Below are 57,671 nucleotides of genomic sequence, written 5' to 3'. Positions count from 1 at the left end.
GTCTAGATATTCTTGGCATTAAGGTTTGTTATTTTTAATTTGTCGTAATAAATTTTAATCGTGAAAGTTTGCAAAAATTTTCGCGTTTTTTTATTCGGACAAAACGAATATGGTATAATAAAGAAAAGTATATTCAAAGTAATGTAAAGAACATCTTGGGAGGCACTACTATGAATAAATTGAGAAACAAATTATACAAATACGAATTTAGGACGATTATTGTGGGTGTAATTCTATTTATTATGGAATTGAAACTTAGAATGAGTTATCCGAAACTTGTAAGCGTTTTGATATCACCGTTATCAAGCATTTTCATCTACGCTTCTATAGCTATTGTGTTGATGCTGATGGTTTTGGAGATGTTGGCAGCGATTAAAAACAGAGATTTCGATATTTTGTTTTTCATTTTAATCATTTTAGCGGGACTTTATTTGATGTATCGTATTATTTAAAATTTGGAGGATATTATGGGTATATTTGATAAATTAAAAAGCGTTTTTTCTTCAGAAGAAAAGGAAACTAACAGTCAAGCTCACAAAAATGATTGGTATGTTTTTGAATGGAGTGTAAAGGACACTGGAGAAATCTTCTACGTTGGTTATGGTTATGGTGAGGATTCTAAGTCTTTCGGATTTGAAAGTTATCACGGAGAAAGAATCAAGGAAAAATTGGATGTGGAATCGAAAATCATAAAGGACAACTTGGAAGAAGATGAAGCTCGCGATTTGCAACAAGAAGAGTTGAAGAGAGTGTTGAAAGAAACTGACAATGTGATTATCAATCGTGTGACTCCTAATATGATTACTAGAAAATCGGGATTGTTAAAGTCAGAAACTACACCAAACTATAGATTTGAACAAGCACCGGTGTTATATGTTTCTGAATATGAACAACATTATTTGGATATGGATTATGATGATTTCGAAAAAGTTGACTTGGATAATTTGAAGTCTGTGTACTTAGTTGAAAAGGGCGTTGACGATGAAATTATCGCGAACATTTACAAGGAAGACTTGGATAAATATTTGAACCAAACAAAATCCTTGTTGGAACACGAAAACATTAAAATCGTCGATGACCAATTTGCAAATGATGTAACTGCTTGGATTTACATTGGCGATGATTCCATTGCAAAGGTTAAGGAATACGAAGATAAAGCCCAAGAAAAACTTTCTAAGAAAATTCCTGTATATCATATGATGGATGTGTTGAAGAAATTAAAAGAAAAGAACAAGGATAACTTGGATGAGATTTTCAACAAAATCAAGACTACAAAAGAAGTTGTAATTCACCCACACAACAATAGGGTTGCTGTGTTTGATATCAAAAATTTGGACGATCCAGCGAAGGGTGCGAAGGAAGGTTTGAGATATTGGAACGAAGGAGAAAAATTCAGAAAGGATTCTCACTTCCAATCTGCAATCAAAAATTACGACACTGCTCGTGAAAACGGATTGTGCACTCCTGCACTTTACAGTTCTTATGCTAGTGTTTACAGAAGCATGAAGGATTACGACAACGAAATTGATATTTTACAAGAAGGTATCAAAAGATTGTCTAATCAAGATAACGTGTCTGAATCTCACATTAATTCTATGAAAGAAAGACTAGAAAAAGCAAAGGAACTTTTATTAAAAGAATAATTTGAATGAATTTCCCAATTTGAGAAATCAAGTTGGGGAATTTTTTATCGCTAAGCGTTATATGATATAATATATAAAGGTGGTAAAATGAAAGATGCTCTCGGAAGAAAGATAGATTATTTGAGAATTTCTGTGACTGACAAGTGCAATTTGAGATGCAAATACTGTATGCCAGAAGAAGGAATCACGCATTTGAATCACGACGAAATTCTAACTATAGATGAAACTTTGAAAATCGTAGAAGTTTTCAAAGATTTGGGAATAAAAAAAGTACGTTTAACTGGAGGCGAACCTTTGGTTAGAAACGGAATATTGGATTTGGTAAAAGGCATCAAGGACATGGGAATTGAAGAAATCTGCATGACTACCAATGCGATTAAATTGTATGACATGGCTGACGATTTAAAGGAAAGTGGCGTGGACAGATTCAACATTTCGCTGGATACTTTGGATGCGGATAAATTTCGTGACATAACGCGTGGTGGAGATTTGAAAAAGGTTCTGAAATCCATCGATAAATTAAAACAAATGGATATGAAACCAATTAAAATCAACACCGTTGTAATGAGACATTTCAACTACGATGAGATAGAAGATTTTGTGAAATTTGCAGAGAATGGTGTGATTGTAAGATTTATCGAACTGATGCCAATTGGTGAAGCGATTGGAAAATCTGATGATTATGTGTCGAACGAAGAAATTATCAAAAAAATTGGCGATCTTCAAAAAATTGACACCGATTCAAAAAAATCGAAGGTTGCAGAATATTATACCAATCCAAATGGTGCGATTGTGGGATTTATCAATCCGATTTCTCACAAATTCTGCTCAGAATGTAACAGAGTTAGGCTGGATTGCAAGGGCAATTTGCTGATGTGTTTGCATTCTAATAAGTCGATTAATTTGAAAGATTGTATTCGAAATGATGAAGATATCCGACAAATTATTACACAACAAATATACAATAAACCAGAAAGACATTATCTCGAAGAAGGTAACTTCAACAAAAGGGATATGAATACTATAGGAGGTTAATGTGGATTTAACTCATTTTAACAAAGATGGTTTGCCAAGAATGGTGGATGTATCTGAAAAGGAAACTACTAAAAGAGTTGCTGTGGCTCATAGTAGGATTTATATGAAAAAAGAAACTATGCAAAAAATCACAGAAAAATCCATCAAAAAAGGCGACGTTTTGAGTGTCGCACAAACTGCTGCGATTATGGCTGCGAAGAAAACATCGGAAATTATTCCAATGTGTCACAATATTTTCATCACAGGTGTTGATGTTAAATTCGAATTAGCAGATGATTTTATAGATATTTTCGTCCAATCAAACACAGAATCAAAAACGGGAATTGAGATGGAAAGCTTGACGGCTGCAAGCGTTGCGGCTCTTACGATTTACGATATGTGCAAGGCAATTGACCGTTCAATGCGAATTACAAATGTGGAATTACTTCACAAAGAAGGCGGCAAAAGCGGCGTTTTCAACAGAAGTGTCGACAGTGATGAGGCAGTTGTAATCGATGTGAATATTAGCGAGAAAAAAGGCACTGTGAAAACTCCGGTTGAATTTGCAGAACTAAAAGTTGATCATGGATTGGTTGGAGATGCACACGCTGGAAATTGGCACAGACAAGTGTCGCTTTTGGCAGAAGAATCCATCAATAAAATGCGAGAAATGGGTCTTGATTTGAAAGACGGAGATTTCGCTGAAAATATTACAACGAGAAACATTGAACTATTTACACTGCCTGTCGGTCAAGTGTTGACGATTGGAGAATGTGTTCTAGAAGTTACTCAAATCGGAAAAGAATGTCACAAAGGTTGTGCGATTAAACAAAAAGTCGGCAATTGTATTATGCCAACGGAAGGAATTTTCTGCAAAGTTTTAAAGGGCGGAATTATTAAGAAAAACGACAAAATCAAGCTTGTAGAATTAAATTAAAAGTTTGTGTTATAATATATTCGGAGTCTGGGGGTGCTTTACGCTGAGATCTTTTTAGAAACCCTTATACCTGCTCATGATAATGCATGCGAAGGGAAGAACTTAGAATGTTTTTTGCGGATACATGGGTTATGTATCCGTTATTTTTTTCCAGTCTCCAAATCAATTTAGGAGGTATTTATGGAATATACAACTCAATTAGACGCTGCGAAGAAGAAAATCATTACAAAAGAAATGAAAAGAGTAGCGGAAAAAGAAAACATAGACGTAGAAATTCTTAGAGAAAAAGTTGAAAAAGGATATGTGGTTATTCCTGCGAACAAAAACCACAAATCATTGGATGCTCACGGTGTTGGTGAAGGTTTGAAGACTAAAATCAACGTGAACTTGGGAATTTCAAAAGATTGCTACAACATTGAAAAGGAAATGGAAAAAGTTAGAGTGGCAATCGACATGGACGCAGAAGCGATAATGGATTTGTCAAATTACGGAAAGACTAGACAGTTCAGAGAAGAACTTATCGACTATTCTCCTGCAATGATTGGTAGCGTTCCGATGTACGATTGCGTTGGAATGTTAGATAAAGAATTGAAGGATATTACTGAAGAAGAATTCTTACAAGTTGTGGAACAACACGCAAAAGACGGGGTGGATTTCATCACAATTCACGTTGGACTTACAAGAGATATCGCTGAACATTTGAAAACAACAGACAGAATTACAAAAATCGTATCACGTGGTGGATCGTTATTATTCGCGTGGATGATTGCTAATAACAAGGAAAACCCACTTGTAACAAGATACGACGATGTACTTGAAATCTGCGAAAAATACGACGTCACACTAAGCTTGGGAGATGCTTTAAGACCGGGTTGCATTAACGATGCGACAGATGATTTACAAATTCAAGAGCTAATCAATTTATCCAGAATGGCAAAAAGAGCCTACGAAAAAAATGTCCAAGTAATGATTGAAGGACCAGGTCACGTTCCAATCGACCAAATCGAAGCAAATATGAAAATCGAAAAAACAATCTGCAACAACGCGCCATTCTACGTGTTGGGACCTTTGGTAACAGACATTGCACCGGGATACGACCACATCACATCAGCAATTGGTGGTGCAATCGCAGCAAGTACTGGAGCAGATTTCTTGTGCTATGTAACTCCTGCAGAACATTTGAGACTTCCTAACTTGGAAGATATGAAAGAAGGAATCATCGCTACTAAAATCGCAGCCCATGCTGGAGATATCGCAAAGAAAATCCCTGGAGCAAAAGAAAGAGACGACGAAATGAGCAGAGCCCGATTCAACTTGGATTGGGAAAAAATGTTCGAACTTGCAATTGACAGCGAGAAACCAAAAAAATACAGAAAAGAATCTCAACCAATCGAAGAAGATTCATGTACAATGTGCGGTAAAATGTGTTCAATGAGAACAGTGAAAAAAGTATTGAACGGGGAAGATGTCAATTTAATTTAGAAAAATTTGATTTAGAAGAATTTTATGAATTCAACCATCAAGAATATCTTGGTGGTTGTTTTTATTTGAACGAAATCGAAAAATATTCGAGAAAATCATTGACAATGGTTATTGTTAAGCGTATAATTCTAATAGTATTAGGTAAAAAGGTGATATTATGAATGAAAAATTAGCAAAAGAAGTTATAAGATGCGTGCACAGCATTGGAAAATACCATCCTCATAAACAAATCAACGATTCTGTCAGAGGAGAAAACATGGCTTTGGGATTTATCAAATCGGAAGGTGGATCAACTTATCCGAAAGAAATCGAACTTGCTATGGGAATTTCCAGCGCGAGAGTTGCAGCTATTATTAAAAAGCTTGAAAAGCGTGAACTGGTAACTAGAACTGGAGATAAAATTGACAGAAGAAAAACTTTGGTAAGTTTAACTGAAAAAGGAGAAAAAGTCGCCCAAGAAACTGAGGACAAGATAATGTATGCTTTGGGTCAAATGTTTGATGCTTTGGGAGAAGAAGATTCTGAAAATTTCGTCAGAATAATCGACAAACTTATTAAAAATTTGCCAAAGATTACCAAGGCTTGTGAAGAAAAATTTAAAGAAATGGATGATAGTTTTGATAAGAATAATTAGATATTTGAATAAAAAACAATGGATTCAGATACTTTTGAGTTTTGTTTTTATCGTTACTCAAGTGTATTTGGATTTGAAAATTCCGGATTATATGTCGAAAATTACGATGTATGTGGAAAGTCCGGGTCATACTGTAAGTGATATTATCGGTGAAGGAAAATGGATGCTTTTGTGTGCATTCGGATCTTTGATTTCAGCAATTATCGTAGGATATTTGGCTTCGAAGGTATCGGCGTCATTTTCCAAAGATTTGAGGTCCAGAATATTTTCCAAGGTGGAAAGTTTTTCCATGAAAGAAATCAATGAATTTTCCACTGCTAGTTTGATAACTAGATCTACAAATGATATTACTCAAATTCAAATGGTAATAGTGATAGGATTACAAATTTTGATTAAAGCTCCAATAATGGCTGTGTGGGCTATCACGAAAATCTACAACAAGGGATTTGAATGGACAATAGCGACTGCTGTCACTGTGTTGATTTTAATCATTTTCGTTGCAATTCTAATGGTTTTGGTTATGCCGAAGTTCAGAATGATGCAAACTTTGACCGACAATATCAACAGGATTTTGCGTGAAAACTTGACAGGACTTGCTGTAATCAGAGCATATAATTCTGAAGAATACAGGGAAAATAAATTTGACGAAGCGAATGAAGAGTTAACTAGCACACAATTATTCACAAGTCGTGCGATGTCAACTCTTTTTCCAATGATTAACTTCAGCATGTCGATTTTGACGTTGGTAATTTATTTTATCGGAGCAGGACTTATCAACGCCGCAGGGATGATGGACAAATACGTTTTGTTCTCAGACATGGTTGTGTTCAGTTCTTATGCAATGCAAGTTATCATGTCATTTATGATGATGAGCATGATTTTCATCATGATTCCAAGAGCGCAAATCTCTGCAAATCGTATCAACGAAGTGTTGGATACAGAGCTTTCAATTAAAGATGGAGATATTGATACATCAAATGAAGATTACGAATATGAAATTGAGTTTGACAATGTATCATTTAAATACACTGATTCCGAGCAATATATTTTAAAGGATATTGACTTTAGGGTGAAAAAAGGAGAAAAGGTAGCTATAATAGGTTCCACAGGCTCTGGTAAAAGCACTATCTTGAATTTGCTTTTGAGATTTTATGATGCAACAGAAGGTGTCGTAAAAATCCAAGGAATCGACATTAGAAAGTATAAGCTTAAATTTTTGTACGAAAAAATCGGCGCCGTTTTCCAAAAATCATTCTTATTCAAAGGAAATGTAAAATCGAACATTTCATTTTCAGAAGATGGTGTGGATACTGAAAAAGTATAAGAAGCTGCAGATACTTCACAATCTATGGAATTTATTGAAAAATTTGACGAAAAATTTGACCACGAAATCGCGCAATTAGGCAAGAATGTTTCTGGTGGACAAAAACAAAGATTATCCATTGCAAGGGCAGTCTACAAAAAACCAAATATATTCTTGTTTGATGATAGTTTTTCCGCTCTTGATTTCAAAACAGACAGTGAACTTAGACATCAATTGAGAGAAAAAAGCCCCGATGCTACAACTATTATTGTCGCACAAAGGGTTGGTTCGATAATGGATTCAGATCAAATAATCGTACTTGAAAACGGACAAATAGTTGGAATTGGTCAACACAAAGATTTATTACAAAACTGTGAAGTTTACAAAGAAATAGCCTACTCGCAATTAACAGAGGAGGAATTAAATGCCTAGACAAGTTGTAAATGAAAAACCAAAAAAATTCAAGAAAACATTAAAAGAAATGGGAGGGTATTTGAAACCTTATTTCCCATTGATATTAATAGCGGTTGTAGCAAGTGTAATTGCAACGATATTGCAAATAATTGGACCAGATAAGCTAAAACTCATTACAGACGAAATCACAAAAGGTCTTCCTAAAATGATAAAAGGAAAACCTGTGATGGCTTCGATTGATATGGACCAAGTAAAATCAATCACGATGATGCTTGTGATATTTTACGGATCGTCTTTGTTGTTGAATTTGTTACAAAGATTTATCATGGCAGATGTTACACAAAAAATCTCCAAATCATTTAGAGAGAAAATTGCTGTTAAAATCAACAAATTACCATTTAGCTATTTTGACAACACAACTTACGGAGACATTCTAAGTAGGGTTACAAATGATGTCGACACAATCAGTCAAAGCTTGAACCAATCAATAGGAACGTTGTTGACAAGTATTGTAATGCTTTTAGGAACTGTAGTGATGATGATTTATAATTCGGGGATTTTGACGATAACGACGATTTTGTCATCGCTTGTGGGATTTGTGTTCATTACAATAATAATGAAAAAATCACAAAAATATTTCAAAGCACAGCAACAAAACTTAGGTGATATCAACGGACAAATCGAAGAAGTGTACACTGGTCACAACGTAATCAAAGCATACAACGCTGGTGAACGTGTGATAGATGAATTTGAACAAATGAATACACAACTTTACACAAGCGCATGGAAATCGCAATTCTTGTCAGGACTAATGATGCCTATTATGCAATTTGCAGGAAACTTTTCGTACGTTATGGTCTGCATAGTCGGTGGCGCATTGGCAATAAATGGCAAGATATCATTCGGTGTAATAGTAGCGTTTATGATTTATGTGAGATTGTTCACCAATCCATTATCAGATATCGCACAAAGCTTCAACACATTGCAAAGAGCTGCAGCGGCAGGGGAGAGAGTGTTCGAATTTTTGAACGAAAAAGAATTAGAAGAAGAAAACGTAACTGAAAAACTCGACAGAGCAAAAGGCGAAGTCGAATTCAAAGACGTTAGATTTGGATATGATCCTGAAAAAATCATCATCAAAGATTTCAGCGTAAAAGTAAATCCAGGAGAAAAAATCGCCATCGTTGGACCAACTGGAGCTGGAAAGACTACGATTGTAAATCTATTAATGAGATTTTACGAAATAAACGACGGACAAATATTGGTAGATGGAATTGATACGAAAAACTTATCCAGAGAGAATCTGAGAGACCAATTCTGTATGGTACTTCAAGATTCGTGGGTATTCGAAGCAAGTGTCAGAGAAAACATAACATTCGGATTAGAAGATATAACTGACGAAGAATTGATAGATGTGTGCAAACGCGTAAACTTGGATCACTTTATCAGAACACTTCCAAATGGATATGACACTATTTTAAACGATAAACAATCATTATCTCAAGGACAACTTCAACTACTCACAATCGCACGTGCAATGGTAAGTCACGCGCCAATGTTGATACTAGATGAAGCCACAAGCTCCGTGGATACGAGAACTGAAATAATCGTTCAAGATGCAATGGACGAACTTGCAAAAAGAAGAACATCATTTGTAATCGCGCACAGATTATCCACAATCAAAAACGCAGATTTGATACTTGTAATGAAAGACGGAGACATCGTAGAAAAAGGAAAACACGACGAATTATTGGCACGAGACGGATTCTACGCACAATTATACAACGCGCAATTTGAAAGAAAATAGCGAAAATATTGTAAATTGAGATTGGGATTAAGTTGTCCCAATCTTTTTTTATTTCTAAATTTGATATAATAAAAAGATAAAGAGGTGATTAAATGAAACTAGAAATAATAGACATGATAGATGACGGAAGATGTGTCGCAAAACACGAAGGAAAAACAGTGTTCGTAGATGGAGGAAGTGTTGGAGAAATAATCGAAGCAAAGAAAATAAAAGAAAAAAAGAATTTGATATTTGCAACAAAAACAAAAACAATACAACAATCACCTCATAAACAAGAACCGCTTTGCCCACATTACTACGAATGTGACGGATGCAGCATGCAAGACATTACATACGAAAAAGAATTGGAAATCAAAAAAAATTCCGTACTCAATAAATTGCAACGAATCGCAAAGCTAGATATCAAAGATGTTGACATACTCACAAACGCTGAATATTATTACAGAAATAAAGTCGATTTGAAAGTGGAAAATGGAAAACTTGGATATTACAACAGAAAAACACACAACTTAACACAAATATCCACTTGTAAAATAGCGTCCAAAGCAATAAATGAAATGATAAATTGGCTGGAAAATCAGGATTTGAATGGCGTGTCGGAAATCAAAATCAGATCCAATTACAACGACGAAATCCAAATCTCCATGGATTATTTATCAGATGAAATGCTAGAAAATTTAAAATCTGTAGAAAACATCGTAGAAATTTATGCGAAAAATAAAAACTTTGATTTGATTTATAGGAAGAAACAATTTGTGGATAAAATCGGAGACTTATCATTCATAATAAGTCCAAAATCATTCTTCCAAGTAAACAAATACAACACAAGTTTGCTCTACGACACAGCAAAACAAATGATGGATGCAGAGGCAAATGACAGAATATTGGACCTATATTGCGGAATCGGAACTACAACAATGTACATTGGAAATGGCAACAACACAATCGGAGTCGAAGTCGTAAAAGATGCAGTAAAAGATGCCAACCAAAACAAAAAACTAAACAATCTTCAAAGCATTCAGTTTATTGAAGAAAAATCAGAAAACGTCGTAGGAAAACTCACAAAAGAGCACTTTGATATAATCCTAGTCGATCCACCACGAAAAGGAATGGATGAGAAAGTCGTCGACGCAATAATAAAATCCACCGCAAAAAAACTAGTCTACATCTCATGCGATCCCGCAACACTATCCAGAGACTTGAAGATGTTAACAGAAAACGGATTTGGAGTTAGAGATGTCAAATTGGTGGATATGTTCGCGAAGACAATGCATGTGGAGACGGTAGCTCTGTTGTCCAAACTAAATACAGAACATCATTTAGATATAGAAATAGGGGAAGATGAATTATCTGAAATTGACTTTTCAAAAGACGCAACTTATGGAGAAATTAAAAAGTATGTGTTAGATAAATACGGGCTAAAAGTTTCAAGCCTATATATTGCACAAATAAAAAGGAAACATGGTCTAATAGAGAGAGAAAATTATAATTTTAGTAAGAAAGAAAATCAAAGAGTGCCAAATTGCCCAGAAGAAAAAGAAAAAGCAATCGAAGATGCTTTAGAGCATTTTGGAATGATTTAAATAATATCTAAGATTGAAAATTTTAAAATTAAGACTTAAAAACTTTAAGATTAAAAAGATATGTACTTCTTATATAACCTAAGAAGATTAATTGAAAATCAGGGGAACGATGATGGTAAGATAAAAAATTTTAACAACTAAAGAAGAATTAGGCATTATTTCCAAAGAGGTTTTTATGAAGTTAAAAATACTGAAAAAGACTTGTTAGAATTGAAAATTTTAGATCATTGTGCAGGGTTTCGTGTCATAATAGTGATAGAGGCAAATAGTTATGTAAATATAAAGAGTTCAAGACTTCTACCAAAGTTTAAAACTCAAAAAATAAATAGTTGGTGTGCTGCTTAGAGTAACCATTTTGATAATGTGGATGCGAAACAAAAAGAGATAATCAGACTTCGTAAAAAATTGAAACAGGTTGAAATGGAGAATGATATTTTAAAGCAAGCTGCATTACTGTTAGGCAAAAAATAGACCTCATTATCTCGAACCGAGATAAATATAGCATTAGTGCAATGTGTAGACTACTTGGGGTCACAAGAAGTTTAGTCTATTATCATTTGAACAAAGAAAAAGATGTGAAATTAGATGAAGATGAAAAACTAATAGAAGAAATAAAAGAAATATTCAGAAGAAGTAGAAACAACTATGGAACACGCAAAATAAAAAAAGAACTAGGGAAAATTGGATATAAAATATCGAGAAGAAAAATAGGCCGAATAATGAAGAAAAATGGCCTAGTCTCAAACTATACAGTAGCACAATATAAAGTAATAAGATCCAAATGCAACGAAGAAGACATCCCTAACCTTTTAAATAGATAATTTGACAATAGAGACTATTTAGAAGCAATAGTAAGCGACCTAACATATGTAAGAGTAGGAAAAACATGGAATTATATATGTTTAATAATAGACTTAAACAGCCGTGAATTAATAGGATACTCATCAGGTAAAAACAAAGATGCAAATCTAGTAGCAGAAGCATTTTACTCAATAAGGCAGCCACTAAATCGTATAAAAATATTTCACACAGACAGAGGAAGAGAATTTAAAAATATAAAAATAGAAGAAATATTAAAGGTATTTGGGATAAAAAGATCGCTAAGTAAAAAAGGAAGCCCATATGATAACGCAGTAAGCGAAGCAGTCAATAAAGTAATGAAGACAGAATTCATATATCAGGAGAACTTTACTAATTTCCAAGAACTTAATCTAAAATTAGCAGAATACGTATATTGGTATAATAACCTAAGAATTCATGGATCTTTAGGATATAAAACACCAGTAGAATATAGAAAAGCAGAATAAAAAGCTCTGGAAGTTTCATAAATTAAATAAAATATATGAACAGACTGTCAAGGGCAAATTTCAACGAAATTTGGGCGAAGCCTTTACCCTTGATTGTCTGAGAATATATTTTATAATCTAAAGAAACTTTCAAGCTTGATAATGTTCGGTTATAAATTGTCTAAAAAAGGGTTGCCATTCCATGTATTTGGTTCATTAGAAGAATGCCGAGCAATGGGTAACATGACGCTGATGTGTTTATACACAAAAAAGCTACACGTGCGTTGGCTGACAACAGGGAGCTAAGTAAATTAACACCAGCTAAAATGTTTGACGCTATTAATAAATGACAAGTATATGAAATTGGTTTTACCTAGTTTAAAAAAGAAATTATAATGAAAATATGGAGGCTAAGAATATGAAGATTAATAATGAATGTTGTTGTGGATGCAAAACAGAAAAGCCGGATCAAATTAAAGACAATTGTCCTGTATGTAATAATGAAGGGATTTCCGTTAGTAAAGTAACTGTTGAACATCTAGTGGTAGATGATTATCGTAATGCTGTTAACGGAGATCAATATAAGATTTGCATGAACGAGGACTGCGACGTTGTTTACTATAACTTAGATAATGAAATAAAATTCTTGAAAGACCAAGTTAGAGTTCCTATCTGGTTTAAGAAAGATGCAGATCCTAAGTATGCTTGTTATTGTAGCGAAGTCACAGAAAATCAGGTAATTGAAGCAGTTGTAAAGCATGGCGCGAAATCCGTAAAAGAAGTAAATGCCATCACTGGGGCAATGAAAAATTCTAATTGTAAAGAAAACAATCCGTTGGGAGTTTGTTGTCATAAGATTATTCAGGAAGCTATCGATAAAGGCTTGAAAATGAAATAATTACAGTCGATATGTTCCTACAAACGAGAGCCAATCTTTGATATGTTTCCATCTACGAGCGTGGATATGTTCCCCATAACCTTAGGGGTTGAGAATGCAGTTTTGATAGCTATCAAGGCAACTCGACACACGTTGAAGCAGCAATTCTGATGACGTATTGTGGTTTGGACAAGGAATAATAGGAGTCAACCACAACATGTAGTGGTTTGAGTACGAAAATCGGGTCAAAAACAGGCTAAAAAATACCGTTTTTTGACCCTTTTAAATAGGGCATTTGACAGATGACATTTGATGTTTCGGGATTAAAAATCCATAGGGTGAGGTAGATTAGCACAGAACTTTATTGAATAGAGAAATTAAAAGTGATATAATCAGTTGCATAAGGAGGAGTTAAATATGTGTACATGTATTGCAGTAGTAGATATTACTTTATCTCATTTATAATGAAAAAAATTAAAGGAGGTAAAGGTATGGGTATGTTTTCTATATTTGTTATTGAGAGATTCCATTATCAACTAAACCAAAAATAATTGGTTATAATGAGCTCTTAAGATTAGTTCATTATAACCGGCAAGGAGAAGGTTATAATGAAACAGAAAAACCTGAAAAATACGCAAAATTTCATTACATCTAAAAAGCATGTAAAGGAAATATTAAAATATACGAATATCAATAAACAAGATAAAATAATAGAAATTGGGTCAGGAAAAGGACATTTTACCAAGGAACTTGTGGAAATGAGTCAACGGGTGAATGCTATAGAGATTGATGAAGGTTTATGTCATGCCACGAAAAAAGCAGTTGAACCTTTTCAGAATATAAAAGTTATTCATGAGGATATTTTGAAGTTTAGCTTTCCTAAAAATACAGACTATAAAATATTTGGTAATATTCCCTACAATATTAGTACTGATATTGTAAAAAAGATTGCTTTTGATAGTCAAGCGAAATATAGCTACCTTATTGTAGAGAGGGGATTTGCTAAAAGGTTGCAAAATACCCAACGAGCTTTAGGTTTGCTGTTAATGGTGGAAATGGATATAAAAATTCTTAAAAAAGTGCCACGAGCATATTTTCACCCTAAGCCTAATGTAGATTCTGTATTGATTGTACTTGAAAGGCATAAACCATTTATTTTAAAGAAGGACTACAAAAAGTATAGATTTTTCGTTTATAAATGGGTAAACAGGGAATATCATGTTCTTTTTACTAAAAATCAATTAAGACAGGTGCTGAAGCATGCGAATGTTACTGATCTTGATAAATTATCCAATGAACAATTTTTGTCTGTTTTCAATAGTTACAAATTATTTCAATAAATTAAAAATAATTAAGCGTTCTCTAACTTTAAGAGAACGCTTAATCTTATTACATTGAAAAATGCATTCTATTATTTTCAATTATTATGATATAACATAACTATCATTTTACTTATTTGCATATTTGCACGAAAATATAGTTATCGACGACTATTCTGATAATAGCAACTAATATAGTCAATGATAACTCAAAATTTATTGATATAGTAGGTATATGTGCAACTAATTAATGAAGAAATAATATTTAAAGGAATTTGAAATGTAGCAAATAGATGTATTAGAATATCTGATATTCTAATACATCTATTTGTATATAAATCAAGATTAAATATCGAGAATATGGTGGCGAAGTTTAGGTCAACTAAAGACCAATAAACTTCGTCATTTTTTTATGCTTAAAAATAGAAAGAAAGGATTGGGAACAATGTCAAAATTATTTATGTATGGTACATCCTTGGAAGGAATAGAGCAATTGATGGTTATGGTTCCAAATTTCCAGCCAAGAGGAAATGGAATAATCATCAATAATTATTTTAATTGCCAAGGGGGTGATGGAGATTGCAAGATTGGTGTGATTAATGTTGATGATGATTGTAAGGAGTGTGGACACATTGGTTCAAACTTCAAAATCAATGTGGATAGATGTAGATATAAGGATCTAGTCAGAGAGTGCTTTGGAAAGATAAATAATTATTATTTAAAGGAAAGATTAGAAAGTCTAGCAAATAATTTCAAGGGGGAAATCTTTTTAAATCATAACCACAAAGAAAGATTCTATAATTTTCTTCGAAACCAAGATCTAGATATTCATGATATATCCCCAAGATTTATTGCTATCCTATTTTTACTTACTGCCGATGAAAATCTATGGAAGGTTTCTGAAAATCATATTTTAAATGTTAAGTTTGGCTTAAAACAAATATGTCTTCGGGATATAGATACCAATGGCTATGCCTTATACCAAACTGCAAAGACCCTATCAACTGGAAAGGAGTGTATAAGAATCAATGAGCTAGCAGATAGGGAATTAATAGATGACTATATATTTAAATCAATAATTAACTCTGCCTTAATCAATAGATACGGGACAGAGTTATTTTTAATTAATAAATAGAATGGAGGAAAAAGATTGAATATAACTATTAAAAAATCAAGGGATGATGATAAAAGAAAAACCATATGGATTCCAATGGAGGAAGATAAACTACAAGAGGTATGCAATGAATTAGGAATAGAAATGAGTACAAGGTCAAACTGTTATATAGAAGGCAGTAGGGATGAAAGATTTTCAAATATACTGGCTGATAAAAATGTAAATATAGATGAACTAAACTATTTAATGAAAAGATTTGATGGGTTCAGTCCAAGGGAAATAGAAAAGTTTTGTGCTGCGACCTTTACAGAAGAACCTAATACAATGGCAGATTTAGTAAGCCTAAGTTTCAACTTGCATTGCTATAGCCTTATAAATAACTTCAGCGATTTTGATAAGCTAGGCAAGGATCTATATTAAACTGAGAAAATGGCAGTAGCAACTAAAGAATTAGATGAACTAGATGGAGAAGAATATGCAATGGAAGTAATAAAAAACAATAAAAGTGCTAGAGTAACTCCTTATTTCGTCTTTTGACTCATCAAGTATTTTTAATATTCTTGGTGCCTATTTTTGTATTAAATGTAATAAATGAAAAGTTTATATGTATACAGAAAGACTATATGGTAATATATTCAATTAACGAGAAAAAGAATATTAGAAAGATATTTTATATTATTTTGGGGACTGAATTAATATTTTATATTTTGGGACAAATTTTTTTTCAAGGAATTAATTATTTTATAACAGGTGAAGTGTATTTAATTAGTATTAAGTTTAATGTATTAACAATTTTAGAAATTCTATCTGCAAGTTATATAGTTCTATCTATTTTATTACTATTAAAAAAGGATTTGTTTACTTATATAAACTATTACATTTTATTAATGGTACTTTTAGTAGTTAATAGTGGATATATTACATTTCCGATGACTATAAAAGTTTTAAGTTTACTACAACATGATTATATAAAACTACTACTATCAAGAACATTTTTGTTTTTGTTAACCTTCTTTATTTTTAAAATGTCTCTTAAAAGATATAGTAGTAAATTTTATGGTGGATAATAATGGATAAATTGGCATATATTGGAGTTATAAATCATGATGAAAATGTTGAATATCCATTAAATTTTTCCAGTGATGGTATTTATGAAGTTGTTTGTAAATTTAATGGTGGATGTGAAATAAAAATCAAATCAAGTAATTATATAGATGCTCATGAAATTCATAAAGATTATTATAAATTTCACATTAATGTTTTTCTGCCAATTATTGGACTAATAGGTTTAGTATATGGGGTAAAGGAAAAGGATAAGTTGTTTATGGCATTAAATATCCTTTTGATTTTATTACTTCCTATAACAATGTTCGTAGGTCATCTAGTAGGATCTCCTTAAGTAATATAATAAGCTTAGAGTAAAATTTTGTAAATAATCTTAAAAAGATATAAGTTTATCTGCTTATAGCATTTTATCTCTCCACTTCCTTCCCATAAGTGATTTTCATAGTTTTTCCTATACTGAAAAAGGTCAGAAAATTCTTCTTTATTCAAAGAATGCTCTTGCATAAGGGTATTCTTTTTTATTGCAACTTATCGAGTCTGATTAATATTTCTTTTATGTTTGGTAATATTTTATAGATTTCTAAAATTTCATTAGTAGCTATTTTATAAATAGAAAGTTCGATATAATACTTCTCTGTAAATTGGTTTTATTCAGTTTTTTTACATTTTTATACTTCATGATGTAAGATCTTTATTTCAGTTTCAATTTTTTAAAATTTATTCAGTGGATGTTGTATATCATAAGAAAATAACTAGCTTTAAATCAATTTCTCCAAACCTAGATTTTATATCTACATCTATTTATTTTAGTACAGATAAGATTGAGCGATTACATCAATACGATTATGTCCTAAGTATTTGCTGGTTATTAACATAGCTTTTCGATCTAATATTTCTCCAGCTCTATCATTTCTCATGATGTATCTTTCTCCTCCTTCTGAAATTAAACCACCAGGTATTTCATCTATTGGTCTTGCATAATGATTATAAATTCTCTTGGCGTATACTGCTCTGTAGTGGTGGTTGTCATAATGAGAAGGTAATTTTGGTGCTATTTTAAGCTCTCCAGCTTCTTTAAAAATATTTATTATTTCATCTGTTTCTTCTTTATCTTTGCCCATGATTAAAGCTAAGCGTTTTTTTCCACCTTTTCCTTGTCTAACTTTTACATAATATTTTCCGTTGATTTCTTTTAAATCAACCCCTCTTACAGCTTCCATTTCTTTTTTTCTTAATCCTGTAGAGCTTGTTATTTTAGAAAATTTTCTTTCTAGCTCTTCTGATATGTGTTTATCTCTTTTAGCTTCATATCGACTTCTTTTAATTGATTTTCTTGTCCTTGGAGCTGTCGCTATAAAGTTTGTAGATGATGTTCTTAAAACCTTTGCTATAGCTGATTTAGATGTGCTAATTGAGTAAGCAGATAAGTCTTGATTTGTTAAGTTTTTCAGATATTCATTTACGTGTTCTGTTTTAACTTGTTGCATTTTCTTTATTTCAGGATAATTTTCTTTCAAAAATTCTGCAAATTTATAACATTGTTTTTTGTATGTCTTATAAGTTGTAACGCTATAAATTTTATTTATTGTTGTAGTTGATAAATCATTTTTATCGTCATTTCTTGATGTACTCATACCATCATTTAACATTCTTGTTAATCTATCATAAATCTGATTTTTTAAAATGTTTTTTTGCTTTCTTTTATCCCATTTTTTAGTTTTTTTCTTTTCTTCATCTATTATTCCAAATTCTTTGTTAAAAGCTTTGTTTGTGATATTAAAAGACATAGAATGCTCCTTTCAAATATATAACTATCTTTTTAAAATTAAAGCTCTTAAAAACGATTCTAGAGCCTTATTTGTTACTCTAATTGTTAAGACTAAGCTTTTTATACTACCGAGTCCGTAGAAGCTTCTAAGTTGTCCAATCTAAGACAAAACACATTTTTTAAAGAGCTTGGCTTGCTCTAAAGTACACATTTTTAGATTGATAGCTTGGCTTGCTATTTAATGCTTTTGTAAGTGAATTCCTACACTATACATTTTTTTACATACTTAAAATTTTTGCTCTATAAATCTTTTTTATTTTTTTCTTACTTCATATTTTGCGACTTCCTCTCTTTGTTTCCTCATTTTTGATCACTTATCTTTTTTATTTTCTCCATACCATCAATCTTCTATTTATAATTTGTCAGAAAAGGTTCTTAATAACAAAAGAGTTTAAAAACTTATCCTTGGTAAATACCCTAAATCTGTTTATACGTCCATAAATGGACCGTATAAACAGATTTTATTTATTGGAAATCCTGTGTAGAAAATAAAAATATTAAATTTTCTGACATATAAGAGATAGATTAAAAACTTTCTTTTATATGGGGGAATTATGAAAATAGAAAAAAAACATCTTAGTAAGATATGAGAAATTTCAACGCATTGGCTTTGATAGAGTGAAATTTAAGAATGTAAGAGTTACCGAGTATGAGATTAATCACTTAATAAGCTTATATCAGAACTCATATGGAATAACGAAATTTAGTTATTATAGAAAAGAACTGAAATCCATTCGAATTGAAAGGGGAGGAATTGGGCGATTGGAGATAAGAAGAGAGAATTGTTGCAACATAGATTGTGGCTTATATGCAAGAATAGATTTTTCGCCAACGGACATTCTAGGACAAAATATAGAAAATTTTTCTTTAGAAGAATTAAAAGATGTGGTTGTGGAAATTAAAAATATATTATACGAAGATTATAAAATTGAGATAGACATATCAAATGTCATTTTTAACTATTGTGAAATTAACTACAATTATTTAACGACAGGTAATACTAAAGATTTTGAAGACCCATTACGTACTCTGGTTAGATTTATCCCGTATATGAAAATTTGCATAGATATTGAAAACCATAAAGAGAAAGACGGCTATGAATCCAAAACAATAACAGCACAAAATCAACGACATAAAATTACATTTTATGATAAATTAAAAGAAACAAAAAAGAAGCATAAAAATAAAGAAATCGTCATCGTTGATGAAAATGGAGAGATACTAAATGGGAGTATTTATAGATATGAGCATACAATAAAAAAAACAGATAAGTTTAAAGATTTTTTTGAAGAAACAAATCTTTTTAATTTAAATGAAGAAGTGTTTCGTCAAAAATTATTCTTATATTTAGAAAAAAATCTTTTTAAGCCATATGAAAAGCAAAAATTAATGTGTAGAGACCTTCTTGTGAAAGCCGTTAAAAAATATAGGGAAAAGGATCGAAGAGGAAAAGAGTGGGGAAGCTTAATGATTAGCGATATCCTAATTCAAGAAAGGCAATTAGGTTATCAAATACTTTTTGATTCAGATGATTTGTTAGAAATTGTTAGTGAAGTTTTTTTAAAAGATAAAAACAAAGGGCGCATTTTAGGATATATAAAAAGACTGTTATGCAAGGAGCCGTATCTTTATTATTCTAAAAATAAAAAAGAGAAAGTTGAAAATTTAGTTTATAGTATAAAAAGTCAATTTCATGACCTCATTAAATGAGGATAGAAGTGATATGTATTGTGAAAAAGGATAGATATTCGATTGGTGTAAGTAGTAGAATTTAAAGAAAGTATTACTCTCTTTAGTTAGTGTAAAAGATAAGTAGCAATCTCTTATAATAATAGGAAGAATTTTCAATGACGACAAGTTTGTTATTGGATATTAATTCTGACATATAAAGACTGTAAGAAGTAACTATATATATTAGGAAAGGAAATTATTATGATATTAGAAAAAGAAGAATTGTTGGATAAGGTTTTTAAAAGTGTAGTCATGAATATTATGTCGGTAGAAAAATCTATTTTAAGTGAAGAAGTGTGGCTAGATGTTGGAGGACACTATTATTGTGTAGATGGCGTCAGAGATATTTTACTAGAAAGAGAAGGTGAGTCACTTCAGTACTTTTTAAGCGATATGATAGTAACCATAAGATGCTATGCAGAAGTTTATGGAAGTTTTGATATAGAGCTTGATTTAGAGAGTATAGGCTTTAAAAACTTCATAAAGTTGTCCCATTTGTTTAATGAAAAATTCTTTAATAACTGGCATAGCTTTGTGTATGAGATCCAAAGAGAGTGACTAAAAAATTATAATTAAATCTAGTAAAAATAAAAGCTTGAGATTGTCTAACCTCAAGCTTTTATTTTTTAATTCACAGCTAAATCATCCACTATTAAATCCTCATAGTCAACTGTAATTTCATCATAATTTTTCCTTGCAGAGACTAGTATTGCCGATACGAATACAAAGTCATTTATTTCGAGCGAAACATCATTTACACGCATGTTTTTAGAGTATTGAAGTGTAATTACTTGCTCTCTATAGTCTCGCACTTGAATCGTAATCCAATTATTGAACTCTTTGATGCTTAAGATAGAACCGCTAAGAAAAACTCGTGAAAATGGGTTTTTAAATTAAAAACACAATAAAAATCTGATTATCCGCTAAAATACAGTATCTATCAGCATTTTCAAGGAAACAAACACATCAATTTACTACTTATTTACTACTAACGAATGAGCCTTGATACGCAAGTTTTCCTAGATATGCAAAGATATGGTACAACACATCAGTATTGAAACAAGAAAAAATTGAATAACCTATAGACTATGGAACGCCTAACATGACGTTCCTTTTCTATTTCCAGCCGTTCTTATTGGACGGCTATTTTATTACCCAAAATGAAAGGAGCATTAGATTTATGAAAAAGATGTTAAAACGATTGTGTACGGGCTTCTTAGCTCTTGCAACTGTCGTTACTGCTTTACCGACGACACCCGTTCATGCAGAAAGCAAGCAATACTGGACGGAGTCAAAAGAGCGTGTCGGTATCGTTGAAAAAGTAATGAATGACGGTTCGATTGGTTCTACCTTTAATGAGGGACATTTAACCGTTGAGGGCGAGGACGCTTACTGTATCGACATTAACACAGATTTTAGGAACGGCTACAAGACCAGAGCTGACGCAAGCACCCGTATGAGTGCCGACCAGATAAGCGACGTTGCCTTATCTATCGAATATGTGAAACAGTACACAGACAGCCACAGCGGAATAAGCAAAAATCACGCTTACCTTTTAAGACAGCTTGTAGTCTGGCAGAGATTGAGCGTACATCTTGGCTGGCAATGTGATAACGTGCGAGCTTCTTATGATGAAATTCCAAAGGCAACGCAGGACGAAGTTTTCTCTGGTGCTAGAGCCTTTGTCAAAGAAAATAAAGGACGCTATGAATGTGGCGGTTATATCTACTCTGGCGAGGGGCAGGAATTGGGACAATTCTGGGCGAAACTGAATGTCGGAAATGCGAAACTTCAAAAGGCTTCCAGTAATACCAGCATTACAGACGGTAACGGGAATTACTCAATCGCTGGTGCAACATACGGTGTCTTTGCTGATAAGGACTGCACGAAACAGCTTGCCACCCTTACGACTGATGAAAACGGAAACACAGATGTTGCAGAGGTAAAAGCAGGCACAGTCTATATCAAGGAATTATCCGCACCAGCAGGATATAAAGTAGATAAAACTGTATATTCCTTAAAGGTTGAAGCTGGAACGACAGCAACCTTGAATGTATCTGATACGCCGAAAGTAACGGACACTTTGATTGAACTTTTCAAGATTGATATGGAAACACAGAAAGACAATCCGCAGGGGAACGCTTCTTTAGCAGGTGCGGAATTTACATGGAAGTATTATGCAGGCTTCTATAACAAAGACAATCTCCCTGCCGAAGCTACTCGTACATGGGTTACAAAGACAATCGCTGAAACAGACGGCGACGGGACAACCCATTATATTACAAAATTAGCGGACGCTTACAAGGTATCTGGCGACAGCTTCTATATGCAGGACGGCAAGGCGGTTCTTCCACTTGGAACGCTAACCGTTGAAGAAACAAAAGCTCCAAACGGCTACTTGTTAGACGGTGCATATATGCAGGCTGGCGATAAGTCCGAACAGATTAAGGGCTTATATGTAACACAGATTACCGAGGACGGCGACCTTGCCGTATTATCTGGAAGTAACCAGTTTTCCGTATCAGACAAGGTTATCCGTGGCGGTGTCAAAATTCAGAAACGAGATTTAGAAACGGGCGATACAAAGCCACAAGGAAGTGCCACTTTGAAAGATACAGCTTTTGACATCATTTCCTTAAATGAAAATGCGGTATTGGTTGAGGGTAAGCTCTATAAGAAAAATGAAGTGGTAAAGACAATTCGTACAGATATTGAGGGTATCACTTCTACTTCTGCTGACCTTTTACCTTATGGAAAATTCCGTATCGTTGAAAGTGAAGCTCCCAACGGTTACTTAACTGACGGTGCAAAACCGATTGATTTTACAATCACAGAAAATGGAAAAATCGTGGACTTAACAGACGAAGCCCATTCTATCTATAATCAGATTAAGCGTGGAGATATTGAGGGTGTAAAAATCGGTGCAGGCACACACAAGCGTCTTGCTGATGTTCCCTTTAGGATCACAAGCAAGACGACGGGCGAAAATCATGTTGTGGTAACTGATGATAACGGGCAGTTTTCCACTTCTGCTGACTGGGCTTCACATAAGCACAATACAAACGCAGGAAAGACCAGCGAGGACGGTGTGTGGTTTGGAACTTCTGAACCAGACGACAGCAAGGGTGCGTTGCCTTATGATACCTACATCATTGAAGAAATGCGTTGCGACAGTAACAAAGGTTTTGAACTTATCCCACCTTTTGAAATCGTGGTATCAAGAAATAACCTTGTGGTTGATTTAGGAACGCTGACTGATGAATACGAAAAAGAAATCTCTATCCATACCACAGCAACCAGCAAAGACGGCGAAAAAACTATCCTTGCAGGAAAAGAGGTAACAATCGTTGATACTGTCAAATTAGACGGACTTACAAAAGGCACAAAGTATCAGCTCAAAGGCTGGCAGATGTTAAAAGAAGAAAATACAGAGCTTATCATTGACGGGAAACGTGTAGAAAACGATTATACTTTTGTCGCTGATGATGAAGAAATGAAAGTGGAAATTTCCTATACATTCAATGCGTCTGCTTTAGGTGGCAAAAACCTTGTTACCTTTGAAGAATTGTATGATTTCAGCAATCCAGACGAACCCGTGAAAGTTGCGGAACATAAAGACATTGAGGACGACGGGCAGACCGTTTTAATTACAGAACGTATCATCAAGATACATACGACTGCTACGGATAAGGACGGCAACAAAGAGCTTGAAGCTGGAAAAGACGTTACATTCATTGATACCGTAACCTTAGAGGGCTTGGAAGTCGGTACACAGTACAAACTTGTGGGCTGGCAGATGTTAAGGGAAGAAAATGCAGAGCTTCTTATCAATGGAAAACGTGTGGAAAGTGATTATACGTTTATCGCTGACAGCGAAACTATGAAAGTGGAAGTTGCCTTTACCTTTGACGCTACTTCTCTTGACGGCAAACAGCTTGTAACTTTTGAAGAATTGTACGATTTGAGCAATCCAGACGAACCGAAGAAAGTTACCGAACATAAGGATATTGAGGATAAGGGACAGACAATTACCTTTAAGGAAAAGCCAGAAGAACCAGAGAAACCCGAAACACCACCGACACCAGAAAAGCCTAACAGACCGAGCGACAGTCCCAAAACGGGCGATAACACAAACCTTTACGGACTGCTTGCACTTCTTTTGACCTCTGGTGCTGGACTGGCAGGTATCTTCTTCTACAAACGCCGTAAAATGAAAAAATCATAAGGCGGTAACGGTATGAGAAAAGAAAAATCACGCTCTCCGCCGAAGCTGTCAAACGGCAGACTTCCGCTTATTCTGGCTTGTCTGCCAACAACCTGCAAGAACACGGATAGTCAAGGGTGCGTAAGCATTGATTTTACCCTTTACTATCTGTGGGATTGCTGGTACTTCCCAAACCGCCAGAATAAGAAATCACAATCAATTTATTAAAAATAGAAAGAAACGAGGTAAAACAATATGGAAATGAAATATGTCGTGCCAGATATGGCACAGTCTTTTGGAACTCTTGAATTTGCAGGCGAAAGCGAGCCTATCTTTGAAAGAGATAAAAATAACCGTAGGGTCTTAGCCAGACGAAGCTATAACCTTTATTCTGACGTACAGAAAGGCGAAAATGTTGTGGTGGAAATTCCCGTGCAGGCTGGCGAAAAGAAGTTCAAGTATGAGCAGAAAGTAAAACTTGTCAATCCGAAGTTATACGGCAGAGGTTACGCAATCGGGGATATGGGACATACCGATTATGTATTAGTTGCTGATGATATTGTAGCAGTTGAAGAAAAGTAAAGGAGTGAAGAATTTATGAGATTATCAAACGGGTTTGTTATTGACAAAGAAAAAACATTTGGAGAATTAAAATTTACAGCGGTGCGTGATGTGTTCTTACAGAATGAGGACGGGACACCGAGTACCCAGCTTAAAAAGCGTATCTATGATTTGAAGTGCAGTCTGCATGGTGGAATTATCCCCGTGTCTGTACCGCCAGAAGTACCGTTAAGGGAATTTCCGTACAATGCAGTCGTGGAGCTTGTCAATCCAGTAGCCGATACAGTATCACGAAAAACTTATACGGGTGCAGATGTGGACTGGTATGTAAAGGCAGAGGATATTGTGTTGAAGAATAAAGGCAACCAGAACGCAGGCAGTCCACAGAACCATACACCGCAAGGACAGTCAAAAAAATAAATCTAGGTCATAGATTTTACTCTGAAATTACAGTATAATGAGCCAAAAGAGCCGTATTTAAGCTATGTAAAACAATTTTGACAAGGAAAAAAGGCTTTGTCGAAGATATTGGATAGACATTTGAGGGTTAATATATGACAATGACACCGAAAGGAGCAATCGAAATATGGAAATAGGTAAGAAACTTAAAAATGCACGAGTACAGTCTGGAATGACACAAGAAAATGTTGCAGAAAAAATCAATGTATCAAGGCAGACAATTTCAAACTGGGAAAATGAAAAATCTTACCCAGACATTATCAGTGTAATAGAGTTGAGCAACCTATATTCTATAAGTCTTGACGTATTGCTAAAGGGTGATGAAAAAATGATTGAACATTTAGAAGAAAGTACAAATGTTGTAAAAAGCAACCAAAAAATGATATGGGCAATTATTGTAAATATCATTGTCGTAGCATTGCTGATAACATTAAATATGTTTATACCAGATAACCGTTATTTCTTAGTTGGAATATTTTGTCTTATGGTTATCACTTCATCAGCATTACTTTACCAGATAATCAAAAAATTTTAAGGAGGATATTTTGTTATGGATTTGAACATAGTTTTAGCGGTAATTTGTGGAGCAGTTGCACTTGTAGGAGCGTTTTGTGTTGTGTTTCAGATTTATCATATGACTGTTATAGACGCAACAGCCAGAGGATTAAAGCACCCTAAATTTTGGGGAGTATTTACAATGAGTGGGAATAATTCAAGTGGTTTGCTTATGTATCTAATCGGAAGAAGAAAATACCCTATTGTAAATATGAGTGAAAGCAACTCAAAAGAATTAGAAAAACGTAAAAAATCAGCAGGTGTTGGACTGTTATTTTTGGCTATTGGTGTAATTGGCATTATATGTGCGACCTTAATATAACTAAAAATGCAGATTTATGATTATATCTTGCAACATTTACAAAGCAGTTAGTCTATACGATTGACTGCTTTTTTCATACCCAGAAAGGAGCGAATGATTTATGCGTAAGATTTGGAATAAAGGACATCGTATCAGAGCCAGCGACAAGCACCTTGTCTACCACTTTTCCATAGGGACGCTTCTGTTTGTGTTCGTGGCGGTTCTTCTGCTACTGAATATCAAACAGCTCATGTGTACCGATTGGGAGCATTTCAGCTTGTTAGAAAACGACTTGACGCTCTCCCCTTACAACTTCATAACCATACTGATAGCGACTGGTGCTTGTGTATTGGTCGCTTTTCTGTATTACCGCTTCTGTTACGACAGTTTCAAGAAGCTCCTGCACCGTCAAAAGCTGGCAAGAATGATACTGGAAAATAAGTGGTATGAAGCCGATACCGTACAAGACAGCGGTTTTTTTACTGACCTGCAAAGCAGATCAAGGGAAAAAATCGTCTGGTTTCCAAAGATTTATTATCAAATGGAAAAGGGACTGCTTCATATCCGCTGTGAAATCACATTAGGAAAATATCAAGACCAGCTTTTACGGTTAGAGGATAAATTGGAAAGTGGCTTGTATTGCGAGCTGACCGACAAGACCCTGCATGACGGCTATATCGAATATACCCTGCTTTATGATATGATAGCGAACCGCATTACCATTGATGAAGTACGGGCAGAAAACGGCAGTCTGAAACTGATGAACAATCTTGTCTGGGAATATGACGCACTCCCTCACGCTCTGATTGCTGGTGGAACGGGTGGCGGTAAAACCTATTTCCTGCTGACGCTCATTGAAGCCTTACTGCATACCAACGCTGTCCTTTATATCTTAGACCCGAAGAACGCTGACCTTGCAGACTTAGGGACAGTTATGGGAAATGTGTATCACACCAAAGAAGAAATGATAGATTGCGTCAATGCCTTTTATGAGGGCATGGTACAGCGAAGTGAGGAAATGAAGCGACACCCGAACTATAAGACTGGCGAAAACTACGCCTATCTGGGACTTCCACCCTGCTTTCTTATCTTTGATGAATATGTAGCATTTTTTGAAATGCTTGGGACGAAAGAAAGCGTGAGCCTGCTTAGCCAGTTAAAGAAAATCGTTATGTTGGGACGACAAGCAGGATATTTCCTTATCGTTGCCTGCCAGCGTCCAGACGCAAAGTATTTTTCAGACGGTATCAGAGATAACTTCAATTTCCGTGTGGGACTTGGGCGTATCAGTGAATTAGGTTACGGTATGCTGTTTGGTTCAGACGTGAAAAAGCAGTTTTTCCAGAAGCGTATCAAGGGGCGTGGTTATTGTGATGTGGGAACAAGCGTGATAAGTGAATTTTACACGCCTTTAGTCCCGAAAGGACATGATTTTTTGCAGACTATCGGCAGGCTTGCACAAGAAAGACAAGTTATGCCAGAACAACAAGGAAAGGAGAACTAACTCATGGAAATAAAAGAAATCAATAAAATAATACAATCAGAAGATAAAGACGAGAAATCTAAGAGCGTAAAATGTATCTGTATCAATTATGGAGATTTTCTAGCCGATTGCGAGGGATTTGTGCAGAAACGTTATCACGATTTTAAATGTAATCCAAAACATCAGTTTGAGAAAAAAGCTGATACTATTCTTGAAAATGCAATTCACGAAAAAAACTTCATGCCCGATTTGTTCTTGATACGCTTAAATAGAAAACAGTCGGCTTGCAACAGCCAGATTGATTTTGTTTTTGAATTGCTTGATAAGTCTTTTCTGGAAACAGACCCTATCCGTAAAAGTGAAATATCAGAAGAAACATTAAATTTATGTTTATCCGCTGATGTTTCATTCATCATGGTTTACATTGGTATGAACAGGTAGGATAAGTTCTGCCTGCACAACGGCAGGAACGGTCGGCGGAGCAAATACGACCGTGGAAGCCGTTTTGCAGAGCAGGGCTTGTCCCTGCTCTGCTGATGAACCCCTCGGTATCTAACAGAGGGGTACGTTTGCAAATAAACAATAGACAAAAAACATAGGAAACATAAGGCTTCTGACATGGTTTCCTAGTAAAAATCGGCTGTGAAGTCGCCTTAAAAAACTTCACACTTTACAGATTGGGGGTATGGTTCTGAATGAAGAACAATGGATAAAAGAATTACGGGAGAAACGGATTGCTTATGGTATCTCACAAGGCAGGCTGGCGTTGGCTTCTGGTATCACAAGGGAATATCTCAACAAGATAGAAAGTGGAAAAATGAAGCCGTCAAAAGAACTTCTGGAAACTCTGCATAAAGAACTGGCAAGGTTCAATCCAGAAGCACCGCTTACCATGCTGTTTGATTATGTGAAAATCCGTTTTCCCACGCTGGATATACAGCACATCATCAAAGACATATTAAAACTGAATATCAACTATATGCTCCATGAAGATTACGGGCGTTACAGTTATACGGAGCATTATTCTTTAGGGGACATCTTTATCTATACGTCGGCTGACGAAGAAAAAGGTGTCCTTTTAGAGTTAAAGGGGCGTGGGTGCAGGCAGTTTGAAAGTTACCTGCTGGCACAGCAAAGAAGCTGGTATGACTTTCTCATGGACGCACTCGTAGACGGTGGCGTGATGAAGCGTATCGACCTTGCTATCAACGACCATACGGGCATTTTGGATATTCCAGAGCTTGCGGAAAAATGCAGGAAACGGGAATATATCGGAAAGTCCAGAAGCTATAAGTTTTACCAGTCGGGCGAGCTTATCAAGCACAGAGAGGACGACAGAGAATATATGGGACGTACCCTTTATCTTGGTTCGCTGAAATCAGATGTGTATTTCTGTATCTATGAAAAGGACTATGAGCAGTACGTCAAGCTGGGGACACCTCTGGAAGAAGCCGACATTATCAACCGTTTTGAGATACGGCTTCGGAATGAACGAGCCTATTATGCAGTACGAGATTTGCTGACCTATTATGACGCAGAGCAGACCGCCTTTTCTATCATCAACCAGTATGTGCGGTTTGTTGATGAAGAACCAGACAAGCGAAAAAATGACTGGAAACTCAATGACCGCTGGGCGTGGTTTATCGGCGATAACAGACAGAGCTTGAAGCTGACGACAAAGCCAGAGCCTTATACCTTAGACCGTACATTGCGGTGGGTACAAAGGCAGGTAGCACCAACCTTGAAAATGCTGAAAAAGATTGATAAGGGAAACGGTACAGACTACATGGAAACAATCGAACAGCAGGCAAAGCTCACAGAAAAGCATGAAATGATAATCAAACAGCAGACGACCCCTGCAAAAGATTTAGTAGAAAGTTAGGAGTGATAAAAATGTGGGTATTATTAAAAGACTTCCTGCTGGTATCTATGGGAATGGGTATCGGTGTAGTCTTGATGTGTATTTTGAATATCGGCAAAGAAGCTGACTATGAAATGAAACAATTAGAAGAAAGCGAGGACAATTAAATGAATTTCGGACAAAATTTGTATCAATGGTTTTTATCAAACGCACAGAGCTTAGTGCTTATGGCGATTGTGGTTATCGGTATCTACTTAGGGTTTAAACGTGAGTTTTCAAAACTTATTGGCTTCTTGGTAGTTGCCTTGATTGCTGTCGGTTTGGTATTCAATGCTGGCGGTGTGAAAGATGTACTGTTAGAGCTGTTCAATAAGATTATTGGTGCATAAAATTTTATTGTGGTACTGATATGCGAATGATATAATCGGGGTGTGAAAAAAGATAAAATAGATTAGGAGTTAAGCTATGGATTATATTATACGAGAAATAAAAAAGGAAGAATATGATTTACTCAATGACTTTTTGTATAATGCAATTTATATTCCAGACGGTGTTGAGCCACCACCTAAATCAATCATTAACTGCCCAGAATTGCAAGAATATGTTTTTGAATTCGGAAAGCGAAAAGATGATAGGGCTTTAGTTGCGGAAGTTCAAGGAAATGTTGTTGGTGCTATTTGGGTACGAATAATGAACGATTACGGACACATTGACAATGATACACCGTCCCTTGCTATGTCTGTTTTTCAAAAGTATAGAGGACAAGGGATTGGAACTTCATTATTGCAACAGTTATTGTTGGTGGAAAAAACTTCTGGATATTCAAAACTTTCCTTATCTGTTCAAAAAAATAATTATGCAGTAAAGATGTATAAGAAAGCAGGTTTTCTTGTTGTTGATGAAAATAGCGAAGAATATATTATGACTGTAAATCTATAACAGATAATCTAGTTTACAATTTCATATCCATACACACAAAGCAGTTAGTCTTAGGATTGACTGCTTTTTTCTTACCTAAATTTCAGATTGGAGTGATGAAATGAGCGATATTTTTAAGGATATGCAGGTAAAGGTTGGCTGTGAATATATTTCCGACCAGCCCTCTTACAAGCGTAAGGTGTGGCAGGAAATGAAACGGCTGAACCTTGCCGACTATGAAGAAAGACAGTTAGAAGATTTTTCAAAGTATGTGTTTGGTATGCCGTACCAGACCTTAAAAGATGTGATGAAACAACAGAAAGGACGTGAGGAACAATGCAGGAAACAAGGGTGCTGGTGGAAACGAGAGGAACAACTGGCGAAGAAACAATATCATACTGGTTCGACCTGCCGATAGATGTTGCCGAGTTTGAAGAAAAGTTAGGTGTCGGTGCAGAAAGTGGGGATTACCGCATTATTGAAAAGGTGTTGGCTTTTGCTAATGAAGTTCACGAACATACCAGCGTGTATCAGCTCAACGAATTAGATTTTATGTACCGCCAGCTTTCAAGCGATATGCAGGAAGAATATGTATCACTTCTTACGGTGTTTGAGAATTTAGAAGCACTTTATATTTGCAGGAACGTGATTACGGTTTATCCCGACTGCAAAAGCATGATAGATGTTGCAAGGCAAAAGCTGATGAACGACCCGACGTTCAAACATTTATCCGAGGACTGTCAAGAATATTACTTTGACTTTGAAGCCTACGCTTCTCACTTGCAGGAACACGGGAAATTTTTAGTAACGGAACACGGTATCTTTGAACTGCCAGAGTAGGAAATGAGGTGGTGCTTATGATTGATGATATGGCGGTTTATATTGCTAATCTTGGCAAATACAACGAGGGCTATTTAGTCGGTGCGTGGTTCACGTTCCCCATTGACGAGGAAGATGTGAAAGAAAAAATCGGCTTGAATGAACAGTATGAGGAATACGCAATCCATGATACCGATAACTTTCCCATTGCGATTGGCGAGTATGTTTCCATTGAAGAACTGAACTCTATGTATGAAATGATAGAGGAACTTCCCGACTATATCGTAGAGTGTCTGGACGAATTTATCAGCCACTACGGGACGCTGGAAGAAGTCGTGGAACACAAGGACGATATTTATTATTATCCAGACTGTGAAACCATGACAGACGTTGCCTACTACTACATAGACGAATTGCAGGCACTTGGCGACATTCCACCCAGCTTACAGAACTACATTGACTATGAAGCCTACGGGCGAGATTTGGATATGGGCGGTTGCTTCATTGAAACAAGCCGAGGTATGTGCGAGATACCATATTAACGCTGGAAGATCAGCGACAAGCATTGTTGCTACTGACAGCGTATTTCTCTTTTAAGGGACAGTCTGAAACATGGCTGTCCTTTTCTATTTTGAAAGGAGCTGAAAGAACTTGAAAAAGATTAAATCTTATACGGGTATCTGGAACGTGGAAAAAGTCTTGTATGCAATTAATGACTTTAACTTGCCCTTTCCCGTTACCTTTACGCAGATTACATGGTTTGTGATTACAGAATTTATCATCATTCTGTTTGGGGATATTCCCCCACTTTCCATGATTGAGGGAGCATTTCTCAAATACTTCGGTATTCCCGTTGCTCTCACTTGGTTTATGTCGCAGAAAACTTTTGACGGAAAGAAGCCGTACAGCTTTTTGAAATCACAGATAACCTATGCCCTGCGACCAAAAATCACTTATGCAGGAAAAGCCGTAAAACTGCATAAGCAGATACTCAATGAAACAATCACGGCAGTAAGGAGTGTGAACTATGTTCCCGATAAAATATATTGACAATAACCTTGTCTGGAACAAGGACAATGAGGTGTTTGCCTATTATGAGCTGATACCGTACAACTATTCTTTCTTATCCGCAGAGCAGAAATTTATCGTGCATGACAGCTTTCGACAGCTCATTGCACAGTCCCGTGAGGGTAAAATTCATGCGTTGCAGATTGCCACAGAAAGCTCAATCCGAAGTATGCAGGAGCAGTCAAAAAAGCTGGTAACTGGAAAATTAAAGGAAGTTGCCTATCAGAAGATAGACGAACAGACCGAAGCGTTAGTATCTATGATTGGGGATAATCAAGTGGACTACCGCTTTTTTCTTGGCTTTAAGCTCATGGTTACGGAAGAACAGCTCAATCTGAAGAACATCAAAAAATCGGCGTGGCTGACGTTCACGGAATTTCTCCATGAAGTGAACCACACGCTGATGAATGACTTTGTTTCCATGCCAAATGATGAAATCAACCGCTACATGAAAATGGAAAAGTTACTGGAAAACAAAATATCCCGTCGTTTCAAGGTGCGACGCTTGGAAACAAACGACTTCGGGTATCTCATAGAACATCTTTACGGTAGGGACGGTGTCGCTTATGAAGATTATGAGTATCAGTTACCAAAGAAGAAATTGAGGAGAGAAACGCAGATAAAATACTACGACCTTATTCGTCCGACAAGATGTGTGATTGAGGAAAGCCAAAGGTATTTACGATTGGAACATGAGGACAAGGAAAGCTATGTGTCCTACTTTACCGTCAATGCGATTGTGGGCGAGCTGGATTTTCCGTCCAGTGAAATCTTCTATTTCCAGCAACAGCAATTCACATTCCCCGTTGATACTTCTATGAATGTAGAAATCGTGGAAAATCGGAAAGCATTAACGACAGTCCGCAACAAGAAAAAGGAATTGAAAGACCTTGACAATCACGCTTATCAAGCAGGAAGTGAAACCAGCTCAAATGTGGTGGACGCATTAGATAGCGTGGACGAGCTGGAAACGGACTTAGACCAGAGCAAAGAAAGTATGTATAAGTTAAGCTACGTCATACGGGTGTCTGCACCCGATCTTGACGAGCTGAAACGCCGTTGTGATGAAGTCAAGGACTTTTACGACGACCTCAATGTAAAACTGGTGCGTCCTGCTGGGGATATGCTGGGGCTTCATTCAGAATTTCTTCCTGCCAGCAAGCGATATATCAATGATTATGTGCAGTATGTAAAATCAGATTTTCTAGCAGGGCTTGGTTTTGGTGCTACCCAGCAGTTAGGAGAAACTACGGGTATCTATATGGGCTATTCTGTTGATACGGGAAGAAATGTGTACCTGCAACCGTCCCTTGCCAGTCAAGGTGTAAAAGGTACAGTTACCAACGCTTTAGCGTCTGCTTTTGTCGGTTCGCTTGGCGGTGGGAAATCGTTCTGTAACAATCTTCTGGTGTATTATTCGGTGCTGTTTGGCGGTCAAGCACTTCTGTTAGACCCTAAAAGTGAGCGTGGCAACTGGAAAGAAACGCTCCCAGAAATCGCCCATGAAATCAATATCGTAAACCTAACAAGCGACAAGGACAATGCAGGACTTCTTGACCCATTCGTGATTATGAAGAATGTTAAGGACGCTGAAAGTCTGGCAATCGACATCTTAACATTCCTTACGGGTATTTCCTCTAGGGACGGCGAAAAATTTCCCGTGTTACGAAAAGCGGTACGTTCTGTTACCCAGAGCGACAGTCGGGGCTTGCTCCATGTGATAGACGAGTTACGCCGTGAAGATACGCCAGTATCAAGAAATATCGCAGACCATATCGACAGCTTCACGGACTACGACTTTGCACACCTGCTGTTTTCAGACGGTACGGTGGAAAATGCTATCAGTCTGGATAATCAGCTCAATATCATTCAAGTAGCTGACCTTGTGTTGCCAGATAAGGACACAACTTTTGAGGAATACACGACCATTGAATTATTGTCGGTGTCTATGCTGATTGTGATTAGTACCTTTGCCCTTGATTTTATCCATTCTGACAGAAGTATTTTTAAGATTGTAGACCTTGACGAAGCGTGGGCGTTCTTAAATGTGGCACAAGGCGAAACCTTATCAAACAAGCTGGTTCGTGCTGGACGAGCTATGCAGGCAGGCGTTTATTTCGTTACACAATCTTCTGGGGACGTGGCAAAGGAAAGTCTGAAAAACAATATCGGCTTGAAGTTTGCCTTTCGTTCTACTGACATCAACGAGATAAAGCAGACCTTAGAATTTTTCGGCATTGACAAGGACGACGAAAATAACCAGAAACGCTTGCGTGATTTGGAGAACGGACAATGTTTATTACAGGATTTATACGGGCGTGTCGGTGTGGTGCAGATACACCCCGTTTTTGAAGAACTGCTACACGCCTTTGATACAAGACCGCCCGTACAGAGAAATGAGGTGGAGTGATGAAAGAAAGGATAAAAGGTGCGTTCACAAAAAAGAAGATTTTCCACTTTCTTAAAATGGCTCTGTTCGTGGTGGCACTCTCCCTTATCCTGCTTTCACTTTTGGGGACGGTGGCTCATGCGACGGGGCTTGTGGACGATACCATAAACGCAGAAAATCTTTACTCAAAATATCCCCTTTCCAACTACCAGCTTGATTTTTATGTGGATAATAGCTGGTCGTGGCTTCCGTGGAACTGGCTGGACGGTATCGGAAAATCGGTGCAGTACGGGCTTTACTGCATTACCAACTTTGTCTGGACGATAAGCCTATATTTAAGCAATGCTACGGGCTATGTGGTGCAGGAAGCCTACAAACTTGATTTTATTAACGATATGGCAGACAGTATCGGAAAAAGCATACAGACCCTTGCAGGTGTTACGGCAAACGGTTTTTCCAGCTCTGGCTTCTATGTTGGTTTCCTGCTTCTCATTATCTTAGTGGTGGGACTTTATGTTGCATATACGGGACTTATCAAACGGGAAACCAGTAAAGCACTTCATGCCGTTATCAACTTTGTGGTGGTGTTCGTGCTGTCCGCTTCGTTTATTGCCTATGCTCCCGACTACATCAAGAAGATAAATGAGTTTTCATCAGACATCAGTACCGCTTCACTTGACTTGGGAACAAAAATCATGCTCCCAAACTCTGACAGCGAGGGCAAGGACAGCGTAGACTTGATACGGGACAGTCTATTTTCTATTCAAGTGGAACAGCCGTGGTTACTCTTACAATTCGGGAACAGCAACGCAGAAGAAATCGGGGCAGACCGTGTAGAAGCTCTTGTATCGGCAAGCCCAGAGGACGAGGACGGAAAGACCAGAGAGGAAGTCGTGAAAACAGAAATCGAGGATAACGACAACAACAATCTGACGATACCGCAGGTGGTAAACCGCTTGGGTATGGTGTTCTTCCTATTCATTTTTAATATAGGTATCACAATCTTTGTATTCTTACTGATGGGGATAATGATGTTAAGCCAGATACTTTTTATTATCTTTGCAATGTTTTTGCCTATCAGTTTTCTTCTTTCCATGATACCTAGTCAAGAAAATCTGGCAAAGCAGGCAATCGTGAGGGTGTTTAATACCATAATGACACGGGCAGGAATAACGCTCATTGTAACGGTGGCGTTCAGTATTTCCAGTATGTTTTATAACATCTCCAAAGATTACCCGTTTTTTATGGTGGCGTTCTTACAGATAGTGTGTTTCGCAGGTATCTTTATCAAGTTAGGCGACTTAATGAATATGTTCTCTTTGAACGCTGGCGACAGTCAAAATATGGGACGCAGGATATTCCGCAGACCGTATCTGTTTATGCGACATAGAGCTAGGCGTATGGAACACCGTATTGCAAGGGCAGTAAGTGCTGGCGGTATTTCGGGTGGTGTGGCTGGTGCGGTGGCTGGAAGTGCCGTTGCTGGCAAACGAGCGGAAAGAAAAAATACAGCTTCTAAAGAAAATCGGGGCAATACCACTTCCAGCATGGGACAGCGAGCAGGCTCAAAGGTGGGTGCTGTCTTAGATACGAAAAATAAAGTGAAAGACAAGGCAAACGCTGTCAAAGAAAACATCAAGGATATGCCGACACAGACCGCTTATGCGGTATATTCCGCAAAGGAAAAGGCAAAGTCCAGCGTATCAGATTTCAAGCGTGGCATGGTGCAGGAACAGCAGTCCAGACAGACGGGACGATTGGAAAAGCAGGAGCAACGCAGGCAGAATATCGCTGACAAGCGTATGGAGCTTCAAAAAGCACAAGAAGCAAGGCAGGCACAGCGAAAGGCTGACGGATCAGCGACAACGGGAGCTACCCGTCCCCATGAGCGACCAGCCACAGCTTCGACCATTCCAAAGCCGAGTGTGGAAAAAATGCAGGAAGTCAAACGCCCTGCCACAGCGACCACTTCAAAGATAAGTGAGCCAGTCAAGACAAGTGTTATCAAAGAGCGTCCGTTATCTTCTGGTGCTTCTGATAGAAAAGCGTCCCAGCCTATACAGCCAGCACATAGGCAGAATGTAGAAAAAGTGGTATCGCAGGAAACACACCAGAATTACAAAGCAGAGCGTACCACAAAGGCACAGACCTTTGAACAATCAAAGCGTACAACGGAACATACCGAAAAGAACCGTAACCTTGTAATGAAGAAAGGACAGAAGAAAAAATGAAACTGAAACATATCGCTCTTATTGGCAGTCTGTTTCCTATCCTCTTTTCTCTGGTGCTGTTCTTTGGTGTCCTCATTAGTGCGGACAGCGACGATGAGAACAGCAACTTTTCTTCTGGCATTACGGTTATGAATTTATCCGCAGAAGTTTTGAAACATCAGCCTATGGTGGAAAAATACGCCAGAGAAAACGGTATCTCCGAGTATGTCAATGTGCTACTTGCTATTATTCAAGTAGAAAGTGGCGGTACGGCAGAAGATGTTATGCAGAGTTCGGAAAGTTTGGGACTACCACCCAACTCTTTAGATACCGAAAGTTCAATCAAGCAGGGGTGTAAATATTTTGCGTCCCTGCTTTCTTCCTGCCAAAATCAAGGTATCGACGACTTGAATGTAGCGATACAGTCCTATAATTATGGCGGTGGTTATGTGGGATATGTGGCAGGAAAAGGAAAGAAATATACCTTTAATCTTGCAGAGAGCTTCGCCCGTGAGAAATCGGGTGGAAAGAAAGTAACCTACACCAACCCGATAGCCGTTGCAAAGAACGGGGGCTGGCGGTATGGCTATGGAAATATGTTCTATGTGGAATTAGTCAATCAGTATTTAACTGTTCCGCAGGTATCGGGAGAGCTGGCACAAAAGGTAATGAATGAAGCGTTGAAATATCAAGGCTGGAAGTATGTGTATGGCGGTAGCAATCCCAACACTTCCTTTGACTGCTCGGGACTGATGCAATGGTGTTATGGAAAAGCTGGTATCTCCTTACCGAGAACAGCACAAGCACAATATGACGCTACCCAACATCTTCCGCTTTCGCAGGCAAAGGCTGGGGACTTGGTATTTTTCCATTCCACCTATAACGCTGGTTCGTATGTAACCCACGTCGGCATTTATGTAGGAAATAACCAGATGTACCATGCGGGCGACCCGATAGGATATGCAGACCTAAGTAATAGTTACTGGCAACAGCACTTAATCGGTGCAGGACGAGTAAAACAATAGAAAGGACTTGAAAAATATGTTTAAGAAGAATAAGAAACAGACAGAAACTATCAAAGAACCAAAAGAAAAAAAGGTGCGTACTGTTAAGGTAGGCACACATAAGAAAACCGTGATTGCGTTGTGGGTGGTGCTTATCGCAAGCGTGAGCTTTGGAGTGTATAAGAATTTTACTGCTATCGACCAGCACACGACCCATGAAAAAGAAATCATTGAACTTTGCTTGCAGGACACCAACGGGATAGAAAATTTCGTGAAGAATTTTGCGAAGTCCTACTACACATGGAATAACAGCAAAGAAGCTATCGAAGCAAGGACGCAGGCAATCAGCGGTTATCTGACAAAGGAATTGCAGGACTTGAATGTTGATACAATCAGAACGGATATACCGACCAGCTCCACAGCTACAAATGTGATTGTATGGAGTATCGAACAATCGGGAACGAACACTTTTTCTGCTACCTACGAAGTAGATCAGCAGATAAAAGAGGGAGAAAAGACAAGCAATGTGAAAGCAACCTATACCGTAAAAGTCCATATAGACGCTGACGGGGATATGGTAATCGTTCAGAACCCTACCCTTGCACCAGCAATCGAAAAATCAGACTATGAGCCTAAGACACCAGAAGCAGACGCAAGTGTAGACGCTGATACTGTAAACGACGCTACCGCATTTCTGGAAACATTCTTTAAGCTGTACCCAACAGCCACAGAAAAAGAACTTGCCTATTATGTATCTGGTAATGTACTTGAACCTATCGGCAGAGATTACCTTTATTCTGAACTGATAAACCCTATCTTTACAAAGGACGGGGAGAATGTGAAAGTCAAGGTTGCTGTGAAATTCCTTGATAATCAGACAAAGGCAACGCAGGTATCGCAATATGAGCTTGTGCTACATAAGGATAGCAACTGGAAGATTATAGGATAAGTATTAAGGGGTTATCAAAAAAAGATAGCCCCCTTTACCCTAAAAGCAGAAAACGTTGCTCACGTTTCAGATATATGTTAATATTAAAATTAGAATAGATTAACAAAAAGAGATGATTGGTATGGATAATAGATTTAATAAATCTTGGTATGGAGATAAAGCACAATTAGTCGATAGTGATAATGATTGTGTTATTATAGATTATGGCTGTAAAGGAAAAGGTATTATTACAAGTTATAATCTTTATGACGGTATCACACTTTGTTTTCTTGATTTTTATACAGATGAAATTATGCCCTCACAAAAATTTAATCCTGATATAATTTCTATTGTCCATTGTCAAGCGGGGCGTTATGAATGTGAATTTTCTAATCATCAGATGTTTTATTTGTCAGAAGGATATTTCAGTATTATGGGGACTAAACATTTGCCTATATCTTTTTCCTTTCCCCTAAAAAAATGTTACGCATTTAGCTTAGTCATAGATAAACACGCCCTTAGTGCAGATACACAAAAAATTCTAAATGATTTTTGCTTAGATATGGACAAAATAAGTGAAAGATTAAAGTTAAATAAAAATGGATATTTAAGTCATGCAGACTTTGAGTTAGGACATCTTTTTGAAGAATTTTATAATGCTAAAGATAAGGAAAGTATTACCTATTTTCGTGTTAAAGCAATCGAATTTTTATATTTCATCAACAAACTGTCGGGCAATGAAGAAACTGAATTTCGATATTTCAACAAAAAATATATACAAATAACAAAAGATGTTTGCAAATATATGACAGAACATTTAGAAGAAAAAGTATCTCTGGAACAATTAGCTTATGAAAAAGGAATTAACTTGTCGTTACTGTATAAAGTCTTTGCACAAGTATATGGAGATACTCCTTATTCTTACATAAAAAAATACAAGATGAATATAGCGTCTAATGAATTAAGAAATTCAAAGCGTAAAATAAATGATATTGCGTTAAGTCTTGGATATAGTAATGCAAGTAAATTTTCTATTGCATTTCAATCGGTATATGGTATTTTACCTAAAGATTATCGAAAGGCAGAAAATTAACACTTTTGGGCTATTTTTTGGATAGATATATAGCTATGGAGTAGAAGCAAATAAATATAAAAAGTAAAATGATGTATGTTAGCAAGAGCTAACTACATCATTTTTTTATATAACACAGGTGTATATTCCTAACAACAAGCGGAGTGCCACCATTCAAGCAAGCATTTCTAAACGCATTTCCATGCTTATTAGTCACATGAACGATTCTTTCTCACATCTTGTAGCCATCTATGCTGTTGATCACAAAGGAGAAACATATACAGAAGAAGTGTTGACACAGCTAATGCTTAAATTAAAGTTTTCGGATAAAGTAAAAGTTCTGGATGCAAGTAGAACAACTACGAATAACTATGTATATTTTACAGTTCGTGAGTGGCTTACTAAATGTATTTTAGAAACGGAACAAGATATTGACTGTCTATTTAAATATTATGCTGCTAATATTTCGGTCGATTTGATGGAAGTGTTGGAGGCAATTCCTCGTTCAACCTACCATGCTGCCATGCGCACACTTTTGACATCCCCAAGTGATGTAAACTTTAGTGAAGCCGCTTCATCTCCGGATGGAAACTTCTTTTTCAAGTATTATGACCTTATAAAAAAACTGAAACAAATTCAGCAGAGGGACTACTCTTGATTGGAGGGCGGGCAATTTGCCCGCCCTTGCTTTTTGGGACAAAATGTCCCAAAGTGGCCCCGTCCATCGACATCCTTGTACGCCTACCCCAGCGGAGTTACAATATAGGTAGGAGGACAACCCATCAATTTTTATAGGAGGTAGCCGCTATGATCGTTCTCAAAATCCTTGCCGCCCCTGTGGTGGTGGCCCTCACTCTCTTGGCCGCTGTGGTGTCGTTCCTACTCTGCGTGGCGGGAGCGGTATGTGTGGTAGGCTGCGTGGTGCTGACCCTGCTGGCCCTTGTTCTGTTCATCAGCGGCCAGACGCTGGGTGGCGTGGTGTTCCTTGTGCTGGCGTTCCTTGTTTCCCCCTATGGCATCCCGGCAATCGCTGACTGGCTGGTGGCGAGGCTCCACGCCCTCAACTACACCCTGCGGGACTTCATCACCGGCTGATACCTTGGGACAACTTGTCCCAAAGTTATCTGCGGCGGCTGGCAACAGCCGCCCTTTTTCGTATGGAAAGGAGGGCTGCCTACGGCAACGACCTATTTCAAGAAGCACAAGATCAGCAAGGGGGAAACCATCTCCCAATCTCTGAAAGGCCGTTTTGACTACGGCAAAAACCCGGACAAGACCGAGGGCGGCGAATTGATTTCCTCCTATGCCTGCGACCACATGACCGCCGATGCGGAGTTCCTGCTCTCCAAGGCCAAGTACAAGGCCACCACGGGCCGGGAGCAGCGGCGGGATGCCGATGTGCTGTGCTATCAGATCCGGCAGTCGTTCAAGCCCGGAGAGATCACCCCGGAGGATGCAAATCGGGTGGGCTATGAAACGGCCATGCGCTGGACGAAGGGCAAGTATGCCTTTTTCGTTGCCACCCATACAGACCGCCAGCACATTCATAATCACATCTACTACAACTCCACTTCGCTGGATTGCGCTCATAAGTTCCGGGACTTCATCGGATCGGCCCGGGCGGTGCGGCGGCTCTCTGACCGGGTATGTCTGGAAAATGACCTGTCTGTGATCGCCAATCCCAAGCTGCACAGCAAGGGCCGATTCCTCCACTATGGGGCATGGGCAGGTGCGGATCGCCAGCCCTCCTACAAGGAGCGGCTGCGCCATGCTATCCGGGATGCCCTCGCCAAAGGCCCCGCAGACTTCAACGCCTTTTTGCGGCTCATGGAGGAGGCGGGCTTCACGGTCAAGCAGGGGCGTGGCGGTGCGATCTCATTCCTCGTTCCGGGTCAACAGCGGGCCACCCGGCTCCGTTCGTCCACCCTCGGGGAAGGCTACGATCCCGAGGACATCCGGGCCGTGATCGCCGGAAAGCGGCCCTTACCCGAGGTGGGTGTTCCGGCTCCGGCGGCTCCCGCCCGTGTCAATCTCATTGTGGATATACAGGAGCGGCTGCGTGACCGCAAAGGCCCCGCCTATGAGCGCTGGGCCAAGATTTATAATCTCAAACAGATGGCCGCCGCTCTCCAATTCATGCAGGAGCATGGGCTGACCGAGTACAATCAACTTGCCGCCCAAACGGAGGAGGCCGTTCAGCGTTTCCATGTGCTGACCGGGCAGCTCCGGCAGACCGAGGCCAACCTCGCCCATACCTCCGAGGTGATGGGGGCCGTGGTGCAGTATGCCAAGACCCGGCCCGTGTTCGATGGCTACAAGGCAACCAAGTACAGTAAAAAATATCTGGCCGCACACGAGGCGGAGCTGGCCGACTACCGGGCGGCCAAGGCCATTTTGAATGATCTGCTGGATGGGGCAAGGCTGCCCAGGATGCCCGAGCTAAAGGAAAAGCGCCGCACTCTGGCGGCGCAGAAAAAGACACTATATGCGGACTACCGGGCGGCGCAGCAGCGTATGCGGGAGGCCGTGGCGGTCAAGGCCAATATCGACCATCTGCTGGGGCTGACTGACCAGCGCAAAAATAAGGAACAGGAGCGATAGCTACGGTGACGCAGACGATCAACCTTGGGACATTTTGTCCCAAGGTGCCGGGTTTGGGGAGGCTCCCCAACAAGCGTTTTTGCGGCTCCCTCGGGGCGCAAAAATAGCAAGTGTGGCTACACTTGCCCTGCTTGCCGTTCCGTGCAACCCCGAAAATGGCGCAAAAAAACGGAGTCTGCGTTTTTTACGCTTCCTCCGTTCTCCGGGCCCTTTTCAGTCCCTCCGCTGTGGCTTCAATAATGGTTAGCTCTTTTTCGTCCATTTCGTTAAGCAAGTGATCTATATGCTTTCGGCAATCACTTTGGCCGTTCTGCTTGTCTGGATAGAAAAAATCATCTACGGAAATATCCAACAGGGTGACGAGCTGATAAAAAGTATTGAGGCTGGGGTGTTGTCCTCTGTTTTCAAAATACATGATAGAGCGCGGGGTGCGGTCTACAAGCTGTGCGAGGTATTCCTGTGTCCAGCCTTTGGCTTCTCTTTTGCGCTTGATTTCCCGGCCCAGCGCGTGAAAATCAAGTTTTCGTTCATCTTGGTACATTTTCATCTCACCCCTATATTATTTTACATTTCGGGTGATATTATTTGAACGAAGTGTAATTTTATGTTTATGTAGTATTTTGTTTCGCCATATCAAAATGATAAAATTATGTATTTTGAAAGACAGCTACGAACAAATATTGAAAGACTATACTAAGTCGTTCCTCTTGACAAACATCCGTATTCGGACTACAATATAATTGTCCGAGTACGGATGTTTGGAGGGATTAAGATGACAGAGATAAAAGAACAGCTATCTCAACTCAATAAAATGTCCAATAAAAGTGAAGCTCTTTATCACAAAGTTGCTTTTTCTATTGGTATCTCTGATAGCTCACTTGGGGTACTGTATACGCTGCTGGACGCAGAGGCGCCGTGCTCTCAGTATGACCTGTGCAGCGAGTGGTCTATTCCCAAGTAAACTATCAACACCGCCGTAGCTGCCCTGCAAAAGAAAGGGATGGTGTTTCTTTCGCCCATCCCCGGAACAAGGAATAAGAAAAATATAGCGTTCACAGAGTTTGGTAGAGATTTTGCCGAAAAGACGGTTGGCATATTGCGCATGGCAGAGCTTGACGCTCTTGCGGAATTATCACCGGAAGAAAGAGAGCTTTATATTCGTTTGAATGAAAAATATAATTGTCGCTTGATCGAGAAACTTTATCGCATTATGGACGAGGTGAACCAAGACAGGAAAGATTGCGATTAAATAAGAAGGAGAAAATATAATTATGTCCAAGTATAAAAAAATGAAACAGCTCATAGCGGATATGCGCTTACCTGAGTATCGTTATAAGCAACTGCTTGATGCTGTGTTCCTACAAGGAATTATGCGTTTTGAAGATATGAAGTTGCTTCCAAAAACGCTGCGCGAAAAGTTGGTGGAGCAGTTTGGTGAAACTGTTGTGGAGATCAAGGCGATCCATCATGAGAAATCAATGCAAACTGACAAGGTGCTGTTTGAACTGTCGGACGGAAACCGTGTGGAAACGGTGGGTCTGTTTTATAAAGAGGGCTGGAACTCCTTTTGCATTTCATCTCAAAGCGGTTGCGGCTTCGGTTGTAAGTTTTGCGCAACAGGGACTTTGGGATTACGCAGAAACTTGACTGTGGATGAAATTACCGACCAAATCCTATATTTTATGCAACAAGGATGCAGTATCAACAGTATCTCTTTTATGGGAATGGGAGAGCCGTTCGCTAATCCACAAGTTTTTGAAGCCCTGCATGATCTGACCGCCCCGGAACTGTTCGGGCTGTCCCAGCGACGCATCACCATTTCGACTATCGGTATCGTGCCGGGTATTCAAAAATTGACAAGAGAATATCCGCAAGTCAATCTGGCCTATTCCCTCCACGCACCTACTGACCGTCTGAGGGAAACGCTCATGCCAATAACTAAAACATACCCCCTTGGTCAGGTACTGGATACATTAGATCAGCACATTCGGCAAACAAATCGCAAGGTGTTTTTGGCATACATCATGCTAAAGGATGTCAATGACAGCGACAGACACGCAGAGCAACTTACCAAGTTGTTATTCAAACACAAAAAGTATTTGCCACTATACCATTTAGATTTAATCCCATACAATCAAACGACAGTTACGGAAACTATGGTGCCCTCAAGCCACACACGAATAAAGGCCTTTTGCCGTATCATTCATAATGCAGGAATTAGCGTCAATATCCGAACGCAATTTGGCTCCGATATTAACGCTGCTTGTGGCCAGTTGGCGGGGGCCTACCGTGACGATCAAAAACAAGGAGAGAGAACAATGTCCGCTATACAAGAACAGTCTTTTGAATGGCTCTTGTGTCCTGTGTGCAAGAGCAAAACACGACTTAAAATCCGAAAGGACACGATACTTGACAATTTCCCACTCTTTTGTCCCAAATGCAAAAGTGAAATGCTTATCTGTGTCAAACAATTTCATATATCTATTATCAAAGAGCCAGACGCACAGACGCAGAGCCGATAATCCGTAGCCCTTGGGTGCGAGTTATCGGCTCTTTTGTTTTTTGGGGCGGGTATCAATCAAAGTTACCGCCTTATACGATGACTTTAGGAGGAACACGGCGGTTTCCATGGAGGGATCGTCGTGTTCATTTTGCTTTTTCACACTACCCGTGATTTTCACCTGCTAAAAAAAGCGTAGTTCTCCCTCCGGGATCGTCCGATCATGAACATGAAATATTCCAGTACATATATGTAAATAAAAACTCGTGCGTCCGCATAGCGTCATGCTGTGCGGGCGTTTTTATATATTCTTACCTTGGGACAAGTTGTCCCAAAGCTGGCAGCCCCGGCTGTCGATCCCCGCCCCCTCTCCGTTCAGAACGCCATCCACCCAGCTATCTGAACGGAGGAAAATATAATGGCTATCATCAATTTGAAAGAGTTTTACCCGTGGTACACCCACGATGAATATATCGAAGTTTCCGATGAAGTGGCCGCCGAACTGCGGGCGGACAAGCTGTACGAGGCTGCCCACCAGCGGCGGATCGTCCGCAACAAAGCGCAGTATTCCCTCGATTGCAATGATGGGATCGAATACTCTGCCTGTCTGCACGAGCCGACCCCGCAGGAGCTGTTGGAACGCATGGATCAGTTCTGCACTCTCTGGAACGCTCTCAACACCCTGCCGGAGATCCAAGGCCGCCGAGTGGATGCCTGTGTTATCCTCGGCAAGAGCTATTGCGAGGTTGCCAAGGCCGAGGGCGTAAATGAAAGTGCTGTGCGGCGTTCCGTAGAGCGTGGTTTGAAGCAGATGAAAAAACATCTTAAAGACACTCTGTAAGCCAGTCCGAATTGATGTGTTTGCTGTCCTTGGTATATAGAGAGGATTGATCCTCTCGACAACTGAATAGCGGCGGCTCCCGGCTTTGCCGGGGAGCCGAGCGGTGGGTACGCTGTGACTTCTCCCACGGGAGGACGAGCGATCCATACCAACACCGCAAGTGGGGCATCGCCACCCCACGGCCACGATCCGGCGTGGACAGGCTGGCCGCCTGTCCCGACCGGCCGCCGCACCCCAGCGGGAGCGTCATGTCGAGTATCGCTGTCTTATGACGGGCCAAGGAAATGAGCGTGGCGCTCCCAAAATCTTTATCAAGGAGGAAAACCTATTATGAGTTGCGATCCTGTATTGGCGGCTATGCTGGCCCGGCCGTGGAACAACAATGCCTGCCGGGGCTATGTCATCTACGCTATGGAAAACTGTGGCTTTTCTCCCACGGACATCCGGCGTGTGGTGGCAGAACTCCACGAGGTTTTTGACTTCTGCGGGCTGGAGGAGGCCCAGCAGCACTTTGAGAACGGCCCCTATTGACCTTGGGACAACCTGTCCCAAGGTGGAGCAAGGCAAGAGGGCGGCACCGCCGAGGTGCCGCCTTTCTGCGTTTCCCCACGGGACAAGGGGAACTGTCGGTCATTGTTTCTCGCTGCGCCGAAAGGAGGCCCACATGGAAGTTCCCGTACCAACCAAGGAGGAATACACTTATCAAGTCGGAAAAATCCAATTTATTGTCACGCCCGTCTACAAGGACAAAGGCGAGTCTATGCGTGACATTCTCTTGAAACTGATGTTGGCTGATTTGGAGCCAGCTTAACTTTTCATCCACATCCTTAACACGGGCGGTCAACGGAGGTATAATATAAATAGGATAAAACCTCTTGTTTGACTGCTGGAAGGAGGATATTTTGAAACAGTCAAGCAAGAAAACCGCCCTCGGCACAGCCGCCCTTTACTGCCGACTGAGCCGTGATGATAATATGGACAACGAGTCCAACAGCATCAGCAATCAGAAAAAGATACTGCAAAAAGCCGCCAAGGACAAGGGCTATACGGACACCATCTTTTTCGTGGATGACGGTATCACCGGCACCACCATGAAGCGCCCCGGCTTTCAGAAAATGATCGCCGCAATCGAGGCCGGGTATATCTCGGCGGTGTTCGTCAAAGACCTGTCCCGGCTGGGCCGCAACTACATTGAGGTGGGTAAGCTCACCGAGGAGTTTTTCCCGCTTCATGATGTGCGGCTGGTGGCCGTGTCCGATGGCGTGGACAGCGACGAGGGCGAGGATGACTTCACCCCGTTCAAAAACATAATGAATGAGTACTACGCCAAGGACATCTCCAAGAAGCGCCGGATCGTCAATAAGATGAAAGGCAACGCCGGGATTCCGCTGTCCCCACCGCCCTATGGCTATATCAAAAACCCGGACGATCCCCGGTTTTGGGTGGTCGATCCCGTGGCCGCCGATGTGGTGCGCCGTATCTACCGCATGGCGCTGGAGGGGTACGGGCTGGCCGAAACTGCCGCCGCTCTCGGCGCTGATGGTATCGTCAACCCCACCTACTACTGGCGCAGCAAGGGTACAAGCCGGGGCGGTTCCAAAAGTACCTTGGAGCCTACCAAGTGGGGCCATACCACGATCAAGAAAATCCTTACCACGCAGGAGTATTGCGGCGATGTCATCAACTTCAAAAGCTACTCCAAATCCTACAAGATGAAGCGCCGGATCGAAAACCCGGAGGAAAACCGGGCGATCTTCCTCAATGTTCACGAGGCTATTATTGATCGGCCCACTTGGGAAAAGGTACAGGCGCTGAAGGCCGGAACCCGGCGCAAGCGCCCCACCGTCACCCAAGAGCCAAGCGCCTTTTCCGGCGTGATGAAGTGTCCCGAGTGCGGCGGCAATCTGAACTTCCACTTTAATCAGAACAACCACGACATCAAGTTTTTCAGTTGCCAAAACCATAATTCGGGGCTGCGTAAATGCTCGTCCACCCACTATATTCGGCTGGACTTCTTGGAGCAGGTCGTTCTCTACGAGGTGCATCGGCTGGCCTGTTTCGCCAACGAGTACGAAAACGACTTTATCAAAGCGATGGTGGGCCGCTCGGCAAAGGTAGCCGAAAATGAGCGGGTACGCAAAAAGCGGGAGCTGGATGGGCTGCTGGCCCGTGACCGGGAGTTGGACACACTCTTTGAGCGGCTGTATGAGGACAATGTTTCCGGCAAGATCGACGATGCCCGGTTTGCGAAAATGGCAAAGCGCTATGAGCAGGAGCAGGGCGAGAACGCCGGACGCATCAAGGCCCTGCGGCTGGAAGTGAAAAAGCTGGAAGAAAAGCGGATGGATGTAGATGACTTCTTGGAAACGGTACGCCACTACACCAACGCCGCCAAGATCACCAAACGAATGGTAGCCGAGCTGATTGACCACATCGAGGTCTATCCTGCGGTCAAGGAGGACGGTGTAACCAACCAGCGGGTGACGATCCACTACAACTGTATCGGGGCCTTTGAGGTGCCGGATCGCCGCAAAATCCCCGAGCGGGACATCCTGCTGGAAACGAGAAAAGGCGTAGCATTAAGCTACGCCCCGGCGGTGTAAAGGTGGTGTGGGATATGAGAGTTTTCATTTACTGCCGTGTGGCCCGTGACGATACCTTTGCATTGGAACACCAGCGGTTCTTGCTCCAGCTTTACGCAAAGCGGGCGGGATATACCATTATCGGCGCTGCGGACGAATACGGCAGCGGGTTGACCCTTGACCGTCCGGGCATGGGAAAGGTCACACAGGCCGTTCTCGCTGGCGAGGTGGATGTGGTGTTAGTCCATAGTCTGACCCGGATAGGCCGGGAATGGGGGATGACCCAAAGCTATATCGACCAGCTCACCCGGCACAAGGTCAAGCTCCTTTGTATCAAAGAACGCTGCTTGTTCAGCGAAAAAGGCGTGATCCATTTTTGAGCATAAAAATGGACGTTATGCTGAAATGTGGAAACATTATACAGAGGCGATTGATTTGAAAGTTCAAACAAAGGTGGTGCAGTAAAATGAAAAAATTAAAAGAAATATTATTTTTATCAGATAAAGGCTATACTGATTTGAAAAAAGCAATCATTGCTTGTACGATTACAAATTTAGCAATGTTACTTCCGTTTTGTATTACAGTTATGGTTTTTAGTGAGCTATTAAATCCTTTTTTAGGGCAAGAGTTAGATTGGCAAAATATCTGGTTGCTTTGGGGAGCAGGTATTATTTCAGCAATCATTGTTTTCTTAGCTTCCAAAAATGATTATCGCAAGACTTATATTGCTTCTTATAAAGAGTCAAATGTTACTAGATTGCGTATTGCTGAACATCTGCGTAAACTTCCTATGAGTTTCTTCAACACAAAGGATTTATCAGAACTTACAACAAATATGATGTCGGATTGTAGTAGTATGGAGTCAATGTTAAGTAGTACTATTCCGCCTCTAATTGCAAATGGAATTTCTGTAACTTTAACCTGTGTTCTTCTTGCACTATTTGATTGGCGTTTAGCATTATGCGTTTTCATTACATTACCGATTGCTTTCTTAGTTATTTGGTGTAGCAGGAAATATCAGATAAAATTATTTGAAAAGCAAGTGGAAACAAAATTAAATGCGTCCAGTCAAGTACAAGAATATTTAGAGGGAATAAAAATCATTAAATCATGTAATTTAAGCGGCGTTCACTTTAGGACTTTGAACAGAGCGTTATTGGAAATGAAAAAAATTGCTGTTAAAGTTGAAATGGTTGTCGGTATTTTTATGTCCAGTGCAAGCATGATTTTACAAGCAGGAATAGGAATAACTATATTTGTAGGGACAATCTTATTAGTCAATGGACAAATTGAGCTATTACCTCTTCTTATGTTTTTCTTGATTGTAACAAAGATATATGGACCGATATTAGCTATTTTATCTCAATTAACTACATTATTAAATCTTAATGTCGTTACAGAAAGAATGAAAACATTATTGACTACTCCTGCTATGAGTGGGAAAGAAGAAACACCTCAAACTTATAATATTAAGTTAAATGATGTATCTTTTGCTTATAACAATGAAGATGTTATTCACAATGTTTCATGCACAATACCACAGGGAAGCATAACAGCGTTAGTTGGTCCGTCTGGAAGCGGAAAAAGTACAATCGCAAAATTGATTGCCAGATTTTGGGATATACAAAGCGGTTCAATAACGATTGGTAATAAAAACATTAAAACAATCAATCCTGAAAATTTAATGGAAAAGATGTCCTTTGTCTTTCAAGATGTTACATTGTTTAATGATACAGTTTTTAATAATATTCAAATGGGAAATCCTAATGCTACAAAAGAACAAGTATATAAAGCTGCCAAAGTAGCTTACTGTGATGAATTTGTTCGTAATCTGCCAAATGGATATGATACTATTTTAGGAGAAAACGGAAGTACATTGTCAGGTGGAGAACGTCAAAGAATTTCTATTGCAAGAGCTTTATTAAAAGACTCTCCGATTATTCTTTTAGACGAGGCAACCGCCTCTCTTGACCCAGAAAATGAAGTTTTCGTACAAAAAGCACTTGCACATCTGATAAAAGGTAAAACAGTTATTATGATTGCACACCGTCTAAGGACTGTGGTAGATGCAGACCAGATATTAGTAATGGAAAATGGAAAAATAGTTGAACATGGAACACATAATGAGCTTATGGAAAGAAAAGGGCTATATCACAAATTATATTCTATTCAACAAGAAAGTCTGGGGTGGTCTGTATAATCGTATAGAAAAACTGATATAGAATAGAAAAATAGTATTATAAGAGCAGAAACATTAAATTTTCAATGATTTACAATATCATAACTTGCTTTTCAAGATGTTTATGCTTAAAGGAGAAACACACATATGATTGGTCTGAAAAAACGAGATATTAAAAAAGCATTGAAAGCTGGGGCAAAAGCTGGCGGTGTATCATTGTCTGATGTTCGGGCGGATATTGAAGCAACGATTGATGAAGCTATGAACAGCACCGACCCAGAGGTGCAGGCAAATTTTAAAAAGTATTTTGGAAATAAACGCCCTACATCAGAAGAATATATTTACAAGATTACCCAAAAGACAAAAGTGTAATACAAAACAAGTGCTGTAAGGGGGATTGTATTATGGAACATTTTAAGCGAAATTCTATACAATCATACACTACCTAATAGCATTTTATTAAAAACTGAATATTTTACAGCTTTAATAGCTCGTATAAAACTATATGTTTTGTGCGGGCTTTTTTTGTACCCGAAAAAATTTTTTCAATTTTTTTCAAATTCCTGCAACAAATCACACCTTGCCGTACAGATATGGTGCGGAAAGAGGGATAAACACTTTTCACGTCATAACGGAAAGGGGGTGTGATGATATGAAACCGTCGAACTTCCAAAGAACGATACAATGTCAATTCGATTGCAAGCTCAAACGTGTAGTAAAGGGCATTGTCCGTAATTACCGCAAAGAATTAAAGCGACGAAGAAATAAGGAAATTTCCTATTGTGAACTTCCAGAAATCGTCGTGGAAAAGCTGGCTGTCTGGGACGAATATGAAAGCGATTATACCGCCTTTGATGTATGCGGTATTGAGGTTCGTGTCCTTGATGATGATTTAGCAGAAGCGATTAAGTATCTGTCTGAAAAGGACAGAGAAATCTTGTTGATGTACTTCTTCTTAGGCATGAGCGATACAGAAATCGGCGACAGATTAAAGATTAACCGTTCAACGTCGTTCCGCAGTAGGAAGAACTCACTTGAAGAAATCAAGAAAAAGTTAAAGGAGAACATGAATGATGAATAACACACGCCCGTCATTTTACCTTATCTCGTCGGCTGTGGACGGCAACGTAAATTCGATTGAAAAGATACTGGCATTTTATGACCCGTACATATCAAAATGTTGTTTACGTCCATTCTATGACAGATATGGTAATGTCTGCATAGTCGTAGACATGGAATTAAAGGGACGTATCAGAGAAGCACTTATCAAAATGATGTTGGACTTTGATATTCCTTTAGAAACCGAAGAATAAGAAGCAGTAACCGCAGAGCATGATTTGTTCAATCCCCTCTTTCCTGCTCTGCTCCTGCTTTTACATGAAAGCAACACGCTTTCGCCACAGCTCTTTGACAACTGAATAAAGCAGACAGATACGTTTGTGAGATAGCGAGCCACGGGGACTGTACGCCACGACCTTTTCAAAAAGAAAGCGAGCGACCCACGCAGTGATCCGAGAGCGACTGTTGGAAAAGTCGTTTTGCCACGACCTATCCTCACAGAATAATGATACGTCCGCATGGTGCGGTTCTGCCCACAAGAATGGGAATAGTTGAGATACTAACGGAGCTTTCCAAAGCCGTCTGCCTGCTTGTAAAAAACGACACACAGTAAAGGGGGTGTATAGATTATGAACAATACTGATGTGCCTATCTGGGAAAAATATACGCTGACGATTGAAGAAGCGTCTAAATACTTCCGTATTGGCGAAAAGAAATTGCGTAAATTAGCCGAAGAAAATCTTGACGCTGGCTGGGTTATCGTGAACGGTAATCGTATTCAGATTAAGCGAAAACAATTTGAAAAAATCATAGATACATTGGACGAAATCTAATGTCATTGAGCCGTAGATATGGTATAATAAGGTATAGCGTATCACGGCTCATTCCATGACGGAAAGGAGCTTTACACTATGTCTAATGTGAAACGAAAAGACAGTAAAAATCGCAATTTGCGTAATGGAGAGAGCCAGCGAAAAGACGGAAGATACGTTTATAAATATACCGATATATACGGAAAGCCACAATTTATCTATTCTTGGAAACTTGTACCGACAGACAAGACACCTGCTGGAAAGCGTGATGATATATCGTTGAGGGAAAAAGAAGCACAGATAAAAAAAGACCTTAACGACGGTATCGACACAGTCGGCGGTAAAATGACAGTCTGCCAGCTCTACGACAAGAAGAACAGCCAAAGAAAGAACATCAAAAGGGCTACTGAAAAAGGACGACAGTATCTTATGAACGCTCTGAAAAATGACCCATTGGGTATGAGGGCGATTGATACGGTTAAGCAGTCGGACGCTAAAGAATGGGCTATTAGAATGAGTGAAAAAGGATATGCCTATAAAACGATTGATAACTATAAGCGTTCCTTGAAAGCGTCATTTTACATGGCGATACAAGACGACTGTATCAGAAAGAACCCATTTGAATTTAAGCTAAGTGATGTTCTGGAAGATGATACCGAACAGAAAGTTATCCTTACACCAGAGCAGGAAGAACGCCTGCTTGCCTTTATGGAAAAGGACAAAATTTATAGTAAGTATTATGATGAGGTTGTGCTTCTGCTGGAAACGGGACTTCGTATTTCTGAATTTTGCGGACTGACGACGCATATTGATATGCAGAACAGAGTACTCAATATAGACCACCAGTTATTGAAAGATAGCGAAATGGGTTACTATATTGAAACGCCAAAGACCAAAAACGGAAAACGGGAACTTCCATTGACAGAACGGGCTTATCAAGCAATCCAAAGAATACTAAAGAACAGAGGAAAGGCACAACCGCTGATTGTAGGTGGTTACAGCAATTTCCTATTCCTAAATCGTGAGGGCTTGCCTAAAGTTGCAGGAAACTATGAGGGCATGGTGCGAGGACTGATTAAGAAGTATAACAAGTATCACACGGACAAGTTACCGAACATCACGCCACATTCATTCAGACATACTTATTGTACGAATATGGCAAACAGAGGAATGAACCCAAACACTCTGCAATACCTCATGGGACACGCTAACATAACCATGACACTTGGCTATTACGCACACGGTACATTTCAATCTGCAAAAGCAGAACTGGAAAGACTGGCTTGTTAATATCGGAGCTTATATTTACTACTCATTTACTACTTTTGGTTGCATTTTCATGCTGGTAAATGCCAGCTTATGCAAGGTATCTTCCGAAAAGAAAATACCGATAAAGCCCTAAAATACGGGATATATCGGCATTTACCAACTTATGAAAAGATAATCAGAAATTTAGTAAGTTTTTAAAAGAAAAACCTATATTTTCTATTTCAAAGGCTTCTGATAACAAAGTGTTCTCTAAGACTATTTTTTCACCAAGAAAATACTGTTCTTTTCTACCTTCATATAAATAGGGAATGACAGGGCTTTTCACAAAACCTGTAATATAAACAGTTTGATTCATTTTAAAATCATGAATATCTATAGATTCAAAGTATACTTTCATATAATTTGGCTCTCTTTTCCCATTAATAAAGATTGTTAAGTATGGATTTCTTTCCTTAAAACCTCCTTTTCCTACAATCCTTCCGCGGCAATAAAACTCGTTTAATAGTGGAATTTTCCTATCTTTTTTCATTTTTTACTCCTTTCTTCAATTAACTATTGAATATATGCATTAAAAGATTTTCAATAAAAAAGTCTGTGTGGAGAAAAACACGAATCAATACTTTTTTCTGACATATACAAGGTGAAATCAAAATTAGGAGGCAATTTACCTTGTATAATAAAAATAGCGTAAAAGATTGTTCTTATGAATTAGATGGGTTGGCACGTCTCTTACAAGAATTAATAGAAAAGTATGCAGATCAGTTAGATTTTGAAAAATTGGAAGTACCGCCAAGATGTTCAGAAAAAAATAAAAATGAGGATAATATTAATTCATCGGATTAGGTTATTGTATTGACTTTTATATTATGATTTATGTAAAATATAGGTATAACTATAACGTGAAAATATGTCCAAACTAAAGGTGGAAAAATGAAAAATAAAAAGGCGTATGTATATACAAGAGTGTCAACATCTATGCAAATTGACGGTTACTCACTTGATGCTCAGGAAGAAAGAATAAAACAGTATGCAAAAGCTTATGGTATAGAAATAATAGAAACCTATAAAGATGCTGGAAAATCAGGAACATCTATTTCAGGTAGAAATGAATTCATAGCTATGCTTAATGATATAGAAGCTGAAAAAGATAAAGTTGATTATGTAATGGTTTTTAAATTATCTAGATTTGGAAGAAATGCAGCGGATGTATTGCAGTCATTGCAAGTCATGGAAAATCATAATGTAAATCTGATTTGTGTTGATGATAGTTTAGATAGTTCTAAAGATTCTGGAAAGCTTGTTATAACAATTCTATCGGCAGTAGCAGAAATGGAACGTGAAAATATACTTTCTCAAACTATGGAAGGAAGGAAACAAAAGGCAAGAGAAGGAAAATGGAATGGTGGTTTTGCTCCAATTGGCTATTCATTAGATAATGGAGAATTAGTTGTTAATGAAGATGAAGCTAAAGCAGTAAGGATGATTTTTGATTTATATGCTAATTCAGATATGGGAGCCAATGGAGTATCTAAGTATTTAGTTTCTTTAGGTATTAATAAACCTATAAGACAAAATGGCAAGAATCCATATTTTTCAGCTAGTTTAATAAGACAAATATTGGATAATCCTGTATATAATGGGAAAATTGCATATGGAAGAAGAAAAACAATTAAAGATAAAACTACTGGTAAAATTAAATTAGAAAAATCTGATCATTATATTATAGCTCAAGGAAATCATGAAGCTTTAATTGATGATGAGTTGTGGAATACAGTACAGGAAAAAAGAAAATCTCAAGCTAAAAAGTATGAGAAGATAAATAGAGGAAAAGATGAGAGAGTTCATATCTTATCAAATCTAATAAAATGCCCATATTGTGGTGCTGGTTTGTATGGAAACAAAAGCCGTAAACGTAATAAAAACAAAGAAGGAGAGCATTACAAAGATTATTACTATTACGGTTGCAAACATCGACAAATGATGAATGGACATAAATGTACTTTTAATAAACAAATTAGAGCTGAATTAATTGAAAAAGAAGTTGAAACAATAATTACTCAAGTAGTTAGTAATCCTACTTTTGCCAAAAAAATTGAAGAAAAAATCAATATTCAAATAGACACAAAAGAAATTGATGAAGTTATTAATAAGCACTTAGCGAAGATTAGGCAATTAACAGGTACAAAAGCATCACTAATTAATCAAATAGATTCTTTAAATTTTGAAGATAAACATTATGATAGAAAATACACCGATTTAAATCTTAGACTTGATGCTATATATGACCAGTTAGAATATGCAGAAATGCAGTTAAATGATAGCAGAAAAAGGAAAGAGGCAATTCTTGAAGAAAAAATAACCTCGGATAATATTTATAAGATTCTTGTAAATTTTAATAGCCTTTATACAGTTCTTTCAGATATCGACAAGAAGAGATTACTTAACGAAATGATAGAAGAAATTCAAATTTATGACGAAAAAACAGAAAAGGACACTTGGATAAAATCGGTTGTTTTCAAGCTTCCGCTTATAGATAATGAGATTGACTTTGGTTTGGACAATAAAGATAATGTCGAAGCTATAGCGTTGATACAAAAGATGTAAATTTAGAAATCCTGCATTTTAAGCAGTTTTATAAGCATTTTGTCTTCGATAAAGATGAAGAAGGATACGTCAAAAAGACTCAAAAAAACTACATGAACGTAAGAGTAGTTTTGCAACTGGTATGAGGAAACACAAAAAAATATAATTAACTCATTTTGTACTTTCTACAAGAGTAGCTTAAAAGGCTGCTCTTTTTTTCTAAGAAGTGAGTGTATATAAATTTTAAATATAACTAATAATACAAAATCTGATCTCTGAAATCAGAAGTCCAGACTTCCGAAAATCGGAATTTAAGAACTACGAATAACAGATTTCTAGAATTCGAAAATCGGAGAGTAACTATAATAATATTAGTAATATTGAGTTAAGAAAGAATAATTTTAGAAAGGGAGTAAGGATTCGTTACATCCTTTTCAAAATATGAAACATTCACAAGCCGACTTTACATATTCGCTTTTATAACATATAATAAAAGCGTAAACGAGAGGAGGCAGACTATGGATACGCTTAAAGAATATATACAAGAAAATTTAGTAATCACCAACAAAGAAGCAGAAGAACTTGGATATACTAGGCATAATTTATCTGAATTAACAAAAATCGGACAATTAGAAAGATTAAGACCAGGTCTATATCAATTAAAAGGAAAAGTAATAGACGATTTTGTTTTAATATCATCAAATAGCAATCGAATTATATTTTCCCATCAAACAGCCCTATACCTCCACGACCTATCCGATAGGACTCCAAATGTATTTCATATATCTGTACCCCAAGGCTACAATGCAAGCCATATCAAAAAGAGGTACGAAGATCTACAAGTTCACTATGTAAAAAAAGATTTATACGAAATCGGAAAGACAGAAATAAAATCACCACAAGGCAATATTATCCCAGTTTACGATATAGATCGAACAATTTGCGACATCATAATCGACAGAGAAAAAATAGATAAACAGATTTTTACAGAAGCCTTAAAAATATACTTTAAATCACCAAATAAAAATCTAAGACGACTCATAAAATACAGTAGACTATTTAAAATAGAAGATGAAATTAGGAAATACATGGAGGTATTATCGTGATTAATATCGAGAGCATAAAGGGCAAGATAAGAAGTCTGGCAGAGAAGAAAAATCTAAAGTCGCAAGAAGTTTTAAAATATTGAATAAAAAAATTTTAATAAATAAAAAACATATAAAAGCATTTAACAATGACAATGTAATGTAGTAAGACATATATGACACTTTCAAAAAAATAAAAGAGGTGTTCTGATACAATGTGTTTAACCAAAAAACTCTTTGCATCGAAAGGAGCCCCTATTGAGTAAGATTATAACTGAAGAAATGAGATAT

59 protein-coding genes and 5 pseudogenes (1 of these 64 cut by a window edge) are annotated in these 57,671 nt (G+C 38.2%); 60 read left to right on the top strand and 4 right to left on the bottom strand.

Going from position 1 to position 57,671, the window contains the following annotated elements; genetic code table 11:
• Positions 1-170 precede the first annotated feature (170 nt).
• The 16 genes and pseudogenes from ACU68W_RS02050 to ACU68W_RS01975 all read left to right on the top strand — a co-directional run bounded on the left by ACU68W_RS02050 (position 171) and on the right by ACU68W_RS01975 (position 16,812).
• Positions 171-452 (top strand): hypothetical protein, encoded by a 282-nt coding sequence (locus ACU68W_RS02050; protein ID WP_094204204.1) that lies wholly within the window; start codon positions 171-173, stop codon positions 450-452.
• A gap of 15 nt (positions 453-467) precedes the next feature.
• Positions 468-1,643 (top strand): hypothetical protein, encoded by a 1,176-nt coding sequence (locus tag ACU68W_RS02045; protein WP_446756018.1) that lies wholly within the window; start codon positions 468-470, stop codon positions 1,641-1,643.
• 87 nt (positions 1,644-1,730) lie between these two features.
• Positions 1,731-2,678: a GTP 3',8-cyclase MoaA gene (gene moaA, locus ACU68W_RS02040; protein WP_316510926.1), complete on the top strand. Its 948-nt coding sequence runs from the start codon at positions 1,731-1,733 to the stop codon at positions 2,676-2,678.
• A gap of 1 nt (position 2,679) precedes the next feature.
• Positions 2,680-3,594 (top strand): cyclic pyranopterin monophosphate synthase MoaC/MOSC-domain-containing protein, encoded by a 915-nt coding sequence (locus ACU68W_RS02035; protein ID WP_446756017.1) that lies wholly within the window; start codon positions 2,680-2,682, stop codon positions 3,592-3,594.
• A 180-nt stretch (positions 3,595-3,774) separates the two neighbouring features.
• Positions 3,775-5,076 carry a phosphomethylpyrimidine synthase ThiC gene (thiC, locus tag ACU68W_RS02030; RefSeq protein ID WP_094204200.1) on the top strand — a complete coding sequence of 434 codons (1,302 nt, stop codon included), beginning with the start codon at positions 3,775-3,777 and terminating at the stop codon, positions 5,074-5,076.
• Positions 5,077-5,233: 157 nt separating this feature from the next.
• Complete coding sequence (locus tag ACU68W_RS02025; RefSeq protein WP_446756016.1) at positions 5,234-5,710, top strand: MarR family winged helix-turn-helix transcriptional regulator; 477 nt, start codon at positions 5,234-5,236, stop codon at positions 5,708-5,710.
• A pseudogene (locus ACU68W_RS02020) lies at positions 5,685-7,445 on the top strand (ABC transporter ATP-binding protein). Before ACU68W_RS02025 ends, ACU68W_RS02020 begins: the two are co-directional and overlap by 26 nt.
• The gene (locus tag ACU68W_RS02015; protein WP_446756015.1) at positions 7,438-9,234 is read left to right on the top strand and encodes an ABC transporter ATP-binding protein; all 1,797 of its coding nucleotides are present in this window, start codon (positions 7,438-7,440) and stop codon (positions 9,232-9,234) included. The pseudogene ACU68W_RS02020 and the gene ACU68W_RS02015 overlap by 8 nt, the downstream one beginning before the upstream one ends.
• 92 nt (positions 9,235-9,326) lie before the next feature.
• Positions 9,327-10,817 carry a 23S rRNA (uracil(1939)-C(5))-methyltransferase RlmD gene (gene rlmD / locus ACU68W_RS02010; RefSeq protein ID WP_446756014.1) on the top strand — a complete coding sequence of 497 codons (1,491 nt, stop codon included), beginning with the start codon at positions 9,327-9,329 and terminating at the stop codon, positions 10,815-10,817.
• A 357-nt stretch (positions 10,818-11,174) separates the two neighbouring features.
• Positions 11,175-12,124: pseudogene (locus ACU68W_RS02005) on the top strand (IS3 family transposase); the annotation flags it as partial.
• 397 nt (positions 12,125-12,521) lie between these two features.
• On the top strand, positions 12,522-13,001 hold the full coding sequence (locus ACU68W_RS02000) for a Csac_0668 family 2Fe-2S cluster-binding (seleno)protein (RefSeq protein WP_000700631.1): 480 nt from the start codon (positions 12,522-12,524) through the stop codon (positions 12,999-13,001).
• Positions 13,002-13,405: 404 nt separating this feature from the next.
• The gene (locus tag ACU68W_RS01995; RefSeq protein ID WP_017650677.1) at positions 13,406-13,531 is read left to right on the top strand and encodes an erythromycin resistance leader peptide; all 126 of its coding nucleotides are present in this window, start codon (positions 13,406-13,408) and stop codon (positions 13,529-13,531) included.
• Between the two features lie 57 nt (positions 13,532-13,588).
• On the top strand, positions 13,589-14,320 hold the full coding sequence (erm(A), locus tag ACU68W_RS01990) for a 23S rRNA (adenine(2058)-N(6))-methyltransferase Erm(A) (RefSeq protein ID WP_070815268.1): 732 nt from the start codon (positions 13,589-13,591) through the stop codon (positions 14,318-14,320).
• A 424-nt stretch (positions 14,321-14,744) separates the two neighbouring features.
• Positions 14,745-15,434 (top strand): hypothetical protein, encoded by a 690-nt coding sequence (locus ACU68W_RS01985; protein ID WP_000039974.1) that lies wholly within the window; start codon positions 14,745-14,747, stop codon positions 15,432-15,434.
• 15 nt (positions 15,435-15,449) lie between these two features.
• Positions 15,450-15,833 (top strand): hypothetical protein, encoded by a 384-nt coding sequence (locus tag ACU68W_RS01980; RefSeq protein ID WP_001027813.1) that lies wholly within the window; start codon positions 15,450-15,452, stop codon positions 15,831-15,833.
• Positions 15,834-16,482: 649 nt separating this feature from the next.
• The gene (locus ACU68W_RS01975; RefSeq protein ID WP_000359188.1) at positions 16,483-16,812 is read left to right on the top strand and encodes a hypothetical protein; all 330 of its coding nucleotides are present in this window, start codon (positions 16,483-16,485) and stop codon (positions 16,810-16,812) included.
• 73 nt (positions 16,813-16,885) lie between these two features.
• On the opposite strand, the pseudogene ACU68W_RS01970 reads toward ACU68W_RS01975, so the two are convergent.
• Both ACU68W_RS01970 and ACU68W_RS01965 read right to left on the bottom strand, forming a co-directional pair.
• Positions 16,886-17,122 (bottom strand): annotated as a pseudogene (locus ACU68W_RS01970) (hypothetical protein); the annotation flags it as partial.
• A gap of 162 nt (positions 17,123-17,284) precedes the next feature.
• Positions 17,285-18,265, bottom strand: coding sequence for a site-specific integrase (locus ACU68W_RS01965; RefSeq protein WP_000009490.1), 981 nt, complete (start codon positions 18,263-18,265; stop codon positions 17,285-17,287).
• 803 nt (positions 18,266-19,068) lie between these two features.
• On the opposite strand from ACU68W_RS01965, the gene ACU68W_RS01960 reads away from it, so the two are divergent.
• From ACU68W_RS01960 to ACU68W_RS01840, 25 genes and pseudogenes are all read left to right on the top strand, one after another.
• Complete coding sequence (locus ACU68W_RS01960) at positions 19,069-20,016, top strand: hypothetical protein (protein WP_243402569.1); 948 nt, start codon at positions 19,069-19,071, stop codon at positions 20,014-20,016.
• Positions 20,017-20,238: 222 nt separating this feature from the next.
• The gene (locus ACU68W_RS01955) at positions 20,239-20,595 is read left to right on the top strand and encodes a hypothetical protein (protein ID WP_000599722.1); all 357 of its coding nucleotides are present in this window, start codon (positions 20,239-20,241) and stop codon (positions 20,593-20,595) included.
• A 622-nt stretch (positions 20,596-21,217) separates the two neighbouring features.
• Positions 21,218-24,262 (top strand): SrtB-anchored collagen-binding adhesin, encoded by a 3,045-nt coding sequence (locus ACU68W_RS01950; protein ID WP_003417594.1) that lies wholly within the window; start codon positions 21,218-21,220, stop codon positions 24,260-24,262.
• Positions 24,263-24,496: 234 nt separating this feature from the next.
• Complete coding sequence (locus ACU68W_RS01945; protein WP_003417601.1) at positions 24,497-24,823, top strand: YdcP family protein; 327 nt, start codon at positions 24,497-24,499, stop codon at positions 24,821-24,823.
• 15 nt (positions 24,824-24,838) lie between these two features.
• Positions 24,839-25,222, top strand: a complete 384-nt coding sequence (locus ACU68W_RS01940) for a YdcP family protein (RefSeq protein ID WP_003417604.1) — start codon at positions 24,839-24,841, stop codon at positions 25,220-25,222.
• 166 nt (positions 25,223-25,388) lie between these two features.
• On the top strand, positions 25,389-25,796 hold the full coding sequence (locus ACU68W_RS01935; protein ID WP_003417606.1) for a helix-turn-helix domain-containing protein: 408 nt from the start codon (positions 25,389-25,391) through the stop codon (positions 25,794-25,796).
• Between the two features lie 15 nt (positions 25,797-25,811).
• The gene (locus ACU68W_RS01930; RefSeq protein WP_009274548.1) at positions 25,812-26,138 is read left to right on the top strand and encodes a hypothetical protein; all 327 of its coding nucleotides are present in this window, start codon (positions 25,812-25,814) and stop codon (positions 26,136-26,138) included.
• A gap of 100 nt (positions 26,139-26,238) precedes the next feature.
• Positions 26,239-27,621: an FtsK/SpoIIIE domain-containing protein gene (locus tag ACU68W_RS01925; RefSeq protein WP_003417607.1), complete on the top strand. Its 1,383-nt coding sequence runs from the start codon at positions 26,239-26,241 to the stop codon at positions 27,619-27,621.
• 3 nt (positions 27,622-27,624) lie between these two features.
• On the top strand, positions 27,625-28,041 hold the full coding sequence (locus tag ACU68W_RS01920) for a hypothetical protein (protein WP_003417609.1): 417 nt from the start codon (positions 27,625-27,627) through the stop codon (positions 28,039-28,041).
• Between the two features lie 244 nt (positions 28,042-28,285).
• Positions 28,286-29,482: a MobT family relaxase gene (gene mobT / locus ACU68W_RS01915; RefSeq protein WP_003417612.1), complete on the top strand. Its 1,197-nt coding sequence runs from the start codon at positions 28,286-28,288 to the stop codon at positions 29,480-29,482.
• An 11-nt stretch (positions 29,483-29,493) separates the two neighbouring features.
• Entirely contained in the window at positions 29,494-29,628 is a 135-nt protein-coding gene (locus ACU68W_RS01910; protein ID WP_003417615.1) for a DUF3789 domain-containing protein, read from the top strand.
• On the top strand, positions 29,629-29,850 hold the full coding sequence (locus tag ACU68W_RS01905) for a hypothetical protein (RefSeq protein WP_002323342.1): 222 nt from the start codon (positions 29,629-29,631) through the stop codon (positions 29,848-29,850).
• A gap of 76 nt (positions 29,851-29,926) precedes the next feature.
• Entirely contained in the window at positions 29,927-30,400 is a 474-nt protein-coding gene (locus tag ACU68W_RS01900) for a GNAT family N-acetyltransferase (RefSeq protein WP_003417620.1), read from the top strand.
• A 100-nt stretch (positions 30,401-30,500) separates the two neighbouring features.
• Entirely contained in the window at positions 30,501-30,797 is a 297-nt protein-coding gene (locus tag ACU68W_RS01895) for a hypothetical protein (RefSeq protein ID WP_010774377.1), read from the top strand.
• Positions 30,716-31,219, top strand: a complete 504-nt coding sequence (locus tag ACU68W_RS01890) for an antirestriction protein ArdA (RefSeq protein WP_003417621.1) — start codon at positions 30,716-30,718, stop codon at positions 31,217-31,219. Before ACU68W_RS01895 ends, ACU68W_RS01890 begins: the two co-directional genes overlap by 82 nt.
• Positions 31,220-31,236: 17 nt before the next feature.
• A complete protein-coding gene (locus tag ACU68W_RS01885; protein WP_003417623.1) occupies positions 31,237-31,740 on the top strand; it encodes an antirestriction protein ArdA in 504 nt (167 codons plus the stop codon).
• 109 nt (positions 31,741-31,849) lie between these two features.
• Positions 31,850-32,248 carry a conjugal transfer protein gene (locus ACU68W_RS01880; RefSeq protein ID WP_003061368.1) on the top strand — a complete coding sequence of 133 codons (399 nt, stop codon included), beginning with the start codon at positions 31,850-31,852 and terminating at the stop codon, positions 32,246-32,248.
• Complete coding sequence (gene tcpF / locus ACU68W_RS01875) at positions 32,226-34,676, top strand: conjugal transfer ATPase TcpF (protein ID WP_003417628.1); 2,451 nt, start codon at positions 32,226-32,228, stop codon at positions 34,674-34,676. The genes ACU68W_RS01880 and tcpF overlap by 23 nt, the downstream gene beginning before the upstream one ends.
• Positions 34,676-36,763, top strand: a pseudogene (locus ACU68W_RS01870) (CD3337/EF1877 family mobilome membrane protein); the annotation flags it as partial. The gene tcpF and the pseudogene ACU68W_RS01870, both read left to right, overlap by 1 nt.
• Positions 36,764-36,882: 119 nt before the next feature.
• Positions 36,883-37,890: a C40 family peptidase gene (locus ACU68W_RS01865; RefSeq protein WP_000768246.1), complete on the top strand. Its 1,008-nt coding sequence runs from the start codon at positions 36,883-36,885 to the stop codon at positions 37,888-37,890.
• Between the two features lie 16 nt (positions 37,891-37,906).
• The gene (locus tag ACU68W_RS01860) at positions 37,907-38,818 is read left to right on the top strand and encodes a conjugal transfer protein (protein ID WP_000473997.1); all 912 of its coding nucleotides are present in this window, start codon (positions 37,907-37,909) and stop codon (positions 38,816-38,818) included.
• 121 nt (positions 38,819-38,939) lie between these two features.
• A complete protein-coding gene (locus tag ACU68W_RS01855; protein WP_000370299.1) occupies positions 38,940-39,890 on the top strand; it encodes a helix-turn-helix domain-containing protein in 951 nt (316 codons plus the stop codon).
• Between the two features lie 196 nt (positions 39,891-40,086).
• Positions 40,087-40,527: a hypothetical protein gene (locus ACU68W_RS01850; protein ID WP_234703166.1), complete on the top strand. Its 441-nt coding sequence runs from the start codon at positions 40,087-40,089 to the stop codon at positions 40,525-40,527.
• 149 nt (positions 40,528-40,676) lie between these two features.
• Positions 40,677-40,964, top strand: coding sequence for a CD1845 family protein (locus tag ACU68W_RS01845; RefSeq protein WP_074078534.1), 288 nt, complete (start codon positions 40,677-40,679; stop codon positions 40,962-40,964).
• A gap of 27 nt (positions 40,965-40,991) precedes the next feature.
• Positions 40,992-42,470 carry a relaxase/mobilization nuclease domain-containing protein gene (locus ACU68W_RS01840; RefSeq protein ID WP_330364237.1) on the top strand — a complete coding sequence of 493 codons (1,479 nt, stop codon included), beginning with the start codon at positions 40,992-40,994 and terminating at the stop codon, positions 42,468-42,470.
• 184 nt (positions 42,471-42,654) lie between these two features.
• On the opposite strand, the gene ACU68W_RS01835 is transcribed toward ACU68W_RS01840, so the two are convergent.
• Positions 42,655-43,011 carry a helix-turn-helix transcriptional regulator gene (locus tag ACU68W_RS01835; protein ID WP_009896542.1) on the bottom strand — a complete coding sequence of 119 codons (357 nt, stop codon included), beginning with the start codon at positions 43,009-43,011 and terminating at the stop codon, positions 42,655-42,657.
• A 231-nt stretch (positions 43,012-43,242) separates the two neighbouring features.
• On the opposite strand from ACU68W_RS01835, the gene ACU68W_RS01830 reads away from it, so the two are divergent.
• The 14 genes from ACU68W_RS01830 to ACU68W_RS01765 all read left to right on the top strand — a co-directional run bounded on the left by ACU68W_RS01830 (position 43,243) and on the right by ACU68W_RS01765 (position 53,733).
• Positions 43,243-43,431, top strand: a complete 189-nt coding sequence (locus ACU68W_RS01830; protein WP_009896541.1) for a MarR family transcriptional regulator — start codon at positions 43,243-43,245, stop codon at positions 43,429-43,431.
• 39 nt (positions 43,432-43,470) lie between these two features.
• Positions 43,471-43,719 (top strand): hypothetical protein, encoded by a 249-nt coding sequence (locus ACU68W_RS01825; protein ID WP_009896540.1) that lies wholly within the window; start codon positions 43,471-43,473, stop codon positions 43,717-43,719.
• A gap of 22 nt (positions 43,720-43,741) precedes the next feature.
• Positions 43,742-44,992 carry a Cfr family 23S rRNA (adenine(2503)-C(8))-methyltransferase gene (locus ACU68W_RS01820; protein WP_002578771.1) on the top strand — a complete coding sequence of 417 codons (1,251 nt, stop codon included), beginning with the start codon at positions 43,742-43,744 and terminating at the stop codon, positions 44,990-44,992.
• Positions 44,993-45,388: 396 nt separating this feature from the next.
• Entirely contained in the window at positions 45,389-45,811 is a 423-nt protein-coding gene (locus tag ACU68W_RS01815; RefSeq protein WP_009896537.1) for an RNA polymerase sigma factor, read from the top strand.
• A 330-nt stretch (positions 45,812-46,141) separates the two neighbouring features.
• Complete coding sequence (locus ACU68W_RS01810) at positions 46,142-46,342, top strand: hypothetical protein (RefSeq protein ID WP_009896535.1); 201 nt, start codon at positions 46,142-46,144, stop codon at positions 46,340-46,342.
• 133 nt (positions 46,343-46,475) lie between these two features.
• Positions 46,476-46,622 (top strand): hypothetical protein, encoded by a 147-nt coding sequence (locus ACU68W_RS01805; protein ID WP_009896533.1) that lies wholly within the window; start codon positions 46,476-46,478, stop codon positions 46,620-46,622.
• 91 nt (positions 46,623-46,713) lie between these two features.
• Entirely contained in the window at positions 46,714-48,414 is a 1,701-nt protein-coding gene (locus tag ACU68W_RS01800) for a recombinase family protein (RefSeq protein ID WP_009896532.1), read from the top strand.
• 14 nt (positions 48,415-48,428) lie between these two features.
• Positions 48,429-48,773, top strand: coding sequence for a recombinase family protein (locus tag ACU68W_RS01795; RefSeq protein WP_009896530.1), 345 nt, complete (start codon positions 48,429-48,431; stop codon positions 48,771-48,773).
• A gap of 86 nt (positions 48,774-48,859) precedes the next feature.
• The gene (locus ACU68W_RS01790) at positions 48,860-50,593 is read left to right on the top strand and encodes an ABC transporter ATP-binding protein (RefSeq protein WP_003417799.1); all 1,734 of its coding nucleotides are present in this window, start codon (positions 48,860-48,862) and stop codon (positions 50,591-50,593) included.
• A 126-nt stretch (positions 50,594-50,719) separates the two neighbouring features.
• On the top strand, positions 50,720-50,944 hold the full coding sequence (locus ACU68W_RS01785; RefSeq protein WP_003417802.1) for a hypothetical protein: 225 nt from the start codon (positions 50,720-50,722) through the stop codon (positions 50,942-50,944).
• A 280-nt stretch (positions 50,945-51,224) separates the two neighbouring features.
• Complete coding sequence (locus ACU68W_RS01780) at positions 51,225-51,653, top strand: RNA polymerase sigma factor (RefSeq protein ID WP_009896527.1); 429 nt, start codon at positions 51,225-51,227, stop codon at positions 51,651-51,653.
• The gene (locus tag ACU68W_RS01775; RefSeq protein WP_009896525.1) at positions 51,646-51,885 is read left to right on the top strand and encodes a helix-turn-helix domain-containing protein; all 240 of its coding nucleotides are present in this window, start codon (positions 51,646-51,648) and stop codon (positions 51,883-51,885) included. The genes ACU68W_RS01780 and ACU68W_RS01775 overlap by 8 nt, the downstream gene beginning before the upstream one ends.
• 375 nt (positions 51,886-52,260) lie before the next feature.
• Positions 52,261-52,464 carry an excisionase gene (locus tag ACU68W_RS01770; RefSeq protein WP_002347229.1) on the top strand — a complete coding sequence of 68 codons (204 nt, stop codon included), beginning with the start codon at positions 52,261-52,263 and terminating at the stop codon, positions 52,462-52,464.
• 78 nt (positions 52,465-52,542) lie between these two features.
• Positions 52,543-53,733, top strand: coding sequence for a tyrosine-type recombinase/integrase (locus ACU68W_RS01765; RefSeq protein ID WP_003417815.1), 1,191 nt, complete (start codon positions 52,543-52,545; stop codon positions 53,731-53,733).
• A 154-nt stretch (positions 53,734-53,887) separates the two neighbouring features.
• Here ACU68W_RS01765 and ACU68W_RS01760 read toward each other — a convergent pair whose 3' ends face one another.
• Positions 53,888-54,241: a hypothetical protein gene (locus ACU68W_RS01760; RefSeq protein ID WP_446756013.1), complete on the bottom strand. Its 354-nt coding sequence runs from the start codon at positions 54,239-54,241 to the stop codon at positions 53,888-53,890.
• A gap of 140 nt (positions 54,242-54,381) precedes the next feature.
• Here ACU68W_RS01760 and ACU68W_RS01755 point away from each other — a divergent pair, with 140 nt between their 5' ends.
• The 5 genes and pseudogenes from ACU68W_RS01755 to ACU68W_RS01735 form a co-directional block, all read left to right on the top strand.
• Positions 54,382-54,555 carry a hypothetical protein gene (locus ACU68W_RS01755; RefSeq protein ID WP_000282420.1) on the top strand — a complete coding sequence of 58 codons (174 nt, stop codon included), beginning with the start codon at positions 54,382-54,384 and terminating at the stop codon, positions 54,553-54,555.
• An 87-nt stretch (positions 54,556-54,642) separates the two neighbouring features.
• Positions 54,643-56,316: a recombinase family protein gene (locus ACU68W_RS01750; RefSeq protein ID WP_130820053.1), complete on the top strand. Its 1,674-nt coding sequence runs from the start codon at positions 54,643-54,645 to the stop codon at positions 56,314-56,316.
• Between the two features lie 497 nt (positions 56,317-56,813).
• A complete protein-coding gene (locus ACU68W_RS01745) occupies positions 56,814-57,401 on the top strand; it encodes a type IV toxin-antitoxin system AbiEi family antitoxin domain-containing protein (RefSeq protein WP_094223832.1) in 588 nt (195 codons plus the stop codon).
• Positions 57,398-57,478, top strand: a pseudogene (locus tag ACU68W_RS01740) (nucleotidyl transferase AbiEii/AbiGii toxin family protein); the annotation flags it as partial. The gene ACU68W_RS01745 and the pseudogene ACU68W_RS01740, both read left to right, overlap by 4 nt.
• A gap of 160 nt (positions 57,479-57,638) precedes the next feature.
• Positions 57,639-57,671 carry the 5' portion of a hypothetical protein gene (locus ACU68W_RS01735; RefSeq protein ID WP_199797325.1) on the top strand. It continues 549 nt past the right edge of the window, so the window shows 33 of its 582 coding nt (coding positions 1-33); its start codon is at positions 57,639-57,641; its stop codon lies off the right edge, out of view.

The organism is Finegoldia sp. P2-F-LR (genome assembly GCF_052932265.1).
Note: the sequence above shows the minus strand (reverse complement) of the source record. Positions and strands in the feature narration are given on the sequence as shown.

What these genes read in the sequence shown, in the direction of transcription:
- ACU68W_RS02050 (WP_094204204.1), top strand. Translation starts at nt 171, where the DNA reads ATGAATAAATTGAGAAACAAATTATACAAATACGAATTTAGGACGATT.
- ACU68W_RS02045 (WP_446756018.1), top strand. Translation starts at nt 468, where the DNA reads ATGGGTATATTTGATAAATTAAAAAGCGTTTTTTCTTCAGAAGAAAAG.
- moaA (WP_316510926.1), top strand. Translation starts at nt 1,731, where the DNA reads ATGAAAGATGCTCTCGGAAGAAAGATAGATTATTTGAGAATTTCTGTG.
- thiC (WP_094204200.1), top strand. Translation starts at nt 3,775, where the DNA reads ATGGAATATACAACTCAATTAGACGCTGCGAAGAAGAAAATCATTACA.
- ACU68W_RS02025 (WP_446756016.1), top strand. Translation starts at nt 5,234, where the DNA reads ATGAATGAAAAATTAGCAAAAGAAGTTATAAGATGCGTGCACAGCATT.
- ACU68W_RS02015 (WP_446756015.1), top strand. Translation starts at nt 7,438, where the DNA reads ATGCCTAGACAAGTTGTAAATGAAAAACCAAAAAAATTCAAGAAAACA.
- rlmD (WP_446756014.1), top strand. Translation starts at nt 9,327, where the DNA reads ATGAAACTAGAAATAATAGACATGATAGATGACGGAAGATGTGTCGCA.
- ACU68W_RS02000 (WP_000700631.1), top strand. Translation starts at nt 12,522, where the DNA reads ATGAAGATTAATAATGAATGTTGTTGTGGATGCAAAACAGAAAAGCCG.
- ACU68W_RS01995 (WP_017650677.1), top strand. Translation starts at nt 13,406, where the DNA reads ATGTATTGCAGTAGTAGATATTACTTTATCTCATTTATAATGAAAAAA.
- ACU68W_RS01985 (WP_000039974.1), top strand. Translation starts at nt 14,745, where the DNA reads ATGTCAAAATTATTTATGTATGGTACATCCTTGGAAGGAATAGAGCAA.
- ACU68W_RS01975 (WP_000359188.1), top strand. Translation starts at nt 16,483, where the DNA reads ATGGATAAATTGGCATATATTGGAGTTATAAATCATGATGAAAATGTT.
- ACU68W_RS01965 (WP_000009490.1), bottom strand. Translation starts at nt 18,265, where the DNA reads ATGTCTTTTAATATCACAAACAAAGCTTTTAACAAAGAATTTGGAATA.
- ACU68W_RS01955 (WP_000599722.1), top strand. Translation starts at nt 20,239, where the DNA reads ATGATATTAGAAAAAGAAGAATTGTTGGATAAGGTTTTTAAAAGTGTA.
- ACU68W_RS01950 (WP_003417594.1), top strand. Translation starts at nt 21,218, where the DNA reads ATGAAAAAGATGTTAAAACGATTGTGTACGGGCTTCTTAGCTCTTGCA.
- ACU68W_RS01945 (WP_003417601.1), top strand. Translation starts at nt 24,497, where the DNA reads ATGGAAATGAAATATGTCGTGCCAGATATGGCACAGTCTTTTGGAACT.
- ACU68W_RS01940 (WP_003417604.1), top strand. Translation starts at nt 24,839, where the DNA reads ATGAGATTATCAAACGGGTTTGTTATTGACAAAGAAAAAACATTTGGA.
- ACU68W_RS01935 (WP_003417606.1), top strand. Translation starts at nt 25,389, where the DNA reads ATGGAAATAGGTAAGAAACTTAAAAATGCACGAGTACAGTCTGGAATG.
- ACU68W_RS01930 (WP_009274548.1), top strand. Translation starts at nt 25,812, where the DNA reads ATGGATTTGAACATAGTTTTAGCGGTAATTTGTGGAGCAGTTGCACTT.
- ACU68W_RS01925 (WP_003417607.1), top strand. Translation starts at nt 26,239, where the DNA reads ATGCGTAAGATTTGGAATAAAGGACATCGTATCAGAGCCAGCGACAAG.
- ACU68W_RS01920 (WP_003417609.1), top strand. Translation starts at nt 27,625, where the DNA reads ATGGAAATAAAAGAAATCAATAAAATAATACAATCAGAAGATAAAGAC.
- mobT (WP_003417612.1), top strand. Translation starts at nt 28,286, where the DNA reads ATGGTTCTGAATGAAGAACAATGGATAAAAGAATTACGGGAGAAACGG.
- ACU68W_RS01910 (WP_003417615.1), top strand. Translation starts at nt 29,494, where the DNA reads ATGTGGGTATTATTAAAAGACTTCCTGCTGGTATCTATGGGAATGGGT.
- ACU68W_RS01905 (WP_002323342.1), top strand. Translation starts at nt 29,629, where the DNA reads ATGAATTTCGGACAAAATTTGTATCAATGGTTTTTATCAAACGCACAG.
- ACU68W_RS01900 (WP_003417620.1), top strand. Translation starts at nt 29,927, where the DNA reads ATGGATTATATTATACGAGAAATAAAAAAGGAAGAATATGATTTACTC.
- ACU68W_RS01895 (WP_010774377.1), top strand. Translation starts at nt 30,501, where the DNA reads ATGAGCGATATTTTTAAGGATATGCAGGTAAAGGTTGGCTGTGAATAT.
- ACU68W_RS01890 (WP_003417621.1), top strand. Translation starts at nt 30,716, where the DNA reads ATGCAGGAAACAAGGGTGCTGGTGGAAACGAGAGGAACAACTGGCGAA.
- ACU68W_RS01885 (WP_003417623.1), top strand. Translation starts at nt 31,237, where the DNA reads ATGATTGATGATATGGCGGTTTATATTGCTAATCTTGGCAAATACAAC.
- tcpF (WP_003417628.1), top strand. Translation starts at nt 32,226, where the DNA reads ATGTTCCCGATAAAATATATTGACAATAACCTTGTCTGGAACAAGGAC.
- ACU68W_RS01865 (WP_000768246.1), top strand. Translation starts at nt 36,883, where the DNA reads ATGAAACTGAAACATATCGCTCTTATTGGCAGTCTGTTTCCTATCCTC.
- ACU68W_RS01860 (WP_000473997.1), top strand. Translation starts at nt 37,907, where the DNA reads ATGTTTAAGAAGAATAAGAAACAGACAGAAACTATCAAAGAACCAAAA.
- ACU68W_RS01855 (WP_000370299.1), top strand. Translation starts at nt 38,940, where the DNA reads ATGGATAATAGATTTAATAAATCTTGGTATGGAGATAAAGCACAATTA.
- ACU68W_RS01850 (WP_234703166.1), top strand. Translation starts at nt 40,087, where the DNA reads ATGAACGATTCTTTCTCACATCTTGTAGCCATCTATGCTGTTGATCAC.
- ACU68W_RS01845 (WP_074078534.1), top strand. Translation starts at nt 40,677, where the DNA reads ATGATCGTTCTCAAAATCCTTGCCGCCCCTGTGGTGGTGGCCCTCACT.
- ACU68W_RS01835 (WP_009896542.1), bottom strand. Translation starts at nt 43,011, where the DNA reads ATGTACCAAGATGAACGAAAACTTGATTTTCACGCGCTGGGCCGGGAA.
- ACU68W_RS01830 (WP_009896541.1), top strand. Translation starts at nt 43,243, where the DNA reads ATGACAGAGATAAAAGAACAGCTATCTCAACTCAATAAAATGTCCAAT.
- ACU68W_RS01825 (WP_009896540.1), top strand. Translation starts at nt 43,471, where the DNA reads ATGGTGTTTCTTTCGCCCATCCCCGGAACAAGGAATAAGAAAAATATA.
- ACU68W_RS01820 (WP_002578771.1), top strand. Translation starts at nt 43,742, where the DNA reads ATGTCCAAGTATAAAAAAATGAAACAGCTCATAGCGGATATGCGCTTA.
- ACU68W_RS01815 (WP_009896537.1), top strand. Translation starts at nt 45,389, where the DNA reads ATGGCTATCATCAATTTGAAAGAGTTTTACCCGTGGTACACCCACGAT.
- ACU68W_RS01810 (WP_009896535.1), top strand. Translation starts at nt 46,142, where the DNA reads ATGAGTTGCGATCCTGTATTGGCGGCTATGCTGGCCCGGCCGTGGAAC.
- ACU68W_RS01805 (WP_009896533.1), top strand. Translation starts at nt 46,476, where the DNA reads ATGGAAGTTCCCGTACCAACCAAGGAGGAATACACTTATCAAGTCGGA.
- ACU68W_RS01795 (WP_009896530.1), top strand. Translation starts at nt 48,429, where the DNA reads ATGAGAGTTTTCATTTACTGCCGTGTGGCCCGTGACGATACCTTTGCA.
- ACU68W_RS01790 (WP_003417799.1), top strand. Translation starts at nt 48,860, where the DNA reads ATGAAAAAATTAAAAGAAATATTATTTTTATCAGATAAAGGCTATACT.
- ACU68W_RS01785 (WP_003417802.1), top strand. Translation starts at nt 50,720, where the DNA reads ATGATTGGTCTGAAAAAACGAGATATTAAAAAAGCATTGAAAGCTGGG.
- ACU68W_RS01780 (WP_009896527.1), top strand. Translation starts at nt 51,225, where the DNA reads ATGAAACCGTCGAACTTCCAAAGAACGATACAATGTCAATTCGATTGC.
- ACU68W_RS01775 (WP_009896525.1), top strand. Translation starts at nt 51,646, where the DNA reads ATGAATAACACACGCCCGTCATTTTACCTTATCTCGTCGGCTGTGGAC.
- ACU68W_RS01770 (WP_002347229.1), top strand. Translation starts at nt 52,261, where the DNA reads ATGAACAATACTGATGTGCCTATCTGGGAAAAATATACGCTGACGATT.
- ACU68W_RS01765 (WP_003417815.1), top strand. Translation starts at nt 52,543, where the DNA reads ATGTCTAATGTGAAACGAAAAGACAGTAAAAATCGCAATTTGCGTAAT.
- ACU68W_RS01760 (WP_446756013.1), bottom strand. Translation starts at nt 54,241, where the DNA reads ATGAAAAAAGATAGGAAAATTCCACTATTAAACGAGTTTTATTGCCGC.
- ACU68W_RS01750 (WP_130820053.1), top strand. Translation starts at nt 54,643, where the DNA reads ATGAAAAATAAAAAGGCGTATGTATATACAAGAGTGTCAACATCTATG.
- ACU68W_RS01745 (WP_094223832.1), top strand. Translation starts at nt 56,814, where the DNA reads ATGGATACGCTTAAAGAATATATACAAGAAAATTTAGTAATCACCAAC.